A 57,541-nucleotide genomic window follows, 5' to 3' on the forward strand; every position below is an offset into this window, starting at 1 on the left:
GGAGGATGCCTTCGATCCGATCCTGACCGACCTGCCGACACAGCTCGTCAAGCTGATCCGCTATCCGGGCCATGACGCGGTTCCCGCCGACGATGCCACTGCCGACGATGCCGTGGGACAGGGCGTCGGCCCGCACAAAGACAGCGGCTTGCTGACGCTTGTTCTCCAGCACCGCCAGAGCGGATTGCAGATCGAAACCGACGGGGGCTGGGCCGATGTGCCGCCGGTCCCCGGCACCTTCGTCGTCAATGCCGGCGAATTGCTGGAACTGGCGACCGACGGCTATTTCCGCGCCGCCGTGCACCGGGTGGTGACGCCGCCGGCCGGGTTGGACCGGCTGTCGACCGCCTTCTTCCTGGGGGCCGGCCTGGATGTCCGGGTGCCGGTGCTGCCGCTGCCGGACGATCTCGCCGCCGAAGCGCGCGGTCCCGAGCGCGACCCGCTGAACCCGCTCTACAGCTCGGTCGGGGAGAACACGCTGAAAAGCCGCCTCCGCTCCCACCCCGACGTGGCCAGCCGCCATTACGCCGATCTGGTCGGCGCCTCCACCTGACCGCCGATATCAAGAACCCAGAAAGAGGAACCGCCCGATGACCGACCGCAAGCCGCACTTTGAAACCCTGGCCGTCCATGGCGGCGCCTTCCGAGCCGATCCAGTCACCGGTTCCGTCGCCGTGCCGATCCACCAGACGACCTCCTACCAGTTCCAGGACACCGCCCATGCCGAGCGCCTCTTCGCGCTTCAGGAACTGGGCCACATCTACACCCGCGTCACCAACCCGACGGTCGAGGTGCTGGAACAGCGGCTCGCCGTGCTGGAAGGCGGTGCGGCGGCGGTGGCGGTCGCGTCCGGACAGGCGGCGTCCTTCTATTCGGTGCTGAACCTGGCGCAGGCCGGCGACAACATCGTCACCTCCACCGACCTCTATGGCGGAACCTGGAACCTGTTCGCCAACACGCTGAAGCAGATCGGCATCGAGGCGCGCTTCGTCGATCCGGCCGACCCAGAGAATTTCCGCCGCGCCACCGACGAGCGCACCCGCGCCTATTATGCGGAGACGCTGCCGAACCCGAAGCTGAACGTCTTCCCGATCCGCGAGGTCGCCGACATCGGCCTGGAGCTGGGCGTGCCGCTGATCGTCGACAACACCGCGGCCCCGCTGACCGTGCGGCCCTTCGACCATGGCGCGGCGGTGACGATCTATTCGGCGACCAAATACATCGGCGGCCACGGCACCACCATCGGCGGCGTGCTGATCGACGGCGGCACCTTCCCGTGGGAGGCGCATGCCGCCCGCTTCCCGCTGCTGACCCAGCCCGACCCCAGCTATCATGGCGCGATCTGGACGGAGGCGGCCAAACCTCTCGGCCCCATCGCCTATGCGCTGCGCGCCCGCGTCACCCTGCTGCGCGACATCGGCGCCGCGCTTAGCCCGCAATCGGCCTTCCAGCTGATCCAAGGGCTGGAGACGCTGCCGCTGCGCATCCGCCAGCACAACGCGAACGCCGGCATCGTCGCGAACTACCTCAAGACGCATGCCAAGGTCACGTCGGTGATCTTCCCCGGTTTGCAGGAGGGCGAGGCACGGCGGCGCGCCGACACCTACCTGAAGGGCGGCTATGGCGGGCTGGTCGGCTTCGAGTTGGCCGGCGGGGCGGAGGCGGGGCGGCGCTTCATCGACGCGCTGAAGCTGTTCTACCACGTCGCCAACATCGGCGACGCCCGGTCGCTGGCGATCCATCCGGCCACCACCACCCATTCCCAGCTGTCGCCGGAAGACCAGATCGCCACCGGCGTCACCCCCGGCTATGTCCGCCTGTCGGTCGGCATCGAGCATCCCGACGACATCATCGCCGACCTGGAGCAGGCGCTGGCGGAGGCGTAACACCCGCTGCCCATCGCCCAGCATCAGGCGGTAGCGGACGCTCGCGGCCCGGTTCCTCACTGTGCGGCCGGCACCATCCCCTCGGCGGGATGTGCCGGCCGAATTTTTTAACAGATGTGCATATTTTGGTATGCGCAGTATCTCTACTGTGTAAGTATGATTTTAGAAAGAAAGAGCGATTCAAAGCGGTAATAGAAAGCTGTTCCGGAATCGCCGCTTCGCTCAATCCACATGATCGACAGCCCCGGAGGGTTCTTTCCGATGGCCACCGTGCCCGGCGCTCCTGTCAGTTCATCCGCCGCATCCCTCGACCTTGAGACCGACGTCCTGATACTGGGGGGCGGTCCCGCCGGTACCTGGGCCGCCATCGCCGCTGCAACCGGCGGTGCCCGCACCATTCTGGCCGACAAGGGCTTCTGCGGCACGTCCGGCGCCACCGCGGCGTCGGGGACCACGCTGTGGTATGTCGATCCCGATCCGGCCAAGCGCGCGGCGGCCAAGGCATCGCGCGAGGGGCTGGGCGGCCATCTGGCCGACCATGGCTGGATGGACCGGGTGCTCGACCGCACCCATGCGGCGGTCGGCCAGCTCGCCGACTGGGGCTATCCCTTTCCACGCGACGCGGACGGGCGTGAGCGCCGCGTGTCGGTGCAGGGGCCGGAATATATGCGGCTGATGCGCCGCCGGGTGAAACAGGCGGGCGTGACGATCCTCGACCATTGCCCGGCGCTGGAGCTGCTGGTCGACGGCGGCGGCGCCGTGGCTGGTGCCGTCGGCGTGCAGCGGCAGAAGGGCGGGCGCTGGACCGTGCGGGCGAAGGCGGTGGTCATCGCCACCGGCGGCTGCGCCTTCCTCAGCAAGGCGCTGGGCTGCAACGTGCTGACCGGCGACGGCCTGCTGATGGCGGCGGAAGCCGGGGCCGACCTGTCAGGGATGGAGTTCTCCAACGCCTATGCCATCGCCCCGGCCTTCGGCTCGGTGACCAAGACGCTGCTCTACCAGTGGGCCAGCTTCACCCGTGCCGACGGCGAGCCCATTCCGGGGGCGGCTTCCAAGGGCGGCCGGTCCGTCATCGCGCGGGTGCTGGCGACCGAGCCGGTCTATGCCCGGCTCGACCGGGCAGAACCGGAGCTGTGGGCGGCGATGCGCCAGGCCCAGCCGAACTTCTTCCTGCCCTTCGACCGCGCCGGCATCGACCCCTTCACCCAGCGCTTCCCGGTGACCTTGCGGCTAGAGGGCACGGTGCGCGGCACCGGCGGCCTGCGGCTGGTGGACGGGACCTGCGCCACCGCCGTCCCCGGACTGTTCGCCGCCGGCGATGCCGCGACGCGCGAACCGATCTGCGGCGGCTTCACCGGCGGCGGCAGCCACAACGCCGCCTGGGCGATGTCGAGCGGTCATTGGGCAGGGCTCGGGGCGGCCGATCATGCCCGTGCTTTGGGAAATGGAACCCGCACCCTGCGCCGGGCCGGCGGTGCCGGATTGCAGGACAGGCTGCGGGGCGGACATGGCGGGGTGATCGATGCCGGAGGTTTGACCCGTGCCGTGCAGGCCGAGGTGTTCCCCTACGACATCAACTATTTCCGCACGGAAGAGGGGCTGACCGGCTCGCTCGGCCGGCTGGACCGGCTGTGGACCGATGCCGCCGGGGCGATGCCGGCCTCCGCCGACACCATCCTGCGCGTGCGGGAAGCGGCGGCGATGCTGGCGACCGCCCGCTGGATGTACCGTTCGGCGCTGGCCCGCACGGAATCGCGCGGCATGCATCGCCGGATCGACCATGCGGCCCTCGACCCGGCCCAGCACCATCTGCTGACGGTCGGCGGCCTGGACGAGGTGCATGTCTCGACCCGCCCTGCGCCGGTTCGCCTGGATCCGGTTCGCCTGGATCCGACCGAGGCCGGCCGGGAGTTGGCGGCATGATCGAGCTGATCAGCCCGGCCCGCTGCACCGGCTGCAACATCTGCGTCTCCGTCTGCCCGATGGACGTTTTCCAGCCGGCCGGCAGCGGCCGGGCCGACGGGACCGCCCCCGTCATCGCCCGGCAGTCCGATTGCCAGACCTGCTTCCTGTGCGAAGCCCACTGCCCGGACGACGCCCTCTATGTCGCTCCCGATGCCGAAACGGTGACGGGGATCGCCGAGGACGCGGTCGCCGCCGCCGGCCTGTTCGGCAGCTACCGCCGCGCCATCGGCTGGACTGCCGCCCATCGCGAGAACCGTTCCGCCGACCAGACCTTCCGGCTGCTGGCGCCGCATTGAGCGCCCGGCCGCATCCGACAGGAGCCTTTCGATCATGACCGTGTTCGACCCCTCCGGCATCCGCCTGAACCGCCGCCGCCTGCTGACCGGTGCGGCCGTTACCGTCGGCGCGCTGGCCGCCGGGCCGCTGTGGGCCGGCCGCGCGCAGGCCGCCGCGGCCAAGGCGACGCTGGCCTATGGCAGCACCGGCTACACCTGGGCGGTGCCCTTCGTCGCCGAGGCCGCCGGCACCTGGGCCGAGGCCGGCTTCGATCTGAACACCATGGAGTTCGAGAGCGGGCGCGATTCGATGCAGGCGCTGCTCGCCGGCTCGGCCGACTTCTCCGCCTCGACCGACACGCCGGTGGTGTTCGCGGTGCTTCAGGGGCTGCGGCCGCTGATCCTGGTGAATTACAGCCGCTATTCGCGCGACATGAAGATCGTCGTCCGCAAGGATGGCGGCATCGATCCGGCGAAGCCGGCCAGCCTGAAGGGGCGCAGGATCGCCACCCGCGTCGGCACCTCCGGGCAATATATGCTGGCGAAATATCTGGAATTCGCCGGGCTGGCGCCGGGCGACGTCGAGGTGGTCGACCTCACCCCGAACAACATGACCTCCGCCCTGGTGCGCGGCGACATCGACGGCTTCGCCTGGAGCAGCCAGTCCGCCGCGGTGGCCGAGCGCCAGTCCGGCGGCAAGACCGCGGTGATGACCCAGGACGGGCTGGAGAAATTCTTCCAGAGCCATCAGCTGCTGCTGACCACCGAGAAGGTGGTGAAGGAGAAGCCCGAGCTGGTGGCCGGCGCCATCCGGGCGCTCCAGGGGGCGGAACGCCGCATCCTGGCTGACGGCGGCTGGGCCGACCTGATCTCGCGCCGCATCCACACGCCGCCGAAGGAGATTCTGGAGGCGACCTCCGAGTTCACCTTCAAGATCGCCTTCGACGACCGTTTCGTCGACGATCTGGTGGCTGAGGCGGAATGGGCCATCGCCGCCGGCCTCGCCAAGCGTCCGGCGGGCGACCTGCGGGCCCTGTTCCGCGGCCTGATCGTCGATAGCCCGCTGAAGGCGGTCGCACCCGACCGGGTCACCCTGTCATGAGCGGGGTCACGAGCGGGATCACGGGCGGGCCGCTGATCGATTTCGACCGCGTGTCGCAGATCTATGCGGCGCGCGACGGCTCGCCGGTCTGGGCGCTCAGCGACGTGTCGCTGCGGGTGGAGGCCGGCGAGTTCGTCTGCCTGATCGGTCCGTCCGGCTGCGGCAAGTCCACGCTGATCCATCTGCTGGCCGGCTTCCTCAAGCCGACGTCCGGCGCCGTGCGCTTCCGTGGCCGGCCGCTGGACGGGCCGGGGCCGGACCGCGGCGTGGTGTTCCAGGAATATGCGCTGTTCGCGTGGATGACCGCGCGGCAGAACGTCGAGTTCGGCCTGCGCATGCAGCGGGTCTCCGCCCCCGTGCGGCGCCGCCGGGCGCTGGAGGCGCTCGACCGGGTCGGGCTGCGCCATGCCGCCGACCGCTATCCGCACGAGCTGTCCGGCGGCATGCGCCAGCGCGTCGCCGTCGCCCGCGCCCTGGTGGTGGAGCCGGAGGTGGTGCTGATGGACGAGCCCTTCGCCGCCGTCGACGCCATGACCCGCAACACCTTGCAGGAGGATCTGCTGCGGTTGTGGCGGGAGACCGGGGTGTCGGTGCTGTTCGTCACCCACAACATCGACGAGGCGGTGTTCCTCGCCCAGCGCGTCGTGGTGATGGGGGTCGGGCCGGGCGTGATCCGCGAGGATCTGGCGGTCGATCTGCCCTATCCGCGCGACCGCGGCTCGGCGGAGTTCGGCCGGGAATATGCCCGCATCGCCGCGGCGCTCGCCCGCGGCAGCCGGGGAGCCGAGCAGAGCGACGGTGAACGGAGGGCGGCGTGACGGCGACGACGGACGATGCGGCCGGCACCGGCCTCTCCACCCCCCGGCGCCCGGCGGCGGATGCGCGATCCGACAGCGCCGCCTTCGCCGAAGAGTTCCGCCGCGCCCATCGCCGCGGCCTGCGGCGGGCGGCCTGGCTGCGCGCCCTGCTGAACGTGGCGGGCATCCTGCTGTTCCTGGCGGTCTGGGAGGCGGTGCCGCGGCTGGGGACCTGGGTCAATCCGGTGCTGCTGCCGCCGCCGTCGGCGGTGTTCGACAGCTTCGTCCCGATGCTGCTGTCCGGCGAGATCGCAGCCAACATCCTGGCCAGCCTGCGCCGGGCGGCGCTGGGCTTTGCCATCGCGACGGCGACCGGCGTGACGGCCGGGCTGCTGACCGCGCGCATCGGCCTGCTGCACCATGTCAGCGAGCCGATCCTGCACGGCTTCCGCTCCGTCCCCTCCATCGCGCTGGTGCCGCTGTCGGTCCTGTGGTTCGGCATCGGCGAAGGGTCGAAGGTGGCGCTGGTCGCCTGGGGCAGCTTCTTCCCGATCTGGATCACCACCTTCATCGGCGTGCGCGACGTGCCGGCGGCCTATCTGCGCTCCGCCGCCTGCCTCGGCGCCGGGCGGCTGGCGACGCTGCTTCTGGTCGTGCTGCCGGCGGCCCTGCCGATGATCCTGGCGGGCTTGCGCCAGGGCATCGCCGTCTCGCTGATCCTGCTGGTCGCCGCCGAGCTGTCCGGCGCGCGGGAGGGGGTGGCCTACATGATGTCCACCGGCCACCAGATGTTCCGGGTCGACATCATGCTGATCGGGCTGGTGCTGCTCGGCACCTTCGGCTTCATCGCCGACCGCCTGTTCGTGGCGCTGATCCGCCGCCTGTTCCCCTGGTACACCACCGCCTCGTGAGGATCGCCGCATGAGCGGACCGAGTTCTTCCCCCACCCTGATCCTGCGCAACGCCAACATCCTCACCTTCGATCCGGCCCGGCCGCGCGCCAGCGCGGTGGCGCTGGCCGGCGACCGCATCCTCGCGGTCGGCGGGGAGGAGGTGACGGCGCTCGCCACCGCCGCCACCGAGGCCATCGACCTGGGCGGCGCGACGCTGATCCCCGGCTTCAACGACGCCCACGCCCATATGGAGCGCGAGGGGCTGAAGCGCCTGCGCCCCTCGCTGGCCGGTGCGCGCAGCGTCGGCGACATTCTGGAACGGGTGCGGGCGGTGGCGGCGGAGACGCCGCCCGGCCAGTGGATCGTCACCATGCCGATCGGCACGCCGCCCTTCTTCTTCGACGGCGCGGCGACGCTGGCCGAGGGAAGGCCGCCGGACCGGCACGAGCTGGACCGCGCAGCACCGGATCATCCCGTCTACATCCCCGGCCTGTTCGGCAACTGGGGCAAGCCGCCGGGGCACAGCGCGCTGAACAGCCGGGCTCTGGCGCTGAACGGCATCACCGCGGCGACCGTGCCGACCTGCGCCGGCGTGGAGATCCTGAAGGATTCCCGCGGCGAGCCGACCGGCGTGATCGTCGAGCACAACAGCCGCCCGACCGTCGAGTTCGACCTGCTGCCGGCGGTTCCCCGCTTCGGCTTCGCCGAACGGCTGGAAGGCGTGCGGCTGTCCCAGCGGCTCTACAACGCCCAGGGCACCACCAGCATCTACGAGGGGCACGGCTCCGCGCCGCAGACCATCTCGGTCTACCGCCGCCTGTGGGAGCTGGGGGAGCTGACGGTGCGGGTCGGGCTGGTGGTCAGCCCGAGCTGGGCCGACATCGCCGAGGCGCGCCGCGCCATGCGCGACTGGCTGGCCCATGCCCGCGGCGCCGGGCTGGGCGATCCCTGGCTGAGGCTGTCGGGCGTCCACATCGCCTATGGCGGCGACCCGGCGGTCGCCTGCTGCGCCCGCGACAATCTGCCGGACACCGGCTGGTCCGGCTTCGTCGAGCAGGCGCTGACCCCGGCCGACTTCCGCGAGGCCTGTTTCCTGGCCGCCGAGCACGATCTGCGCCTGCACACCATCGTCAGCGACAGGCTGCACGAGGTGGTGCCGGTGCTGGAGGCGGTCAACGAACGCCATCCGCTGTCCGGCCGCCGCTGGGTGATCGAGCATATCGGCCGCGCCCGGCTGGCCGACCTGGAGGCGCTGAAGCGGCTGGACGTGCTGGTGACGACGATCCCGACCTATTTCCTGTGGAAGGGCGGAGCTGCCTATCTGGACGAGCCTGATGGCGGCGATCTGGTGGTGCCGCACGCCCATCTGCTGCGGCTTGGCATTCCGACCGCCATCGCCACCGACAACATCCCGCACGATCCCTTTTTCACCCTGTGGTCGGTCTGCAACCGGCTGGAACGCACCAGCGGCCGGGTCATCGGACCCGATCAGCGGCTGGATGCCGAAACGGCGCTGCGGCTGTTCACCGTGGCCGGCGCCGCCCTGACCTTCGACGAGGGATGGAAAGGGCCGCTGCGTCCCGGCTTCGCCGCCGACCTCGCGGTGCTGTCGGAGGATCCCACTGCCATCGACCCGGACCGCCTGCGCGATCTGCGCTGCCGCCTGACGCTGGTCGGCGGACGGATCGTCCATCGCGAGGGGCTGTGACCGTGCCGCGGCCGTTGCGGATCGTCATCGTCGGTGCCGGCGTGTCGGGCAGCGGCGTCGCGGCCGGGCTGGTGCGCGCCGGTGCCGCGGGCGGCTTCTCCGCCGAGGTGGAGCTTGTGGATCCGCGGCCGTCGTTTGGGGCCGGGCTGACCTATGCCGCGGGCGGCGACCCGCGCCACCGGGTGAATGTTCCCTCCGTCCGCATGGCGTCGGTGACCGGCAGAACGGCGGCGGAGGGCGGGGAGGAGGATTTCCATCGCTGGTGCCTGGAGCGCGGCGTGCTGGAGGCCGATCCGGCCGGCTGGGCGGACGGGCTGCATTATCCGGCGCGGTCGGTGTTCGGGCGTTATCTCGACGAGAGGCTGCGCGCGCTGTTCGCCGCGGCCGGGCCGGTGCGGGTGACACACCGGCGCGACCGTGCCGTCGCCGCCCGCCGGCTCGAATCGGCACAGGGAACCGGGTTCGTCGTGGAGCTTGCCGGCGGCAGGGTGCTGGAGGCCGATGCGCTGGTGCTGTGCACCGGAAACCCGAGGCCCGAGCTGCCGGGCGTGCTCGCCGGGCTGGCCGGGCACCGGCGGGTCGTCGCCGATCCAAGGGCGCCGGGCGCACTCGATCCCATCGGCCGGACCGACCGGGTGCTGATCGTCGGTACCGGCCTGACCATGGCGGACGCGGTGTCGACGCTGATCGGCCGCGGCCATCGCGGGCCGCTGACCGCGCTGTCCCGCCACGGGCTGGTGCCGCGGTCCCGCCCTGTCGGTCATGCCGAGTCCTGGACCGATTTCGCCGCCGATCCGCCTGCCGCCGATCAATCTGTCAGGGTCCGGGACCTGCTGCGCCGGGTGCGAGCCGCCGTCGCTGACGCCGGCAGGCAGGGGCGGCCCTGGACCGACGTGCTCGAAAGCCTGCGTCTTCAGAACGCTGCCCTGTGGGCGGCCCTTTCCATCGACGAGCGGCGGCGGTTCCAGCGCCATCTGCGGCCCTGGTGGGACGCCCACCGCTTCCAGGCTGCCCCGCAGGTCGCCCGGCTGGTGGCATCCACGCAGGCGGACGGGCGTCTCACGCTGCTGGCCGGCCGGCTGGTCGCGGCGAGTGCCGACGATCATCCGTCGGGCGGCGGCGATGGAGCTGGCGCTCTGTGGGTCGTACATCGCCCGCGCGGCGGCGAAACCCTGGTCGGGCGCACGTACGATGCGCTGGTGAACTGCACCGGCGCCGGCCATGGCGCCTCGTTCAGGCGCAATCCGGTGCTGACCACCCTCGCCGGCCAGGGGCTGATCCGGCCCGATCCGCTCGGCATGGGGGTGGAGGTCGACGGGCGGCACCGGGCGCTGGACGCCGGTGGCCGGCCGGTATCCACCCTGTTCGTCGTCGGCCCGGCGACCCGTGGCAGCCTGGGCGAGGTGGTCGGCGCATCGGAGATCGTCCCGCATGCGCTGGCGGTGGCGGAGGCTCTGGCGGCGTCGTGAGGGTGTATCTTATGGCCGGCCGACGAAGCGCGGCGGCTGGAAGGCGCGGATCGGCGGCAGCGGGCCGGTGAAGCGCTCGACCTCCACCAGGGCGCTCTGGGCCGAACAGCCCTGGGCAAGGGCCGAGGTGCCGGTGTCGGGCGTCACCATGTTGGGATTGCCGTGGGCGTCGAGGCTGCCGTCGGTGGCGGGATCGACCGGATCGTACCAGGCGCCGGTGGCGATCTGCAGCACGCCGGGCCGGATGCCGTCGGTCAGCACCGCACCGGCCAGGAAGGCGCCGCGCCGGTTGAACACCCGCACCACCTCGCCGTCGCCGATGCCGCGCGCCGCCGCGTCGGCGGGATGGATGCGGATCGGTTCCCGCCCGGCGATCTTGCTCTCCCGGCTGACCGCGCCATGGTCATACTGGCTGTGCAGGCGGGTCGCCGGCTGGCAGGACAGCAGGTGCAGCGGACCGCCGTCGCCCGCCAATCCCGGATGCTCCGCCGGGTCGCGCCACACCGGATGGCCGGGGCAGTCGGGCAGGCCGAAACCGGCGATGGTGGCGGAGCCGATCTCGATCCGGCCCGACGGGGTGGGCAGCGGCGATCCGTCCGGGTCGGCGCGGAAGGCTTGCAGCAGGACCTTCTCCGGCTCGACCAGGGGGATCTCGGCTAGCCCGGCCGCCAGGAAGCTGCGGAAATCCGGCAGCGGCACCGAGGCGTTGAAGCGGCATTCCTCATAGAGCCGTTCCAGCCATTCCTCCGTCGTCAGCCCGCCGGTGAACTCGGCCTCGACCCCCAGCCGGCGGGCGAGCCCGGCGAGGATAGCATGGTCGTCGCGCGCCTCGCCGACCGGATCGAGGGCGCGGGCCATCCACACCAGGAAGCGGTCGCCGGTGGCGCCGCCGATGTCGTCGCGCTCCAGCGCCGTGGTCGCCGGCAGCACGATATCGGCGAATTTCGCCTGGGCGGTCCAAAATGGGTCCTGGACGATGATTGTCTCCGGCCGCCGCCATGACCGGACCAGCCTGTTGATGTCCTGATGGTGGTGGAAGACGTTGCCGCCGGCCCAATGGACCAGCCGGATGTCGGGATAGCGCCGTGTCTGCCCGTTGTAGCGGTAGGAGGCGCCGGGGTTCAGCAGCATGTCGGCGATGCGGGCGACCGGGATGGCGGTGTCCACCGGGTTGCGCCCCTGCGGCAGCCGCGGCCCGGTCACCCGGCGCCGGCCCGACCCCATAGTGTTCATCACCGAATAGCCGACCCCCAGCCCGCCGCCGGGCGTGCCGATCTGACCCAGCATCGCCGCCAGCGTCACCCCCATCCAGAATGGCTGTTCGCCGTGCACGGCCCGTTGCAGCGACCATGCGAGGTTCATCATGGTCCGGCTGCCGGCCATACGGCGGGCCAGCGTCACGATGGTCTCAGCCGGCACGCCGGCGATGGCGGCGGCCCAGCCGGCGTCCTTGGCGACGCCATCGGCCTCGCCGGTCAGATAGCGGTAGAAATCGTCATAGCCGACGGTGCAGCGGGCGAGGAAATCGCCGTCCGCCAGCCCTTCCGCCACCAGCGTGTGGGCGAGGCCCAGCATGAAGGCGGTGTCGGTGCCGGGCCGGATGGCGATCCACTCCGCCCCCGGCACGTCGTCGAGGTCGTGGCGCACCGGGCTGACATTGACGAAGCGCACGCCGGTCGCCGCCAACCGGTCCAACGCCGGCTTGACCAGATGGTCGCTGGCCCCGCCCGATCCGACCTGCGCGTTGCGGGCCGGCAGGCCGCCGAAGGCGACGAACAGCTCGCAATGCTTTTCCAGGCTGGTCCAGGCGGTGTGGGACAGCATCAGGTCGTCCATCGACGCCAGGATGCGCGGCATCAGCACCCGCCCGGCGCCCAGGCTGTAGGTGTCGCTGTGCGCCGTGTAGCCGCCGATGCAGTTGAGGAAGCGGTGCAACTGGCTCTGGGCATGGTGAAAGCGGCCGGCGCTGGCCCAGCCATAGGAGCCACCGAAGATGGCGGCGTTGCCATGGTCCCGCCGCACCCGGTCCAGCTCGCGCGCGGCGAGGTCGAGCGCCTCGTCCCACGAAACCTCTACGAACGGGTCGCGTCCGCGCCCGTCACGCGATGCCGGACCATGGCGCAGGAAGCCTTCGCGCACCGCCGGGCGGCGGATGCGGGCGGGGGCGTCGATCCCGTCGACCACCGACCGGCCGATGGCCGACGGCGCCCCGTCCCACGGGGCCGGGTCCAGCGCGGTCAGCCTGCCGTCCGCCACCCGCGGCCGGTAAACACCCCAATGCGTCGCGGTGAAGCTGTCCCCGGCGCTCATCACAGCGCCGCCAGATGGTCGGCGACCCTGACCGGCTCCGGCAGGATGCGGCGGGCGACCAGCCAGTCGGCCGCCTTCTGGAGATCGCCGACGAAGGCGGTGTCGCTGACCGGATAGAGGCGGTACTGCCGCTTCAGCGCGATGTAGCCGTCGCGGATCTCGTCGCGATAACCGGCCTTGGCCTGGACGATGGTCTCCGCCTCCACCGTGTTGGCTGACGCCCAGGCCGCTTCGGCGGTGAAGGCCGCGTTCAGGGCGCGGATCAGGTCCGGGTTCTCCTGCGCGAAGCGGCGGCGGGTCAGGTAGCTGGTGAAATCGATCTGGAAATCGAGGTCGCGTTCCTCCTGGAAGATGTCGTGCGCCTTGTATTCCAGCCGGGCGATGTCGACGCCGGGGCTCCACATCGACCAGGCGTCCACCTTCCCCGATGCCAGCGCCGGGGCGGCGTCGGGTGGGTTGAGATAGACGAAATTGACCTTCGAGCGGTCGACGCCGTGCTTCTCCAGCGCCGCCACCAGCAGGAACTCGCCGAGGCCGGACCGGTTGACCGCGATCGACTTGCCGACCAGATCGGCCACCCTGTCGATGCCGGAGCCGTCCTTGGCGATGATCGCGGTGGTGCGCGGGGTGTAGTTCAGGAACAGGCTGAAGACCAGCGGCGAGCCGGCGATGATGGCCGCCAGCGCCGGGGTGGTGCTGCCGCCGAAGCTGAAATCGGCGGTGCCGCCGGTCACCGCCTGCAAGGTCGGCGCATGGTTGGGAAAGGGGCCGATCCATTCGACCTTGATGCCGTCCTTCGCCAGCGTCTTCTCCAGCTCTCCCCGCTCCTTGGCTATGAAGGCCAGACCGGAGAAGCCCCAGGTTAGCCGGATGGTATCGGTGTTGCGACCGGCCGTGGTCTGGCTGGCGGCATCGGCAGCCGGGAAAGTTCCCGCCAGCGGATCGAAGCCCGCGACGAGGCCGGCGGCCCCGGCGCCGATCAGCGAGCGGGCGAGGAAGGCGCGGCGGGTGGTGGTGGAGCGGAACGGATCGGTCATCGGAAAGCTCGTTCGGTCGGGCAATAGGTTGGGCGGATATGGCAAGACGGGGATCGGTCAGGCGGCGGCGCTTCCCTGCACGCCCAGCTCCGCCAGCAGCAGCGCGCGGAAGCGCTGGGGATCGGCGGCGGTCTCCGGCAGATGTTCGGCGGCGATGGCGCCGTCCCGCATCACCAGGATGCGGTCGGCCAGCCGGATCGCCTCCTCCACGTCATGGGTCACCAGCAGGACGCCCGGCCGGTGGCGGGCCACCAGTTCCTTGACCAGCCCGTGCATGCGGATGCGGGTCAGCGCGTCGAGCGCCGCGAAGGGCTCGTCGAGCAGCAGAAGCTCCGGTTCCTGCACCAGCGCCCTTGCCAGCGCCACGCGCTGGGCCTGACCGCCGGACAGGGTGCGCGGCCAGTCGTCCAGCCGGTTGCCCAAGCCGACCTCGGCCAGCGCCGCGGCGGCAGCCTCCCGCGCGCCCCGCTCCGGCAGGCCGAGCGAGACGTTGCGCCACAGGCTGTCCCAGGGCAGCAGACGGGGCTCCTGGAACACCACCGCCGGCTTGCCGGGGGCATCGATGCGGCCACCCTGGATCGGGTCGAGACCGGCCAGCGCCCGCAGCAGCGTGGTCTTGCCGCAGCCGCTCTCGCCCAGCAGGGCGACGAATTCGCCGCGGGCAATGCGCAGGTCAAGCGCGTCGATCACCACGCGGCGGCCATAGGCGCGGCGCAGGCCGGTGACGGTGACGGCGGGTTCGGTGCCGGCAACGTGAAGGGTGCTCATCGGGCGGCTCCGTAATTCGGATGCCAGGCGAGAAGGCGGCGCTCCAGCAGCCGGGCCAGGCTGTCGGCCAGCACGCCGATCAGGGCGTAGATGACTATGGTCAGCACGATCACGTCGGTGCGCAGGAACTCGCGCGCGTCCATGGCGAGGAAGCCCAGCCCGGCCTGCGCACCGATGGTCTCCGCCACCACCAGCGCCAGCCATGCCGTCGCCAGCGCATAGCGGACGCCGGTGAGGATGGAGGGCAGGGCGCCCGGCAGGACGATCCGGCGGATCAGCATTGCGGTGGACAGGCCGCGCACCCGGCCCAGTTCCAGCAGCTTGGGATCGACCTGCCGGATGCCGAGCGTGGTGTTGATGTAGACCGGGAAGGCGACGCCGAGCGAGACCAGGAAGATCTTCTGCCCTTCGCCGACGCCGAACCAGACGATCACCAGCGGCAGCAGCGCCAGGAAGGGGATGGCGCGGATCATCTGCACGCTGCGGTCGACCAGCGCCTCGGCCAGCCGCGAGAAACCGACCAGCGTGCCGAGCACGAAGCCGATGCCGCCGCCGATGGCGAAGCCGGCCGCCGCCCGCAGCAGGCTGGTACCGAGGTCGCGCAGCAACGTGCCGTGCAGCGCCAGCTTCCACGCGGTCGCCACCACCTTGCTGGGCGCTGGCAGCACCTGCGGCTCGATCCAGCCGTTGCGGGCCAGCCCCTCCCACACCGCGAGCAGCAGAAGCGGCGCGATCCAGGACAGGGCGACATGGGCTCTCGTTCCGATGCGGTGCTGTCCGTCGGAGATCGGGCGGCGCACCCGCTTCGCGGCGGCCGGTGCTTGCGGCGTGGCGGTGCGGCGGACGCCGAAACTGCTGTCGAGGCTGCTCATGCGGGGTCTCCACGGCTGGGCAGAACGGCTTGTCGATGGATGGGGGGCGGTGTGGCGCCGGGCGCGGCGGCCGATGGCATGGGCGGGCAAAAGGGATGGCGGCGCGCCGGACATGCGGAGCAATAACCCCGACCTCCACTTAGCTTGGTTTAATCTACTAAATCAGTCAACAAATAAAATAATAATCACAAAATCAGATAGTATATTTATACCTCACTCCGCGGCAGCGTCACGCATAACGTGACGCCGGCCGGTCCAGCCCGAGATGGTCGCGCAGCGTGGCCCCGCTGTACTCGCGCCGGAACAGGCCGCGCCGCTGCAATTCGGGCACCACCTGCGTCAGGAAGCCATCGACGCCGCCCGGCAGATAGGTCGGCATCAGGACGAAGCCGTCGGCCGCCTGTTCCGTGACCCATCGTTCCAGCGTGTCGGCAACCGTCTTCGGCGATCCGGCGGCGACGGCGAAGGACAGGCTCTCGACATAGGCGGCGCCGACCTCGGCGACGGTGGCGCCGCGCTCCAGCGCGTCGGCGATCACCCGCTGGAAGCGCCCGCGGCTGCCGGTGATGACGTCGCGCAGGTCGGGGAAGGGGCCGTCCAGCGGATGGCGCGACAGGTCGTAATTCATGCTGCCGGACATGAAGGTCAGGCCGGCCACCGGGTCGATCAGGTCGCGCAGCTCGGCGCGGATGTCTTCGGCCTCGGCATCGCTGCGCCCGACGATCGGCATGATACCGGGCAGCACCTTGACGCTGCCGGGCGACCGCCCGTTGGCGGCGACCTGGGCCTTGAAGGCGGCGTAGGCCCGCTTGGCGCCGTCCAAATCGGGCTGCACGGTGAAGACCAGATCGGCCTGCCGGGTGGCGATGTCCTGGAAGGTGCCGGACACGCCGGCCTGGATGACGACGGGATGGCCCTGCGGGGGCCGCTCGACGTTCAGCGGACCGCGGACGCGGAAATGGCGGCCCTCATGGTCGATGTAATGGACGCGGCGGTCGTCGGCGAAGCGGCCGGACTCCTTGTCCGGCCGGATCGCGTCCTCCTCCCAGCTGTCCCACAGCTTGCGCACCACGTCGATGAACTCGTCGGCGCGCTCATAGCGGCTGGCATGGTCGAGATGGGCGGCGCGTCCGAAATTGCGGGCCTCGCTGTCGCTGACCGAGGTGACGGCGTTCCAGGCCGCCCGCCCGCCGCTGAGATGGTCGATGGTCGCGACCATGCGGGCGACGTGATAGGGCTCGGCATAGCTGGTCGACACCGTGGCGCCCAGGCCGATCCGGTCGGTGGCGCCGGCCAGCGCCGCGATCAGCGTCAGCGGTTCGGGCCGCGCGTTGGGCCGGCGGGCGACGGTGGCCGCCACCCCGCCGCCATAGAGGTCGTCGAGGCCGAGCTTGTCGGCGACGAACAGCATGTCGAGCTTGGCGGCTTCGGCCTTCAGCGCCAACTCGCGGTAGAAGCCGAGGTCGAACGGGCGCACGGCGCCGGCGTCGGGGTGACGCCAGCCGCCGGCGTGCATCCCGGCCTCGGTGCAGAACAGAGCCAGATGCATCGTGGTCTCAATCGGTTTGAAAGAGGGATGAAAGGGAAGGGCGGCCGCGGGGGTCAGCCGGCGCGGGCCGATTGCGCCAGCAGGCCGGGGTCGAGGGCGAAGCTGCGGTCGGCATGGGCCGCCGCGGTGAAGGGCTTCTGGATCACGCCGATGCCGGTGTAGAAGTCGGCAGTGGTCTGCAGGTCGGCGACGATGCCGTCATCCACCGCCACCGGGCGGAAACGTTCCAGCTTGAAGGCGGCGACGGCGATCTCCGGCGTCACCTTCACCAGATCGCCCCAGATGCGGGCATACTCCGCGACATTGCCGAGCGCCCAGATGCGGGCGGCGGCGACGCGGGCGACATAGTCCTGCAACAGCGCGCGCTTCTGCGCGATGGCGACATCGGTTGCGCTGATGAAGGCGTTGTTGTTCAGCAGGCCGCGGCCATCGACCAGAACCCTGCCGGTGCCGGCCACCACCTCCTGTGCGACATAGAGCGTCCATATCGCCCAGGCATCCACGGTGCCGCTGGAAAAGGCCGATTTCGCTTCGGTCGGTTGCAGGAAGGCGAGCGTGACGTCACTCACCGACAGGCCGTTCGCCTTCAGCGCGGCGACCACCAGATAATGGCCGATTGAGCCGCGCACCGCAGTGATCGTCCGCCCCTTCAAGTCGGCAACCGTTCGGATGGGCGAGTCCTTGCGCACCAGAAGGCCAATGCAGCCGGGATCGGAGCGGGCGGCGGAGATGATCTTGGCCGGCAGCCCGTTGGACAGGGCGAAGGCATGGGCGGCGTCGCCGGCAAATCCGGCATCGATGGCGCCGGCATTCAGCGCCTCCAGCACCGGCGCCGCGGCTGGGAAATCGGCGAACTCAAGCGTGTAGGGGATGTCCTTCAACTGGCCGGACGCCTCCAGCAGCGAGCGGATGGTGGACCGCTGGTCGCCGACCTTGAGGCTGGTGCCGGCGGCGTTGGTGGCAGTGGTGGCGAAGGCCGGGCGGGACAGCAGCGGGGCTGCCAGGGCGGGAGCCAGCAGTCCGGCGGCGGCGGCTTTGCCGGCTCCGCTCAGCAGGCGGCGGCGCGACAGGGTGGGCGGACGGTGCTCGGTCATCTTTGAAAATCCAGTTCGGGGAAGGCAGCGGCGGAATCAGGACAGGGCGCGGGCGCGGGCGAAGATCTGGTCCATCCGCCAATGTTCGTTGGCATAGCGCGGGTCGCCGGCCCATTCGTCCCAGCCGGAGTCGCGGCGGTAGCTGCCGCGCTGGCCGGAGCGCTCGACCTCTTCGGCGCTCACCGCGGCCGGCGTCTCGCAGTCGGGATCGACATAGAGCGCGTCGGGCTGGCAGTAGAGTTCGCACAGGAAGCAGGTCTGGCAGTCCTGTTGCCGGGCGATCACCGGCGGCCCGCCGCGGACGGCGTCGAAGACGTTGGTCGGGCAGACGCGGACGCAGACCTGGCATCCGGTGCAGCGTTCGGCGATGACGAGGCTGATCATGCGGCACCTGCCTGGGGTGTGGCGGGATTGTCGAGCGGCTGGGGGGCCGGGCCCTCGAAGCGGGACCACAGCCGGTCCAGCCCGCCGACGGTCAGGCGCCGGGCCAGAGCCGGGTGGCTGGCCGGGGCATCGACGCGCAGATGCATTCCGCGGCTTTCCGGCCGGACGAGCGCGGCGCGGGTGCACCAGCGGGCGACGGCGGTCAGGGCGGCGCTCTCGCGCGCCTGCACCGTTTCCCCCGCCGTGGCCGCCCCTTCGCCGTCCAGATGGTCGCGCAGGTCGCTCCACACCCCGTCCAGCCGCGACAGCGAGCGGGCCAGCGCCGGGCCGCGGCGGAAGATGGTCTTGTCGTAGGGCAGCATCTCGGCCTGGACGGCGGCGGTGACGGCGCGCGGATCGACCGAAGCGGCATGGCGCGCCGGGCGCAGTCCGGCCTGTCCCAGCGGACGGGCGGGGGTGTCGGCGCGCCGGCCCTGGCGGGCCGCCCGCGCCGCGGCGGCGCGTCCGGCGATCACCCCCGACGACAGCGCCCAGGCGGCCAGGATGGCGCCGCCGCCCGACACCGCCCCCGCCACCGGCTCGCGCGTCGCGGCATCGCCGACGACGAACAGCCCGTCGGCGGCGGTGCCGCAGTCGTCATCCGCCAGCCGGATGCCGCCGGATCCGCGGATGGTGCCCTCCGGCCGCAGCAGGACGGGAAAGCGCCGGGTGAAGGGATCGATGCCGCCACCACTGCGGTCGAAGGGCAGCATCATGTTGGGCTGCACCCGGCGCAGCCGCTCGCGGATGTCCGCCGGCATGCGGTGCAGGTTGCACAGCACCGGCCCCTCCAGCATGGCGCGGGCCAGCGTCCGGGTGGTGTCGCCGGGCGGCACGGCGATCTCCCGCCCCTCCGCGTCGTAATAGGTGGCAAAGGCGAAGGACATCGACCGGGTCATGGTCGAATGGGCCGGCGCCACCGTGTGGTAGGTGGAGAACTCCATGCCGGAGAAATCCACACCGGCCTCCGCCGCCATCAAATGGCCGTCGCCGGTGTTGGTGTGGCTGCCGAGAAGCCGCGACTTGAAGGCGCAGCCGCCGGTCGCCAGGATCACCGCCCCGGCCCGCACGGTCCAGGCTTCGCCCCGCTGCCGGCGCAGGCCGCGTGCGCCGACGATGCCGCCGCCGGACTCGGCCAGCAGCTCCAGCGCCGGACTCTGGTCGAGGATGCGAACGCCGAGCCTGTGGATCTTTCGGCGCATCGCCCGCAGATATTCCGGCCCGCGCAGGCCGCGATACTGCACCGTTCCGGTTTCGTCGGTGGAGAAGTCGTAGACATCGGCGATGGTCGGCAGGGTGGTCCAGGTGATGTCGAGAATCCGCTCCATCCAGGCCGGGTCGGCGATGCCGCCGGCAATCGCCATGCGCTGGCGGATCGCCTCGGCCCGCGCCTCTGGATCGGGAGGCACCCACCAGTGGCCGGGACCCGAGGTGGCGGCGACGCCGCTGGCGCCGCAATAGCCCTTGTCGGCCAGCACCACCCTGGCCCCGGCCTGTGCCGCTGCCAGCGCAGCCCAGGTTCCAGACAGGCCGCCGCCGATCACCAGCACGTCGGCGGCGATGGCCGGCAACTCCGCGATGGGCACGGCCGGCAACCCAGCGGTCGGCGGAGCGGTCGATATCCGGGTGTTCGGCATTTCTGTGAAACTCCGCCGCTTCGATGCATCTGTGTGTTGTTTCTTACAATACCGCGGCGGCATCCCGTCAATTTTGGAATGCTCATGATTTCGTTGAGTTTTTCAAATGAGTCGGATGCCGAAGGCCCTGGCGGGATCAATAATAACAAAAGAAAAACGTATAACAAAAACATAAATCACTATCTTTACAGTAGGAATAAACAGTGATTAAGCTCTGTCCCTACGGTGAATGTGGGGCGCCGCACATGACCCCCAGCGAGGCCCGAACGGGGCCCAAACCAGGAGACACCAGGCATGCCGTTCCGTCCGTTGCACGACCGCGTCGTCGTCCGCCGTGTGGCGCAGGAGGAAAAGTCGAAGGGCGGGATCATCATCCCCGACACCGCCAAGGAGAAGCCGCAGGAGGCCGAGGTGATCGCCGTTGGTCCCGGCGTGCGCGACGACCAGGGCCGCATCCACCCGCTCGACGTGAAAATCGGCGACCGTGTGGTCTTCGGCAAATGGTCCGGCACCGAGATCAAGGTGCAGGGCGAGGATCTGCTGGTCATCAAGGAATCCGACATCGTCGGCGTGGTCGAGCCCGCCTGACGCCCCGCCTGAGGCAGAACCGCCCGTTTCCGCTGGAACCCACCCAAAAAAGACTTCGATAAAAAGGACATCGCCATGGCCGCCAAGGACGTCAAATTCTCCGCCGATGCCCGCGACCGCATCCTGCGCGGCGTCGATACCCTCGCCAATGCCGTGAAGGTCACGCTGGGCCCGAAGGGCCGCAACGTCGTGATCGAGAAATCCTTCGGCGCCCCCCGCATCACCAAGGACGGCGTGACGGTCGCCAAGGAGATCGAACTGGCCGACCGGTTCGAGAATCTCGGCGCCCAACTGGTGCGCGAGGTGGCCTCCAAGACCGCCGATCTGGCCGGCGACGGCACCACCACCGCCACCGTGCTGGCCCAGGCCATCGTCCGCGAGGGCGCCAAGGCGGTCGCCGCCGGGCTGAACCCGCTGGACCTCAAGCGCGGCATCGACCGCGCCGTGGCCGCGGTGATCGCCGACGTGAAGGAGCGGGCCAAGACCATCTCCACCAACGACGAGGTGGCGCAGGTCGGCACCATCTCCGCCAACGGCGAGCGCGCCATCGGCGCCATCATCGCCGAGGCGGTGTCCAAGGTCGGCAACGACGGCGTCATCACGGTGGAGGAGGCCAAGAGCCTGGAGACCGAGTTGAACGTCGTCGAAGGGCTTCAGTTCGACCGCGGCTATCTCTCGCCCTACTTCGTCACCAACGCCGAGAAGCTGGTGGTCGATTTCGACAACCCGTACATCCTGATCCACGACAAGAAGCTGTCCAGCCTGCAGCCGCTGCTGCCGGTGCTGGAGGCGGTGGTGCAGTCGTCCCGTCCGCTGCTGATCATCGCCGAGGATGTCGAGGGCGAGGCGCTGGCGACGCTGGTGGTCAACAAGCTGCGCGGCGGTCTGAAGATTGCCGCGGTGAAGGCGCCGGGCTTCGGCGACCGCCGCAAGGCGATCCTGGAGGACATCGCCATCCTCACCAATGGCCAGGTGATCAGCGAGGACATCGGCCTCAAGCTTGAGACCGTTTCGCTGGCCGATCTCGGCACCGCCAAGCGGGTGGTGATCGCCAAGGAGGAAACCACGGTGATCGACGGCGCCGGCGGCCGCGAGGCCATCGACGCCCGCATCGCCCAGATCCGCGCCCAGATCGAGGAAACCACCTCGGACTACGACCGCGAGAAGCTGCAGGAGCGGCTGGCCAAGCTGTCGGGCGGCGTCGCCGTGATCCGCGTCGGCGGCTCGACCGAGGTCGAGGTGAAGGAGCGCAAGGACCGTGTGGACGACGCCGTCCATGCCACCCGCGCCGCCATCGCCGAGGGCATCGTGCCCGGCGGCGGCGTCACCCTGCTCTACGCCATCCGCGCCATCGATGCGGTGGTGCCGGTCAACGACGACGAGCGCGTCGGCATCGACATCGTGCGGCGGGCGCTCCAGGCGCCGGTGCGTCAGATCGCCGAGAATGCCGGGGCCGATGGCTCCGTCATCGTCGGCAAGCTGCTGGAGGGGGGCGACACCGCCTTCGGCTACGACGCGCAGACCGGCGAGTTTACCGACCTGCTGAAGGCCGGCATCATCGATCCGGCAAAGGTCGTGCGCATCGCCTTGCAGGACGCGGCGTCGGTCGCCGGCCTGCTGATCACCACCGAGGCGCTGATCGTCGAGCGCCCGGAACCGAAGTCCCCGGCTGCACCGGCCGGGGCCGGCGGCGGTTACGATTTCTGATCGCGACCGTCCGGGTGCCGGCGGGCGCTGCGACCATTGTCCTTCCGGCGCAGCACCCCGCTGGTGTCCCGTCCTCCCGTGCCTGAAGCCGCCGCCCGTCAGCGGGTCCACGCCCCGATTTCGGGCGGCGGCCCTTTTTTGAATTCGTTCCGAAAGCCTTTTGGAGACGATGCCATGCCCCAGCCCGCGCTTTCCCGACGTTCCGTGCTGTTCCACACCCTGGCCGGGACCATGGCGCTCGCCTGCATCGCGGTGTCCGCCGGGCCGGCAACTGCGGCGGCGGCGGCGGGCGAGCCGCTGTGGTTCGGGGTCAGCGGGCCGCTGACCGGTCCCAGCGCGCAGTATGGCGCGCAGTGGAAGAAGGGCTTCGACCTGGCGCTCGACCAGATCAACGCCGCCGGCGGGGTGAAGGGCCGTCCGTTGCGCTACGTGTTCGAGGACAGCCAGAACGATCCGCGCCAGTCCATCGCCATCGCCCAGAAATTCGTCTCCGATCCGAAGATCCTGATCGAGCTTGGCGACTTCTCCAGCCCGGCGTCGATGGCGGCTTCGCCGATCTACCAGCGGGCCGGGCTGGTGCAGTTCGGCTTCACCAACTCGCACCCCGACTTCACCAAGGGCGGCGATTTCGTCTGGAGCAATTCCATCAGCCAGGCGGAGGAGCAGCCGAACGTCGCCGACTTCGCCGTCACCTCGCTGAAGCTCAAGCGGCTGGCGGTGCTGCACCTCAACACCGACTGGGGCCGCACCAGCAAGGACATCTTCGTCAAGGCCGCCAAGGAGCGCGGGGCGGAGGTCGTCGCCACCGAAGGCTATCTGCCCGACGAGAAGGACTTCCGCTCCACCCTGGTGCGGGTGCGGGAGGCCAATCCCGACGGCATCGTCCTGATCTCCTACTATGCCGACGGGGCGGCCATCGCCCGGCAGCTGAAGCCGGTCGGTCTCAACCAGCCGGTGGTCGCCGTCGGCTCGGTCTATTCCCCGAAATTCCTGGAGTTGGGCGGAGAGGCGGTCAACGGCGTCCACACCCGCGCCAACTTCTTTCCAGCGGAACCTCGTCCGGAGGTGCAGGGCTTCGTCGCCGCCTACCGTGCGAAGTACCAGGAGGAGCCGGACGCTTTTTCCGCTTACGCCTATGACGCGGTGCTGGTGGCGCAGCGGGTGATCGAGGCCGGCGGCACCGACCGTACCGCGATCCGCGACGCCTTCCCCCGCGTGAAGGACATCCCCAGCGTCATCTTCGGCAAAGCGACTTTCGATCCCGAGACGCGCCGCGTGTCCGGCGTGCGCAACGTCAAGCTGGTGGTCAAGGACGGCGCCTTCGCCCTGTGGGACGGCAGCATCCCCGCCGCCACCAACTGATCCGAATTTTGCAGTTTGAAAGCGATTCCGATGCTCGATCTGATCCTCCGGTCCACCGCGCTCGCCGCCGGCACCCTGTCGCTGCTGGCGGCACTCGGCGTCGTCCAGCCGGCCTTCTCGCAGCCCGCCGATCCGGCGAAGGAGCCGGTTGTGCTCGGCGTCAGCGGGCCGTTGACCGGCCAGTATGCGCAGTATGGCGCGCAGTGGCAGCGCGGCTTCGATCTGGCGCTGGAGCAGGTGAATGCCGGCGGCGGCATCCAGGGCCGTCCGCTGCGCGTCCAGTTCGAGGACAGTCAGAGCGATCCCAAGCAGACCGTCGCCATCGCCCGCAAATTCGTCGCCGACAGCCGGATCGTCGCCGAGCTGGGCGACTTCACCAGTGCGGCGTCGATGGCGGCCTCGCCGATCTACCAGACTGGCGGGCTGGTGCAGTTCGGCTTCACCAATTCGCACCCGGATTTCACCAAGGGTGGCGATTTCGTCTGGAGCAACGCGCTCAACCAGGCGGAGGAGATGCCGGTCCTGGCCGATTACGCGGTGACGGCGCTGGGTCTGAAGCGCGTCGCCCTGCTGTTCATCAACAACGACTGGGGCCGCACCAGCAAGGACCTGTTCGCCAAGGCGGCCAAGGAGCGCGGCGCCGAGGTGGTCGGTGCCGAAGGCTATCTGGCCGATGAGAAGGATTTCCGCTCCGCCCTGGTCCGGGTGCGCGACACCAAGCCGGACGGCATCGTGCTGGTCTCCTATTATGCCGACGGCGCCCAGATCACCCGCCAGCTGCGCGAGGCCGGGCTGACCCAGCCGGTGGTAGCATCCGGGTCGGTCTATTCGCCGAAATTCCTGGAGCTTGGCGGGTCGGCGGTCGAAGGCGTCCACACCACCACCCCCTTCTTCCCCGGCGACCCGCGGCCGGAGGTCCAGACCTTCGTCAAGGCCTACACCGGCAAATACGGTGTCGAGCCGGATGCCTATTCCAGCCGCGCCTACGACGCGCTTCTGCTGCTGGCGACGGTGATCCAGCAGAGCGGCACCGACCGCACCGCCGTCCGCGACGGGCTCGCAACCGTCAAGGATGCGCCGAGCGTCGTCTACGGCACCGTCCGCTTCGATCCGCAGACCCGCCGCGTCGACAAGCCGCTGAGCACGCGCCTCGTCGTGCAGAACGGCGGCTTCGCCCTGTGGGAGCAGCCGGCCGTCAAGGCTGCGAACTGACGCCGGAAGGACCGACCATCGTGTTTCCCACCACTCTCGGCCCGTGGCTCGACTACACCATCAACGGGCTGGTCATCGGCAACATCTATGCGCTGCTGGCGGTCGGTCTGGCGCTGATCTTCGGCGTCTCGCACCTGATCAACTTCGCCCATGGCTCGGTCTACATGGTCGGTGCCTATATCGGCTGGCTGTGCGTGACCAAGCTGGCCCTGCCGCTGCCGGTGACCTTCGTTGCGGTGGCCGCCGGCTGCGGGCTGCTGGGGGCGGTCATCGAGCGGGTGGGCCTGCGTCCGCTGCGCAACGCCCCGCGCATCGCCCCGCTGCTCGCCACCATCGGCCTGTCGGTGGTGCTCGACCAGTCGGCGCAGCTGCTGTTCAGCCCCGACCCGCGCGCCCTGCCGACCCAGCTGCCGACATGGCGCATCGCCATCGGCGGCGGCAGCATCGGCGCGCTCGACCTGCTGATCGCCGGGGTCGGCATCGGCAGCGCCGCCCTGCTCTACGGCTTCCTGCGCTTCACCAAGCTGGGCTGGGCGGTGCGGGCGACGGCGCTCGACCGCGACGCGGCGCAGCAGTGCGGCGTCGATGTCGACAAGGTGAACCGCACGGTGTTCGCCATCGCCTCGGCGTTGGGCGGGGTCAGCGGCCTGCTGGTCGGCATGTATTACAACACCATCGACCCCAACATGGGCTTTCAGGCCGGGCTGAAGGGCATCGTCGCCCAGCTGATCGGCGGCGTCGGCAACGTGCCGGGCGCCATCGCCGGCAGCCTGCTGCTGGGCTTGATCGAGAGCTACGGCATCGCCCTGTTCGGCACCAGCTACCGCAACCTGTTCGCCTTCGTGGCGCTGATCCTGATCCTGGTGCTGCGGCCCAACGGCCTGTTCGCCCGGGCCCGCCGCCTGCCGCCGGAGCCGCTGACCGGCACCTTCATCGCCCCCAGCCGGCCGCTGGTCCTGCCGAAATGGGCGGTGTGGGCGCTGGCCGCCGCCGCACTCGCCCTGCCGCTGGTCGTGCAGCAGCCCTATCTGTTGCAGACGCTGGGCAATGCCTGGCTCTACGCCCTGCTGGCGCTCAGCCTGACGCTGGTCGCCGGCACGGTCGGGCAGGTGTCGCTCGGCCATGCCGGGCTGCTCGCCATCGGCGCCTATGCCTCCTCGCTGCTGGCGCTCGATGCCGGGGTGCCGGTGCTGCTGGCGGTGCCGCTGGCCGGGCTGGTGGCGGCGGCGCTGGGCACCGCGCTGGTCTATCCCTCCTTCCGGCTGCGCGGCCATTACGTCTCCATCGCCACGCTGGCGGTGGGGGAGATCGTGACGCTGGTCATCCTCAACTGGGAAAGCCTGACCCGCGGCCCGATCGGCGTCACCGGCATCCCGCCGCTGTCGGTGGCCGGCAAGCCGCTGGTCAGCGGACAATGGGTCTATTGGGTGCCGCTGGCGGTCCTGCTGGCCTTCGCCGCCCTGCAATCCCGCCTGCTGAACTCCCATCTCGGCCGCACGCTGCGGGCGATCCGCGAGGACGACGTGGCGGCGCGCTCCTACGGCGTCGATCTCAACCGCTACAAGGGGCTGGCCTTCGCGGTGGCGGGATTCATCGCCGGGGTGGGCGGCGCGCTGATGGCGCATTTCTACTCCTACATCAACCACGAGACCTTCCCGGCGCCGGTGTCGATGCTGGCGCTGACCATGGTCATCCTCGGCGGGCTCGGCAATGTCGCCGGGGCCGTGCTGGGAGCCGCGGTGCTGGTCGGGCTGCCGGAGCTGTTCCGCGCCGCGGCCGAATACCGCATGCTGATCTACGGCGTCGTCCTGCTGCTGCTGATCCGCTTCCGCCCGCAGGGCCTTCTGGGAACGGTGTGAGGACGCCATGGCGAACGAACCGAAGAAACCCCTGCTCGCGATCGCCGGCCTGACCCGCCGTTTCGGTGGGCTGACCGCGGTCAACGGCCTGTCGCTGACGGTGGGGCAGGGCGAACTGGTCAGCGTCATCGGCCCGAACGGCGCCGGCAAGACCACCCTGTTCAACCTGATCTCCGGGCTCGACGTGCCGGATGCCGGGTCCGTCACCTTCGAGGGCCGCGACGTCACCGGCCTCTCCGCCGAGCGGCTGGCCGCGCTCGGGCTGGCCCGCAGCTTCCAGCACGGCCGGGTGTTCGGCAATCTCAGCGTGCTCGACAATGTGCTGGTCGGCGCCCACACCCGGCTGCGCGCGGTGAAGCCGCGGGTTCCGGTGGTGGGACCGCTGGTGGAACTGGCGCTGGCGCTGATCCGCCCGCCGTCGGTCCGGGCGGAGGAAGAACGGCTGCGCGCCGAGGCGACGGAGATCGTCCGGATGTTCGGCGAGCGGCTGACACCGCGCCTCGACAAGCCGGCGCACAGCCTGTCCTACGCCAACCGCCGCCGGGTGGAGATCGCCCGCGCGCTGGCCCTGCATCCCCGCCTGCTGTTGCTGGACGAGCCGACCGCCGGCATGAACCCGACCGAGACGGCGGAGATGCTGGAGATCATCCGCGGCCTGAAGGCGCGCGGACTGACCATCTTGCTGATCGAGCACAAGCTGGATCTGGTGATGCAGTTGTCCGACCGGGTGGTGGTGATGGACCATGGCGCCCGCATCGCCGAGGGGTTGCCTGCCGCCGTCGCCAACGATCCGGCGGTGATCGAGGCCTATCTCGGCCACAAGGCGGTGGGTGCCGCGAATCAGGATGCGGGCCAGGATGCGGGCCGGGGCAGGGACGCCACCGTCCCGGTCCGGATCGCGCATTGAGGGGGACCGGCGGAATGACCGACGCCTTGCTGCGGCTCGACCGCGTGAACAGCTTCTACGGGCCGGTGCAGGTCCATTTCGACCTGTCGCTGGAGGTGCCGCGCGGGCAGATCGTCTGCCTGCTGGGCGGCAACGCCAGCGGCAAATCCACCACGATGAAGATCATCCTGGGGCTGCTGAAGCCGCGCTCCGGGCAGGTGGTGTTCGACGGGCAGCCGCTGACCGGCCTGACCACGCCGCAGATCGTCCGGCGCGGCATCGGCTCGGTGCCCGAATCCCGCCGCCTGTTCGGCACCATGACGGTGCGCGAGAATGTGCTGATGGGCGCCTACACCCGCAGCGACGCGCACACGGTGGCGGAGGATTACGACGGCGTCCTCGACCTGTTCCCCAGGCTGCGCGAACGCCATGCCCAGCAGGCCGGCACCCTGTCGGGCGGGGAGCAGCAGATGGTGGCGATGGCCCGCGCCCTGATGGGCCGTCCGCGGCTGATCGTGATGGACGAGCCGACGATGGGCCTGTCGCCCTTGCATGTCGACCGCGTGCTGGAGATGATCCAGACCATCAACCGGCAGGGCGTGAGCATCTTCATGGTGGAACAGAACGCCAGCCTCGCGCTGCAGATCGCCCATCGCGGCTATGTGCTGCAGACCGGACGCATCGTGCTGTCCGGCCCGGCCGCCGACCTCGCCCGCGACCCGCAGATTCGCGACGCCTATCTGGGCGGTGCCCAGGCAGCCTGACGCAGCCCGCCTGACGCAGCATTTCCGACAGGACCCTCTTCCGATGACCAAGGACAACCCCGCCGTGCCTTCCACCGTTGCAGACCCCGGCCCCCGTTCGCTGGAGGAGCTGGAGGCGCGGCTCGCCCGCGATCTCGACCTGCTCACCCTGCCGCCGGCCGACTGGGTGCCGGCACGGGACGGTGTGCTCGACGTCGCCATCGTCGGCGCCGGCATGGCCGGGCTGACCGCCGCCTTCGCCCTGCGCAAGGTCGGCATCTCCAACGTCCGGCTGTTCGACCGGGCGCCTGCCGGCCGCGAGGGGCCATGGGGGACCTATGCCCGCATGGAGACCCTGCGGTCGCCCAAGACGCTGACCGGTCCGGCGCTGGGCTTCGCCAACCTGACCTTCCGCGCCTGGTATGAGGCGCAGTTTGGCCGCACCGCCTGGGATGCGCTGTTCCGCATCCCGCGTCTGCAATGGCTGGACTACCTGACCTGGTACCGCCGCGTCACCGGCGCGCCGGTGCGGAACGACACCGCCTTGACGGCGATCTCCGGCGACGCCGACGGCGTGACCCTCGACCTCGACGGTCCGGAGGGGCGGCAGCGGGTGCGGGCGCGCCGGGTGATCCTGGCGAACGGGCGCGACGGTCTGGGCGGCCCCTTCGTCCCGGCCTTCTGGAAGGCGGTGGACAAGCGGTTCTGGAGCCATGCCCATGAGCCCATCGACTTCGATGGCCTGAAGGGCAGGACGGTGGCGGTGCTCGGTGCCGGCGCCGGCGCGGTGGACAATGCGGCGGAGGCGCTGGAGCGGGGCGCCGCCAAGGTCTACATGCTGATCCGCCGGGCGGAGCTGCCGCGCATCAACAAGAGCCTGGGCGCCGGCCATCCCGGCATCGTGCTGGGCTTCCACACCCTGTCGGACGAGCGGCGCTGGGCCTACAACCAGTACATCGCCGACACCGGCGTGCCGGCGCCGCACAATTCCATGCTGCGCTGCTCGCGCCATCCCAACTTCTCGCTGCTGACCGGCTGCGCCGTCGAGGCGGCGGAGGCCGAGGGCGGCCGTCTGGTCCTGCGCACCGGACGCGGCACGGTGACGGTCGACCACGTCATCCTCGCCACCGGCTTTGCGCTGGATTGGGAACAGCGGCCGGAGCTGGCGGAAATCGCCCGCCATACGCTGCTGTGGCGCGACCGCTATGTCCTTCCCGGCCATGAGGCCGGCGAATTCGCCCAGCATCCCTATCTCGGCGCCGATTTCGAGTTCCTCGAGCGCACCCCCGGCGAGGCGCCCTGGCTGAACCGCATCCATGCCTTCAACTACGCCGCGGTGCTGAGCCACGGCAAGGTGACCGGCGACATCCCCGGCATCAGCGCCGGGGCGGAGCGTCTGGCCGACAGCATCACCGCGGCGCTGTTCACCGAGGATTACGATGAGCACTGGCAGCGGCTGATCGAATTCGAGACGCCGGAACTGCTGGGCGACGAATGGACCGAAGCGGAGGATTTCCAATGACCGCCACCAGCAGCGCCACCGGTGGCGAAATCGCCCCGGTCGCCCCCGACCTGATCGACCGGCTGGCCGGCCTGTCCGACGCCTCCCCGCTGCTGGCCCTGCGCGCCCGACGGGCGGAGATCCGCACCCGCACCCAGGCGGCGCACGATGCCCTGCTGGCGCCGCGGCGGCCCGGCCTGTTTCCGGCCGCCGAGCGCGCCGCGGTGGCGGAACGCATTGCGGCGCTGGCCGGCAACGACGCGCTCGCCGCCCATTACCGAGGGCTCGCCGCCGGCGCCGACGCCCACCCGGCCCTGGTCACCCATGCGGAGCGGGTCACCCGGTCCCCGCGCGACTCCCGGCCGGAGCATCTGGGCGCGCTGGAGGCGGCGGGGCTGGACGCGCACGGCATCGTCGCGCTGTCGCAGCTGATCGCGCTGGTGAACTTTCAGGTCCGCCTGCTGGCCGGTCTGCGGGCGCTGGCTGGGGGTGCGGCGGGGGATGCGGCAGGGGATGCGGCGGAACCGCCGTCCGGCCCGCTGCCCGCCGGGGCACCGGTGCCGGTCGATGCGGACATCGGCTTCACCACCGACGTGCTGGACTGGAAGCCCTGGCTGCCCCCCGTGGTGCTGGAGGATGCGACGGAGGAGCAGCAGCTCGCCCTGGCGGTGACGCCGTCCAACATCGCCATCGGCGCCTATTCGCTGGTGCTGGCGCATGAGCCGGAATCGCTTCTGCACCGCACGCCGCTGTTCAACGGCATCATGTACGCCCCGCGCGGCTTGGCCCGGGCCGAGCGCGAGTTCGCGACCGCCGTGGAATCGGTGCTGAACGGCTGTGTCTATTGCGCCTCCGTCCACGCCCGCCGCTTCGTCGAGCTGACCGGGGGCAGGGACGCGGTCGATCTGCTGTTCGCGCAGGGGATTTCCGGCCAGGACGATCCGCGCCGGCAGGCCATCGCCCAGGCCGCCGCCCGCCTGACCGTCACGCCGGCCGCCCTGGCGGAGGAGGATGTCGCAACGCTTCGCCGGGCCGGGGTGGAGGACGGCGAGATCCTGGATCTCGTCCTGGCGGTCGCGATCTTCGCCTGGGCCAACCGCCTGATGCTGAGCCTGGGCGAGGCCGTGCGCTGAACGGCGTCCCGGCCGGACCGGAAGGCCTGTCCGCAGCGGCGGTCAGGCCTTTCCGTTCTCGGCGCCACTCTCTGCCCCGCTCTCGGCCCCATCCTCACTCCCGCCTGCGAGCAGCATGTCGATCCTGTCGCGCAGGGCCAGCAGCGCCGAGCGGTCCTTCTCCGCCAGAGCCGGCGCCGTGTCGATCCGGTCCAGCTGGCGGACGCAGCGCCGCACCGCCGACAAGGCGCGCGGCACTGCCGGCAGCGCCTCGCGCCGCAGCTGCCGGGCTTGGCGCACGGTGAGCGCTCCGCCCGCCGCCTGCCGCCACAGCTCCGCCTGCGCCGACGCGTCGCGCACCCGCGCGATCTCCACCAGCAGCGAGCGCGACACCACCCGCCGCGCCTGCGGGTATTCCGCCTTGATCCAGTCCGGCAGCCGGTTCAGGCCCAGCATGTCGCCGATCCAGCTCGTGCTGCGCCCGACCAGCCGGGCCAGCGCTTCGCGTCCCCAGCCCCGCTCCACCAGCCGCTGGAGCGCTTCAGCCAGCTCCAGCGCGTCCAGCCCCTGGCGCTGCATGTTCTCCACCAGCGACAGCACCGCAGCGCCTTCGTTGGTCACCGGCACCGCCGGCACGCCGGCCCGGCCCAGCGCCTGCATCGCGCGCAGCCGCCTCGCACCGGCCAGCAGCTCGTAACGCCCATTCCCCAGCGGACGGACCATGATGGGCTGCAACAGCCCGACCTCCTCGATGGATCGGGCGAGCGAATCCAGCCCGTCGTCGTCGATGCGGCGGCGGGCATGGCTGTCGGGCACGGCGATGGCGGCGACGGCAATGCACGCGGCGTCGCCCATGGCGGCAAGGCTCATGGCACACGAACTCCTGGGGCGGGCAGGGAGGGGTCGGGGACTTTGCGGGCGTTGCTGGCCCGCTGGTGCCGACGACACTGCCGTCGCTCAGGCATATTGTCAATGTAAAGGAAAAAATCCCTTGGAGTGGCGACCCTGACGTTTATGCCGGGGCCCTGAGCCTGCCGTTTCCTCACCCGGCCCGCACATAGGCGGTCTTGACGGAGGTGTAGAACTCCACCGCATAACGGCCCTGTTCGCGCGGGCCATGGCTGGAGCCCTTGCGGCCGCCGAACGGGACATGGAAGTCCAGGCCGGCGGTCGGCAGATTGACCATGACCAGCCCAGCCGCGGAGTTGGCGCGGAAATGGGTCGCATGTTTCAGCGAACCGGTGCAGATGCCCGACGACAGGCCGAAGGGGGTGTCGTTCGCCACGCTGAGCGCCTCGTCGTAATCCCGGACGCGGATGACGCCGGCGACCGGCCCGAACACCTCCTCGCGGTTGATGCGCATGGCGTTGGTGGTTTCGGTGAACAGGCACGGCGAAAGATAGAAGCCGGGCGTTTCCCTGGTCAACCGCTGCCCGCCGCACTGCCGCCGCGCCCCCTCCTGCTCGGCAATGGCGATGTAGGACAGGTCCTGCTCCAGCTGCCGGCTGTCCACCACCGGTCCGATCTCGGTTCCCGGCTTCAGCGCATGACCGACCGCGAGCCGCTCCAGCCGTTCCGTCACCGCGGCGACGAACCGGTCATGGATGCCTTCGGTGACGACAAGGCGGGACGAGGCGGTGCAGCGCTGGCCGGTCTGGAAGAAGGACCCGTTCACCGCGGCATCGACGGCGATGTCGAGGTCGGCGTCATCCAGCACGACCATCGGGTTCTTGCCACCCATCTCGAGCTGGCATCGGATCATCCGGCCGACGGCCCGCTGCGCCACCCGGCGTCCGGTGGCGACCGAGCCGGTGAAGGTCACGGCATCCACCCCGTCGACCAGGGCGTCGCCGATCAGCGACCCCGGGCCCATGACGAGATTGAACACGCCGGCTGGCACGCCTGCGCGCGCGACGATCTCGGCCAGCGCCCAGGCCGATCCGGGAACGAGTTCGGCGGGCTTAAAAACCACGCAGTTGCCGTAGGCGAGCGCCGGGGCGATCTTCCAGGCCGGAATGGCCATCGGGAAGTTCCACGGCGTGATGATGCCGATCACGCCCACCGGCTCGCGCAGGATGTCGACCTCGACCCCCGGCCGCGTGGACGCGACCTTCTCGCCGGGGATGCGCAGGGCCTCGCCGGCAAAGAATTTGAAGACCTGGGCGGTGCGGACCACTTCGGCGATGCCGTCCGCCAGGATCTTCCCTTCTTCCCGCGACAGCAGGGTTCCAAGCTCCTCCTTGCGCGCGAGCAGTTCGCTGCCGACGGCATCGAGGATATCGGCGCGCTGCTGGGGGGTGCTGCGCGCCCAGGCCGGAAAGGCGGCCCTTGCGGCCTGGGCCGCCTCCGCCACCATGCCGCCGTCGGCGACGGCATAGCTGCCGACGATGTCGGTGGTGTCGGACGGATTGACGTTGTCGATGCCGTCGCCGCCGGCCACCCAGCGGCCGGCGATGTGGTTGTGTTTCATGGCTGCGTCTCCTCACCGGCATCCTGGGAGCAGCCGGCATCCGCGGCGGCGCTGTCGGACATCAGCAGGAAGGCGGAGACGGTCCCCATGCCGTCCACCAGCGGCAGCCTGTCGGCGGGAAGGTCGGTGAGCGCGAGGCAATCGTCGAAGGTCAGCATGTCGTGAGGGTCCTGGTCCGCAAGAGGGCGGGACAATTCCGGTTTATCGGGCCTGATTCTTCGGGCCGGTTTTCCGTGCCGGCCGGCGGTCAGGCGCCGCGGGCGCGGTCCGCCTGTTCGCGCAGGCTCGTCACCGTGTGCGTCGGGCTGATGGCTTCCGGGTCGATGACCAGTTCCAGCAGGGCGAGGCGTCCTGCCGCCATGGCGCGCTCGAAGGCCGGCATGAACTCTTCGGTCCGGGTGATGCGTTCGGCATGGGCGCCGAAGCTCTGCGCCAGGGTGACGAAGTCGGGATTCTTCAGCTCGGTGCCGCTGACGCGCCGGGGGTATTCGCGCTCCTGATGCATGCGGATGGTGCCGAACATGCCGTTGTTGACCAGCACCACCACGATCGCCGCCTCGTACTGCGCGGCGGTCGCGAGTTCCTGCACGCTCATCATGAAGCAGCCGTCGCCGGCGAAGGCCACCACCGGGCGCTCCGGATGCAGCAGCTTCGCCGCGATTGCCGCGGGGATGCCATAGCCCATCGAACCGGAGGTCGGCGCCAGCATGGTGCGGAATCGGCGGTAGCGGTGGAAGCGGTTCGGCCAGATGGCGAAATTGCCGGCGCCGTTGGTGACGATGGTGTCCGGCGGCAGGGTGTCGCGCAGCCAGCCCATGATCTCGCCCATCTGCAGCGGGCCGGGGATGGACGGCGGATCGGTCCAGGCGAGATAGGCGTCGTGGATGGCCTTGGTGCGTTCCCGGAGCCGTTCCGGGTTCCGGCGGGAGGCCGGCGGTGCCAGTGCGGCGAGCGCCCTGGCGGTCGTGCGCATGCCGGCATTGATGGCGAGCGCCGGCTGGTAGACGCGGCCCAGCTCCTCGACCCCGGCATGGACATGCACCAGGGTCTGGCGCGGGCATGGGATGTCGAGCAGCGTGTAGCCGCCGGTCGTCGCCTCTCCCAGCCGCGGACCGACGACGAGCAGCAGGTCGGCCTCCCGGACGGTCCTGGCCAGGGCGGGGTTGACGCCGAGGCCGAGATCGCCGGCATAGTTGGGATGGGCGTTGTCGAACAGATCCTGCGAGCGGAAGGACACGCCGACCGGCAGGTCCCATGCTTCGGCGAAGCGGCGGATGTCGTCGCAGGCCTCCGCGGTCCAGCCGCCGCCGCCGACCAGCAGGAGCGGCCTCTCGGCAGCACACAGAAGCCGCTCCAGCTCCGCCAGATCCTCCGGCCGCAGGCCGGGCTCGACCGGGCGATAGGGTGCGGCCGGGCGGGGGGCCGCCCGTTCGACAAGCATGTCCTCCGGAAGGGCAAGCACCACCGGTCCCGGACGGCCGGACGTTGCCGTGTAGAAGGCGCGGCCGACCATCTCGGGGATGCGGCCGGCCTCGTCGATCTGCGCCACCCATTTGCTGAGCGGGCCGTACATGCGGCGGTAATCGACCTCCTGGAAGGCCTCGCGCTCCTGCGCGCTCCGTTCGATCTGGCCGATGAAGAGGATCATCGGCGTGGAATCCTGGTGCGCGATGTGGACGCCGTGGCTGGCGTTGGTGGCGCCCGGTCCGCGGGTGACGAAGCAGATGCCGGGGCGGCCGGTGCATTTGCCGTAGGCTTCGGCCATCATCGCCGCTCCGCCCTCGTGCCGGCAGATGGTGACCGCGATCTCCGGGGCATCGACCAGCGCATCGAGCACGGCGAGGTAGCTTTCGCCCGGCACGCAGAAAATCCGGTCGACCCCGTTCAGGCGCAGCATGTCGACCAGAAGGCGCCCACCGGTGGCCGGGGCGGATCCGTTGTTCATCGAGATCATCCTTTCCAGTGCGTCGGCAAGGCGGCGGTCCGTCGCCTTGCCTTGCGGACGCACGACTCCCGTCGCTCCGGCCGTCGGCCGAAGCGTCGCTTCACGTCAGCGATGTGCGGTGGTTTAGAGTCTGTCTGATGCTTATTGAAGCATCAGACAGACTCTAAGCTTCTGGTGTTCCGTGTGATTCACGCTTCAAGCGATTCCGCTTGAACCGATCACACTCCAGGGCCGGCGCGTTACGACGACGGGCCGGTCTTGGCCTCTCCGGCGACGGCGAAATGCTCGGGCTCGATCTCGTTCACCATGATGCGCACGCTTTCACGCGGCGCGCCGAGGGTACGGTGGATCGCCTCCGTGACCTCGCGGTACATCGCGGCCTTCTTCTCCTGCGACCGGCCCTTGATCAGGGTGATGTTGACGATAGGCATGGTTCCTCTCCCTTCGGATCGATTGTGAGTGTCGAGACGGTCATTTCCCCACGACATGCGCGACGGAGCGGAGGCTGCCGAGCTGGTAGGGCATCAGCTTCGCCACCCGGACCAGCTCCTCGCCGATGCCGGCGATCCTGGCCTCGTCCATGTCGCGGGAATGCCCGGTCACCACCAGACAGCCGACATGGCCGTTGTTCCAGGTGGGGATGTTGGCCGCGATGGCGGTCAGGCCGACATGGTGTTCGTCATGTGCCACCACATAGCCCCGCAGGGCGGAGACACGCAGATCCTCGTCCAGCCCGGCGCGGTCGACGATCGTCTGCGGGGTGTAGACCTTGTAGGGCTCGGGCCCGAGGACGGCGGCACGCTGTTCCGGGTCGAGGCTGAGCAGCAGCGCCTTGCCGGAGCCGGAGCCGTGCAGCGGCCCCTGGAGCCAGGTGTTGTAGTAGGGCGACAGCGATCCCGGAGCCTGGGCGATGTCGGTCACCATCCGCTCGGTGCTGAGATAGAGGACGAGCACCACGGTTTCCCGCAGGTTGCGCGCCAGCTCGATCAGCACGGAGTGCGATTCCCGCCGAAGCTGGTTGATGGGATGCATCAGCGGCAGCGGCAGCAGGCCCTTGGGCGACGGCGCATAGCGTTTGGAATCGGCCAGGCGGACGACGTAGCCGCTGTCCTCCAGCGTGCGCAGCAGGCGCAGCGTCGTGCTCTGGTCCAGACGGGTCAGCGCCGCGACCTCGCCGAGCATCAGCGGCTGCGGGGCATCGACGATGGCGTCGAGGATCGCCAGCCCGCGGGCGAGCGTGCCGGCCGGTCCTTCGCGCTCGCCGTCGTTGCCGGCCTTGGTCCGTTCCTCGTCCGCGCTTTTCACCATGGCTGTGCCCTGTGTCGTTGTCCTGCCGTGAGACTGGGCGGCAGGCCGGCCCAGCCGTCGGACCTGTGCTCTCCCGGAAGATGTGTCAAGGTTTTTGCGTGTCATGGGGTCGGACCGGCTCCCGGCCGGCGCTCCAGCCACTGCTTTGCGATCTCCCCGCCGCCTTCACCCTGGGCGGGGGGACGACCGGGCGGCGGCAGGCCATCCTCGAACTTCACCGGATAACCGACGACGCGAATCGGTCCGCCGCCCGCGGTCTCGAAGCTGTGGAGCAGGTTGCGCCCCGCGACCTGATCGGAGGCAAGCGCCTGGACGACGGAGCGCACCGCGCCGGCGGGCAGGCTGCGGGCTGCGAGCCGCTCCATCCAGTGGGCGCGGGGCCGCTCGCGGAACCGGGCGGCGAGCCGCCGGCTGAGCAGGACGCGGTTGGCGACGCGGTCGGCGTTGGTGCGGAAGGCCGGATCGTCGCGCATCGCGATGTCCTCGAGCACGGATTCGCACAGCGTGCGGAACTGCCGGTCGTTGCCGATGGCGAGCACGAACGGCCCGTCGGACGTCTCGAACACCTCGTAGGGCACGACGTTGGGATGGGCATTGCCGTAGCGCCGGGATTCCGCCCCGGTGGCGAGGGCTCCGGCGGCGACATTGGCCATCGCCGCCAGCTGGCAGTCGAACAGTGCCACGTCGAGGAACTGTCCGCGCCCCGTCCGCTGGCGGCCGAGCAGGGCGGCCAGGATCGCCTGCGAGGCATAGAGGCCCGAGAAGAGATCGGAGACGGCGACGCCGACCTTGGTCGGCGGCCCGTCGGGGAATCCGGTCACCGACATCAGGCCGGTCTCGCCCTGGATGACGAAGTCATAGCCGGCGCGGGCCGCTTCCGGCCCCGTCCGGCCATAGCCGGAGACCGAGCAATAGATCAGGGCCGGGTTGACCGGCTTCAGGTCGTCATAGCCGAGCCTGAAGCGGTCGAGGGTGCCGAGCTTGAAGTTTTCGATCAGGACATCGGCCTCGGCGGCCAGATCGCGGATAAGGCGCTGGCCCTCGGCGCTCTTGAGGTCGACGGTCAGGCTGTGCTTCGACCGGTTGGCGCAGGTGTAGTAGGCGGCCAGATCGCCCATGTAGGGCGGACCCCAGCTCCGGGTCTCGTCCCCGTCGCCGGGGCTCTCGATCTTCAGGACCTGCGCGCCCAGGTCGGCCAGGCACTGGGTGCACCAGGGACCGGCCAGGACACGGGAAAGGTCGAGGACGCGGATGCCGTGGAGGGGTCCCAGGGAGCGGGCCGCATCCGGCGCCGCGCCGCCATCGAACACTGTCATTTCTTCGATCCATACTCGTCTGTGGCCGTGGCCCGATGCGGCCCGTTTGCGCTGCGCCATGGCTACTGCCCCTGTGGCCGCTGCCCCGTGGCCGCTGTCAGAGCGCGGCGCGCATCGGGTCCAGGCGGTCCCAATCGAAGGTGAAGCCGACGCCGGGGCGATCCGGCACCAGGATGGTGCCGTCCGTCTCGACGGCCATCGCCTCGCGGAACAGCGGCCCGAACCACGGCATGTGTTCGGCATGGATGGCGCCGGCCGACGACGCCACCAGATGCAGGCTGTGTTCGGTGAAGATGTGGGGCGAGAAGGGCACGTCGTGCGCCGCCATCAGCCCGATTGCCTTGCGGAACTCGGTGTAGCCGCCCATGCGTTGCAGGTCGGGCATCAGGATGTCGGCGGCGCGGGCCTGGATCTGCCGTTTCAGGCCGTAGCGCGTGTATTCGGTCTCGCCGCTGGCGATCGGGGTGTCGAGCGCCGCCGCCAGGGCGGCGCTTCCCTCGTCGTTCCAGGTCGGGACGGGTTCCTCGAACCACACCAGCTCGAACGCCTCCAGCGCGCGGCCGAGCCGCAGGGCATGGGCCGGAGTGAGTCCCTGGTTGGCGTCCACCATCAGGCCGATGTCCGGCCCGATGGCGTCGCGCACCGCCTCGATGCGGGCGATGTCGTCCTGCCAGCGCGGCGAGCCGAGGCGCAGCTTCATCGCCTTGAAGCCCTGGTCGACGAAGGCCCGCGCCTCCTGCCGCAGTTCGTCCAGGCCGGAGGACAGCCACAGGCCGCCGCTGGCATAGACCGGCACGCGGTCGCGGTGGGCGCCGAACAGCCGGTAGAGCGGCTGGTTCGCCACCTTGCCGATGATGTCCCAGCAGGCGACGTCGATGGGCGTCATGGCATGCAGGGCCAGCCCCGCCTGCCCGCAGAAATTCAGATGGCGGAACAGGTCGGACCACAGGGCTTCGACCTGGAAGGGATCGCGGCCGATCAGCTTCGGCTTCAGGCTGGCCGCCAGCTGGGCGATGGAGCGCAGGCGGTCGATGCCGAAGCAGAAGCCATACCCCTCGCCCGACACCCCTTCGTCGGTCCTGACGGTCAACAGCAGGCAAGACACCGTGCTGATCTCGTGGATCGCGGTGCGCAGCGGCCGGTCCAGTTGCAGGTCGACCGCGGCCAGTTCGATGTCGGAGATGCGCAAAGCCCTGCCTCCCGCCTGCCGCGGCCCCCGTCTCATGAGAAGGGTGCGGACAGTTCACGATGGTGATTGTTCTTGGGACGCATCGTCGCGCCTGATGACGTAAGTTGCAACAGTTTTTTCATTCAGTGCATAGTTCATATCAAAATACGCCGCTCACCCACATCGTTCCGGCGTGCCGATCACTGGGAACCGTTCCCCAACCGGTGAGGATCGGCCCTTTGCATCGACTTCGCCAGAGCTGGGACCGGCGAAACTTCGCACGAATTTCCCGTCAACCGGCAAAAAAGCGGTGTTTGGAACCCAACCACAACCGGGAATGGCTTCTTCTGCCCCTTCGACATCTTCCGACAAAAAAATGGCGCGGAATGAAAAATGTCTTGCGAAATAATGTTGGGCTCGGAGATGATCAGTCTAAAGCACGATACATAAGAAGGGAGGAACCATGACCACCGACCGGATTCCCGCCAGGATGCACCGCGGCCCCGCAACCGTGAGCGCCGCGGGCCTCGCCCTGGCGGTCGGCCTGTTCGCCGGTACCGCCGGGGCCGACACGACGCCGGTGAAGATCGGCTGGCTGTCCTCGCTGACCGGCCCGCTGTCGTCGGCGGCCGTCGCCGAGAACCAGGGCGTCAAGTTTGCCGTCGACGAGATCAACAAGGCCGGCGGCATCGACGGGCGGAAGATCGAGCTGATCACCCGCGACACCGCCGGCGATCCGACCAAGGCGGTCAATTTCGCGCAGCAGCTCGTGCTCAGCGAGAAGGTGGACTTCGTCATCGGCCCGGTGAATTCCGGCGAATCGCTCGCCACCGTTCCCATCCTCGCCCGTGCCGGCGTGCCGAACATCATCATCGGCACGGTGGACGAGCTGACCGATCCGCAGAAATACCCGCGCGCCTTCCGGGCCATCGCCACCAACGAGCAGTGGATCGGCAGCGCCAACGACTATGCCATCAAGACGCTGAAGCGCAGCAAGGTGGCGATCATCGGCGACACCACCGGCTACGGCACCTCCAGCGCCAAGAAGGCCGAGGCGCTGCTGGCCGATGCTGGGATCAAGCCGGTCTACAGCGTGCTGATCGACGCCAACAAGACCGACCTGACCGACGAGATGACCAAGGCGCGGGCCGCCGGGGCCGACGTCGTCATGCCATGGTCGGCCGCCACCGGCCTGCTCGCCCGCGTGCTGAACGCGCGGGGCAACATGCAGTGGGACGTGCCGGTCGTCGGCCATCCGGCCATCATGGGCCTCCCGATCAAGGATCTGCTGAACAAGCCGGAATACTGGGAGCAGACCTATGCCGCCGGCTACAGCAGCACGACCTACGGTGTGGACGGCAAGCTTCCCGGCCCGACCACCGCGCTGATGGACAAGATGCGGCCGGAGTTCGGCGGCACCATCAACTTCACCTTCTGGTGGGTCACGCTGGGCTACGACACCGTCAAGATCATCGAGCATGCGGTGAAGACGGCGGGATCGACCGACAAGGCCGCCGTCCAGAAGGCTTTGGAGAGCACCCAGAACCTCAAGGGCACCTATGCCGATTACAGCTGGGGCCCGAAGCAGCGCAACGGCTTCCCCGACTCCGGCATCGTGATCAACAAGGCCAACACCTTCAAGGACGGCAGCTTCGAGGCCGCCCCGCACTGACCCGGCCGAGCCGGCCACGCCGGCTAGGACTTGAGGCTTCACGGCCCCGGCGCGGGCCGGCGACCGGCGGCCCGCATCGGGCCGCAAGGTCTGCATTCGCGCCGTCTTGCAATTCCGCAGCAATTCACAAACGGATGGGCAGCATGCTTACCGTTCTGGTGTCGGGGCTGGCGATCGGCGCGCTCTACGCGGCGACGGGCCTCGCCTACAACATCATGTTCTCGACCTCCAAGGTCCTGAGCGTGACGACCGGCCACATCTGCATGCTTGGCGGTGTCTTCGGCGCCTACTTCATGCTCGATCTCGGGCTTCCGGCGCCGGTGGCGCTGGTCGGGGCGGTGCTGGTCGGGGCGGCCTTCGGCCTGCTGACCGAAGTCATCGCCATCCGCCGCGTCCTCGCCCGCTCCGACGAGCATCTCTGGCTGCTCAGCACGCTGGCGCTGGCGACGATGGTGCAGCAGGCAGTCGGCCTGTGGTGGGGCACCGAGCCCCGCCCGTTCCCGCGGCTGGCCGACCAGGATTTCACGGCCGGCGTGCTGGACCAGAAATACTGGCTGCCGATCGCGGCGGTGGTCGCCATGGCGCTCGGGCTCGAATTCTTCTACCGGCGGACGATGTACGGCAAGGTGTTCCAGGCCGTGTCGGAGGACGCCTTCGCCGCCCGCGCCCGCGGCATCGCCACCGACCGCACCCGCGCCCTGTCCTTCGCCATCGCCGGCGCGCTCGGCGGGCTGGCCGGCTTCGCGGCGGGGCAGCTGACCTTCGCCTTCTTCGCGCTCGGCCTCACCCTCACGCTCTACGGCTTCATCGCGCTGGCGGTGGGCGGGCTGGGCAGCAATGTCGGCGCGCTCGTCGGCGGCGTCGCGCTGGGCCTGTTCCAGACGCTCGCGACCTACCTGTTCGGCGGCGAATACCAGCAGACGATCGCGGTCGGCCTGCTGATGGTCGTGCTCCTGGTCAAACCCGAAGGTCTCTTCGGCTCCAAGAAGGTCCGCCCGGTATGACGACATCCTCCCTTCCGCGCCTCGGGACGCTCGCCGTCGGCGGCATCCTGGCGGTGACCCTGCCATTCTGGGTCGGCGACTTCTACCAGCTCCACCTCGCGGCGCTGATCGGCGTCTACTGGGTGCTGATCTCCGGACTCAATCTGGTGGTCGGCTACACCGGCCAGCTGTCCATCGGCCATGTCGGGCTGCTGTCCATCGGCTCCTACGCCTTCGCCATCCTCGTCGGGCGCTACGGCGTCGACCCGCTGCTGACGCTGGCGCTGGCCGGGGGCTTGGGCGGGCTCTGCGGCTTCCTGCTGGGCCTGCCGTCGCTGCGCCTTCCCGGCTTCTATTTCGCCATGGCGACGATGGCCTTCGCCCTGATCATGGCGGAGCTGTCGCTGGCCCAGGGCGACCTGACCGGCGGCGGCGCCGGGCTTCCGGTGCCGGGCTTCGCCGCACCCTTCGACACGCCGACCGGCTTCTACTGGCTGGTGCTGCTGGTCGCGGCGCTGATCACCTGGATGACGTGGAACGTCGCCCGGCTGATGTGGGGCAGGGGGCTGATCGCGCTGCGCGACAGCGAGGTGGCCGCCGCCGCGGTGGGGGTGCCGATCTTCCGGCTGAAGCTCACCGTCTTCACCTTCAGCGGGGTCACCGCCGGGATCGGCGGCGCGCTGTTCGCCTCGCTGCAGAGCTACATCACGCCGGAGACCTTCGTCTTCGAGCTGGGGCTGTTCTTCTTCGTCTGCATCATCATCGGCGGCCGCGGCAGCATTCTCGGCCCCTTCGTCGGCACGGTGGTCCTGACCGCCCTGCCGGAGATGGTGGCGCCGCTCGCCAAGCTCGGCAACTTCTTCTACGGGCTGCTGCTGCTGGCGGTGGTGCTGGTGGTGCCGGAGGGCATCGGCCACGTCATCAAGTCGGTCATGGCCCGTCTGCAGAAGAAAGGTCCGGAACCGAAGGGCCTCCAGCCCGACATCGGCCGCCTGGCCGCCGCCGTCCGGCGGGGCATGCGACAGGACATCCAACGGGGGCACGCATCATGAGCACGCTGGTTGCCGACACAGTGAGCAAGCGCTTCGGCGGCGTGACGGCGCTCAGCAACGTGTCGCTCGAATTGCGGGAAGGCGAAATCCACGGCCTGATCGGCCCGAACGGCAGCGGCAAGACGACCCTGCTCAACCTGCTGACCGGCTATTACCAAGTCGACGAGGGCGACATCCGGCTGGACGGGGAGTCGCTGGCGCGCTCGCCGGTGCAGCAGCGCCCGCGCGTCGGCGTCGCCCGCACCTTCCAGAAGCCCCGCCTGCTCGGCAGCCTCAGCGTGCTCGACAACGCGATGCTGGGCGGCTGGTGCGAGACCCGCGCCGGCTTCCTGGAGACCGCCCTGGCGCTGCCGCGCGCCCGCCGGGAGGAGCGCGCGCTGCGCGACCGGGCGGAGGAGCTGCTGCACGGCGTCGGGCTCGGCTATGCCATCCATCGCCGGGCGAGCCTGCTCGACCATGCCGAGCAGCGTTTCCTGGAGATCGCCCGCGGGCTGGTCATGCGCGCCCGCTTCATCCTGCTCGACGAGCCGGCCGGCGGCCTGACGGAGGGGGAGATCGAGCATCTCGCCAGCATCGTCACGGCACTCCGCGACGCCGGGATCGGCGTCCTGCTGGTCGAGCACCACACCGACTTCGTGTTCAGCGTGTGCGACCGCGTCACCACGCTGAATCTGGGGCGCATGATCAAGCACGCCACGCCGGCCGAGGTGCGCAGCGATCCCGAAGTCATCCGCGTCTATCTGGGAGCGTGAGATGCACATGGGCACAGTCAATCGACCCAATCAGATCCTGCTCGACGTGGCGGACCTGCATGTCGCCTACGGCAAGGCCGAGGTGGTGCACGGCGCCTCCTTCCGGGTGCATGGCGGCGAGTTCGTCGTCCTGCTCGGGCGCAACGGCGCCGGCAAGAGCACGATGCTGCACGCCATCTCCGGCCTGATCCCGAAGAAGGCCGGGCGCGTCACCATGGCGGGGGCGGAGATCGGTGCGGCAACGCCGCGCGACATCGTGCGCTCCGGCGTCGTCCAGGTGCTGGAGGGACACCGGGTGTTCGGCGGCCTGTCGGTCGAGGACAACCTGCTCCTCGGCACCTATGCGCGGGCGTCGCGCGGCGACCGCTCCAAGCTCGACCGTATCTACAGCCTGTTCCCGGAACTGGCGGAGCGCCGGACCCAGCAGGCGTCGCGCCTCAGCGGCGGCCAGCAGCAGATCCTGGCGGTCGGGCAGGGGGTGATCGGCGATCCCAAGCTGCTGATCCTTGACGAGCCGTCGGGCGGGCTGGCGCCCATCGTCATCGACCGCATCCTCGACGTCGCCAGCGACCTCTGCAAGGGCGGCATGGCGATCCTGCTGGTCGAACAGCTGGTGGAGAAGGCGCTGCGCCACGCCGACTATTGCTACCTCACGGAAACCGGGCGGATCGTCGGGGCGGGCACGCCGTCCGAAATCCAGAGCAGCGACCTGTTGCAGCGCGTCTATCTCGGCGGCGCGCACTGATCCGGGGAGCGCGGTGGGGCCGACGCCCCGCGATCCCGAGATTCCGCTCCCCAAGCTTTTGACCCCCTAGATTTTCGCCCCGCGCCGCCGCCCCCTTGCCAGCGAGAGACCATCATGAAGATCACCGCCATCGAGGCGATTCCGATCGCCATCCCCTACCGGCACAACGGCCCGGTCACCGGCTTCGGCGGCGCGCTGTGGACCACCGCCAACTACCTGATCCTCCGCGTCGAGACCGACGAGGGGCTGACCGGCTACGGCGAGGCCTTCGGCTACAACGTCATCCCGGTGACCAAGACCTTCATCGAACGGACCCTGGCGCCGCTCGCCATCGGCCGCGACGCGACCGACATCGCCGGGCTGATGGAGGATCTGAAGAAGACGCTCCACATCTTCGGACGCGGCGGCGTCACCCAATATGCGCTGAGCGGTCTCGACATCGCGCTCTGGGATCTGGCCGGCAAGCGGGCCGGGCAGCCGGTCTGGAAGCTGGCCGGCGGCCATGCGCGGAGACAGGTGCCGGTCTATGCCAGCCTGATGCGGCTGACCGAGCCGGACATCGTCGCCGCCTCCTGCACGCAGGCGCTGGAGCGCGGCTATCGCGAGATCAAGCTGCACGAGAAGACGGTCGAGGCGGTCGCCGCCGCCCGCCGCACCGTCGGCGACGGCATCGAGCTGATGCTGGACGTCAACTGCGCCTGGGATGTCGGGACGGCGGTCGAGATGGCGCAGGGGCTGGCCCCCCACCGGCTGAAATGGCTGGAGGAGCCGGTCTGGCCGCCCGAGGATCTGGACGGGCTGGTCAGGACGCGCCGCGCCGCGCCGGTCCCGATCGCCACCGGCGAGAACACGCCGAACGCCTGGGCGTTCAAGCCGCTCGCCGCCTGCGAGGGGATCGACTATCTCCAGCCCAGCGTCACCAAGGTCGGCGGCATCAGCGAGTTCCTGCGCGTCGGCATGCTTGCCGAGCTGAACGGCCGGACGCTCGCCCCGCACTCGCCCTATTCCGGTCCCGGCTTCCTGGCGACCCTGCACATGACCGCGGTCTTCGGCGGAATCGGGGCCATCGAGCGGCTCTACATCGATCTGGACGCCCCGGTGTTCGGCGAGGTCGGCCTCCCGCGTCCCGACGGCACCATCGCCATTCCCGACGGCCCCGGCCTGGGCGCCGACCCGGACCCGGACATCCTCCGCCGCTACCGGCTCGACCTCTGACCTCCGCAACGCACGCAGGCGGACATCGGAAGCCGGCAACAGGGAGACACATGGTGAGCGACACCAGCCAGATCCTGGTCGATACGGCGACCAGGCTTTTTGAAGAACAGTTCACCGCCAAGCAGCGTGTGGCGGCCGAATCCGGCCAGTGGCTCGACACGCAGTGGCAGGCGGTCGAGGATATGGGGCTTCCGCTCGCCCTGGTGCCGGAGGAGGCCGGCGGCTTCGGTCTGCCGCTGGTGGAGGCGCTGGATCTGATCCGCCTTGCCGGCGCCTTCGCGGTGCCGCTGCCGCTGGCGGAAACCATGCTGGCGAACCGCATCCTGGCGAGTGCCGGGCTGGAGCTTCCCGGCGGGCCGCTGACCCTGGCGCCGGTGCGCCCGGACGACCGGCTGACCCTGTCGCGGCGGGACGGCGGCTGGCTTTTGTCGGGAACGGCGCACCGGGTGCCCTGGGGCCGCGTCGCCGCCACCGTCGTGCTGGCCCGCTGCGAAGATCCCGGCGACGATGCCGGCCAGGACGGGCAGAGCTTCGCGGCGCTGGTGCCCGCCGGGCAGGCCGACACCGCGCCGGACGTCAATCTGGCGAAGGAGCCGCGCGACAGCCTGCGTTTCGAGACGCTGCTGCCGGCGGAGAGCGTCGCCCCCTCGCCGGGCATCGCGCCGGCGGAGCTGCATGCGCTGGGCGCCGCGGTCCGCAGCATCGCGATGGCCGGGGCGCTGGGGCGCGTCCTGGCGATGACCACCGCCTATGCCAACGAGCGCAGCCAGTTCGGCCGGCCGATCGGCAAGTTCCAGGCCATCCAGCAGCACCTCGCCGTGCTGGCCGGGCAGGCCGCCGCCGCCCGTGCCGCCGGCGACATCGCCGCCGAGGCCGTGGCGCAGGGCGGGGCCCTGCTGCCGATTGCGGCAGCCAAACTCCGCTGCGGCGAGGCGGCCGGCGTCGCGGCGGCCATCGCCCATCAGGTGCATGGCGCCATGGGCTTCACCCATGAGCACAGCCTGCATTTCTTCACCAAGCGCCTGTGGTCCTGGCGCGACGAGTTCGGCGGGGAAGGGGAGTGGGGCCGCCTGATCGGGCGGGAGGTGGGGCGCGCCGGAGCGGACGGGCTCTGGCCGCTCGTCACCGCCGCCTGATCCCACCGGTGCCATCGAGGAATTGACCATGGATCTGATCGCCTTTCCGCCCCCTCCCGACACGGATGTCGAGGCGCTGCGCGCCGAGGTCCGCGCCTTCCTGGCGGAGGAGCTGGCCACCCGCCGCCCACAGGACCGCTCGCGCTCCTGGAGCGGTTTCGACGCCGAATTCAGCCGCAAGGTCGGGCAGCGCGGCTGGATCGGCATGACATGGCCGAAGCGCTATGGCGGGCATGAGCGCAGCGCGCTGGAACGCTATGTCGTGCTGGAGGAGATGCTGGCCGCCGGGGCGCCGGTGGCGGCCCACTGGTTCGCCGACCGCCAGAGCGGACCGCTGCTTCTGAAGGTCGGCACCGAGGAGCAGCGCCGGTCGATCCTGCCGCGCATCACCGCCGGCGAGTGCTTCTTCTGCATCGGCATGAGCGAGCCGGATTCCGGCTCCGACCTCGCCGCGGTGCGGACGCGCGCCGTGCCGGTGGACGGAGGCTTCGTCGTCAACGGCACCAAGCTGTGGACGACCTACGCCCACCATGCCGACTACATGATCCTGTTCTGCCGGACCGGCGGTCCCGACGAGCGGCATGGCGGCACCAGCCAGTTCCTGGTCGATCTGAAGACGCCGGGCATCACCATCCGCCCCATCGCCGACCTGGCCGGCGAGCATCATTTCAACGAGGTGGTGTTCGAGGACGTCTTCCTGCCGGCGACATCCCTTCTGGGCCAGCTCGGAGACGGCTGGAACCAGGTGGTCGGGGAACTGGCGTTCGAGCGTAGCGGGCCGGAGCGCTTCCTGTCCTCCTTCACGCTGCTGGTCGAACTGGTGCGCGCGCTCGGCCCCAGCCCGTCGGACCATGCGGCGGCGGCGGTCGGCCGCCTGACCGCCCATCTCCTGGTGCTGCGGCGCCTGTCGCGCTCGGTCGCCGGCATGTTGCAGATGGGGGAGAATCCGGCATTGCAGGCGTCCCTGGTCAAGGATCTGGGCGCGATCTTCGAACAGGAGATCCCGGACATCGCCCGCCAGCTGGTCGATGCGGAGCCGTCGCAGCAATCCACGCGGGATTTCTCCGCGGTGCTGGCCCACACGATCCTCAACGTGCCGTCCTTCTCCCTGCGCGGGGGAACCCGCGAGATCCTGCGGGGCATCATCGCCCGCGGCCTCGGCCTCCGCTGACCGGCGGCCGGACCCCGCTCATCGACATCGAGAAAACGAAAGGAAGGCGCGATGACCAATCTCGTGCTGGTGGACAACGACGACGGCATCGTCACGCTCACCCTGAACCTGCCGGAGCAGCGCAACCCGATCTCCGATCCGGAGATGATCGAGGCGCTGGTGGAGACGCTGAGCGGTCTCGACGCGGACATGGGAACCCGGGTGATCATCGTAACGGGGGCCGGCGGCGCCTTTTCGTCCGGCGGGAACGTGAAGAAGATGGGGGAAAACGGCGGCCTCAACGACAAGGTCGCCGCCCAGACGCGCCGGAACTACAAGCTGGGCATACAGCGCATCCCGCTGCTGCTGGAGGCGATGGAGGTTCCGGTGATCGCGGCGGTGAACGGCCCGGCCATCGGTGCCGGCTGCGACCTCGCCTGCATGTGCGACATCCGCATCGCCGGCGAGAGCGCACGCTTCGCCGAGAGCTTCGTCAAGGTCGGGATCGTCCCCGGCGATGGCGGCGCCTGGCTGCTGCCGCGGGTCGTCGGCTTTTCCAAGGCCTGCGAGATGGCGCTGACCGGCGACGTCATCGATGCGGCGGAGGCGCTCGCCTGCGGTCTGGTGTCGCGCGTCGTTCCCGATGCGGATCTGCTGCCCCAGGCGCGTGCGATGGCCGCGCGGATCGCCGTCAATCCGCCCCATGTGGTGCGCATGACCAGGCGCCTGCTGCGTGAAGGCTGGACGGTCAAGCTCGACACGCTGCTGGAGATGTCCGCCGCCATGCAGGCGCTGGCGCATGCGACCGCCGACCACAAGGAAGCCATCGCCGCGCTGCTGGGCAAGCGTCCGCCGAACTTCACCGGCGCTTAAGGCGGGCGGCCCGCAAGCGTGGCCGGCCCTGGAGTCCGTTCGATGCTTTGCCGAAGCACCTGACGGACTCCAGGGCTTTTCGATTTTCCGACTGTGTCCCGTCGTCCGTGCCGGCTAGTCCCGCGCGGCGTCATCGCCGTCGGTGGAGGCACCGAGCCCGAGCTGGCGCATGCGTCGCCACAGTGTCGCGCGGCTGATGCCCAGTTGGCGCGCCGCGTCCGCCCGATTGCCGTGGGTGCGGGACAGGGCGCTTTCGATGACATCCCGTGCGTCGTTCCCGTCCCCGCCGGCTGACCCGTGCCTGTCCCGACCGGTCGGCCTGTCCTGTGCAAGCGGTTCGAGAAACAGCTCCGGGCAGTCATGGCGCAGGATCCCGGCGGGAATGTCCTCGACGGTGCCGAATTGCAGCACGAGCATGGTCAGGCGCTCGCAGATGTTCTCCAGCTCGCGCACGTTGCCCGGCCACCGGTAGGTGGCGAGCCGGAATTTCAAAGGCTCGACGACGACCGACGGCGCCAACCGCAACCCGGTGCGCTCCAGGCAGGCGGCGACGAAGCCCTCGGCCAGCACCGGCACATCCTCCACCCGGTCGCACAGCGGCGGCAGGCGCAGGCGCAGCGTGTTCAGCCGGTACAGCAGGTCGGCCCGGAACGCGCGCTGCGGCACCAGCTCCTCCAGCGGCTGATGGGTGGCCGCGATCACCCTGAGGTCGACCGGCAGCGGCACGACGCTGCCCAGACGCACGATCTCGCGCTCCTGGAGCACGCGCAGCAGCCGGGTCTGCAGGGCCAGCGGCATGTCGCCGATCTCGTCGAGGAACAGCGTGCCGGTGTGCGCCGCCTCGAACAAGCCGACCTTGCCGCCCTTGCGCGCCCCGGTGAAGGCGCCTTCCTCGTGGCCGAACAGCTCCGATTCCAGCAGGGATTCGGGGAAGGCCGAGCAGTTGATCGCCACGAAGGGGCGTCCGGCACGCGGGCCGAGATTGTGGATGGCCTGGGCGAACAGCTCCTTCCCCGTCCCGCTGTCGCCGGAAATCAGCACCGTCAGGTCGCTCGCCGCGAAGCGCCGCGCGGTGGCGCGCGCCTGCTCGATGGACGGGCTGTCGCCGCGGATGTCGTCGAGCGTGTAGCGGGTCGTCCGGTTGGAGCGGCGCCGGGTCTGGGACCGCAGGCTGACATCCGCCTCGCTGATAGCGCGGGCGTCGTAGACGGTGATCATGGCGCCGGTGACCTGCCCATGCTCGCGGATCGGGATGCGGTTGGCGATCCAGTCGCGGCGGCGGAAGGTCAGGACGCTGCCCTTTTCCGCCTCGCCGCTGCCCAGCACCCCGCGCAGGGACAGTTCCGGCGCCACCTCCGCCGCGACCCGGCCCAGGATGGCGTTCGGGGGAAAGCCGAGCAGGGCCTCCATCGCCGGATTGACCGCCGTCACCCGGTCGGCCGGATCGACGGCCAGCACCGCCTCCTGGACATTCCGGAGGACGCCGTTCAGCTGGCTGTAGCGGGCGTTTTCCAGCCGGGCGATGCGGGCCATTTCCAGCGCGTCGTCCAGCCCCTGGCGCACGCCCGCCACCGAATAGGCCAGGATGCCCTCCATCCCCAGCCGTTCGGTCGCCTCGACCACCACGCTCGACCCGATGATCACGGGAAAGCCGCGCTCCGCCATGCCCTTGACGCAGGCGACGGCCTCGTCCGGGGTCTCGTAGCAGCCCTGCTCCACCTCGGTCCGCAGCAGCCCCTTGATGGCGTCCAGTTCCGGGATGATGCGGCGGTGCATGACGATGCCGACCCGGTTCGACCGCTCCCGCGCCTTCAGCAGCGCCAGCAGGATGTCGTAGCCGCCGACCTTGATGGTGGCGACCGGCGATTTCACGGTGCTGCGCAGGTAGCTGGCATTGGCGCCGGCGCTGACGAAGGCATCCACCGCGCCCGACGCCTCGCGCTCCCGCGCCACCGCCAACGCCGCCTCATAGGCCTGGTCGATCACCTCGATCTCGGCACGCTGGGCGTATTCGTCCAGCACCGCACGCGCCAGCCGGGTGAGGTGGCGGTAGCTGAGGAAGCACAGCCGCAACCGCCCGGTGTTCGGATAGCCCAGCGCCATCGGCATGGTTCCTTCCTCCCGGCCATCGCCCCTCAAGGGGGCTGGCGGCATCGCGCCGGGGGCCGCCGCGTTTCATCCGCGTTGCAAACAAACGTTTCATGACACGTTTCATTGCAACGGTCCATCCGTTTCATGAAACGTCCGACCCGACCTCGAAAATCATCAACACCTTGATATTCAACAATAACGGCATTGGACGCCGGACTGGCACAGCGCTTGCTGTTTGATAAGCGAACAAACATTCCGCAAACGAAGCATCTGGGGCGAGGGGCATGGCACCACTGAACGGCATCCGGCTGATCGACCTGACGCACATGTTGTCCGGCCCCTACGGCACCATGCTGCTGACCGATCTGGGGGCCGAGACGATCAAGGTCGAACCGCCGGGCCGGGGCGAAGGAACGCGGCAGCTGCTGGCCGGCGATCCCGATTATTCCCGGCACGGCATGGGGGCCTATTTCCTCACGCTCAACCGTGGCAAGCGCAGCGTCTGCATCGACCTGAAAAGCGAGGAGGGGCGCGCGGTCTTCCTCGATCTGGTCCGCAAGAGCGACGTGGTCTTCGACAATTTCAGCGCCGGGGTGACGGAACGGCTGGGCATCGACTTCGCGTCGCTGTCGGCGGTCAACCCGCGCATCGTCACCTGTTCGGTCACCGGCTTCGGCGGCGACGGTCCCGATCCGAACCGGCCGGCCTTCGATCAGGTGGTGCAGGCGATGGGCGGCGGCATGAGCATCACCGGCCTGCCCGACGGGCCGCCGTTGCGCTCCGGCATCCCCATCGGCGACTTGGGCGGCGGGCTGTTCGGCGCGCTGGGCGTGCTCGCCGCGTTGCAGGAGCGGGAGCGGACCGGCGTTGGCCGCCATGTCGACGTGTCGATGCTGGACGTGCAGATCTCGCTGCTCAACTACATGGGCACGATGCACCTGATGTCCGGGCATGTGCCGGAACGGCTGGGCAACGGCCATTTCGTTCATGTCCCCTACAACACCTTCAGGACGGCCGACGGCCACATCATCATCGCCTGCATCGGCGACGCCTTCTTCGAGCGGCTGCTGCCGGTCATCGGGCGGCCGGAGCTGGAGACGCCGGACTACCGCCTGCAACCCGGCCGCTATGCCGACAAGGAACGGATCGAGCGGATCGTCGGGGAGGAACTGGTCAAGGACAGCTCCGCCAATTGGCTCGCCCGGCTGCGCGAGGCGCGGGTGCCCTGCGGCCCGGTCAACGATTTCGCCCAGGCGATGTCCGATCCCCAGGTGGTCGCCCGCGACATGGTTGTCGAGGTGCCGCTGTCGCAGGGCGGCACGGTGCGGATGCCGGGCAACCCGATCAAGCTGTCCGGGGGCAAGCTGTCAGGAAACAAGCCCGACCGCTTCACCGCCCCGCCGGAGCTGGGCCACGACACCGACGCCGTTCTTGAAACGCTGCTGGGCTACGGGCCCGAGCGCATCGGCGAGCTGCGCCGTGCCGGACGGGTGGGGTGAGCCATGGACCGCCTGCTGTTGACCGAGGTCGCCCCGCGCGACGGATTGCAGAACCAGCCGACCTTCGTTCCCACCGCCGGCAAGCTTGAGCTGATCCGGCGGCTGGCCGAGGCCGGGCTGACGCGGATCGAAGCCGCCAGCTTCGCCTCGCCCAAGGCGGTGCCGCAGATGGCCGATGCCGAGGAGATCGTCGCCGGAACCCGCTCCCTGCCGGGCGTCGAAATCTCCGCCCTTGCCATGAACGGCCGCGGACTGGACCGGGCGCTGGCCTGCGGAACGCCGCAGATCGCCACGGTGGTGGCGGCGACGGAGGAGATGAACCGGCGCAACATCAACATGACGCTGGACCGGGCGACCGCCGCCGCCGAGGAGGTGATCGGCCGCGCCCTGGAGGCGGGCATCGCCGTGCGCGCCTATGTCGCCGTCGCCTTCGAATGCCCGTTCGAGGGGCCGGTGGAGCCGGCCGCCGTCGTCCGGCTGGCGGAGCGCTTCGCCGCCATCGGCGCCGGCGAGGTGGTGATCGCCGACACCATCGGTGCCGCCGCTCCCGGCCAAGTGTCCGCCCTGCTGCGGGCGCTGCTTCCCAGCCTGCCGGCGGAGCGGATCGGCATGCATTTCCACGACACGCGCGGCTTCGGCATTGCCAACGCCCATGCCGCCATCGAGGCGGGCATCCGCCGGCTCGACGCCAGCGCCGGCGGGATCGGCGGATGCCCCTTTGCCCCCGGCGCCGCCGGCAACCTCGCCACCGAGGATGTCGTGCTGCTGGCCGAGAAATCCGGCCTCGCCACCGGCGTCGATCTGCCCGCCCTGATCGACGCGGTCGATGTCGCCGGACGCCTGCTGGGCCGGCCGCTCGGCGGGCGGGCCATGCCCTGGCTGAGACGCAGCCACGCGCAGGCTCCCGGAGTTCCCCGTTGAGTGCATACCGGAATATTCGACATCATTCGGACTGCCGATAATTAAGACATAAAAGGGAATAAAGTCCTCAACAGTCCGATGGAATACAGGGAGGAGCTTGGTCATGAGTTTGACAACCGGCATGGACCGACCGGCCGCCGCACTGGTGGCACGGGCCGCCGCCTCCACCGTGGGAAGCCTGTTCCTTTCCACCGCGCGGCTTTATCCGCAGCGCATCGCCATCGAGGATGACGGCCAGGACGAGGTCCGCATCCTGACCTTCGCCCAGCTGGCCGAACGGGTGAACCGCAGCGCCTCGGCGCTGGCGGCGCTGGGGGTGACGCGCGGCGCCCGTGTCGCCGTGCTGTCCGAGAACCGGCTCGAATACATCGAGACGCAGCTCGCCTGCGCCCTGCTGGGAGCGATCACCGCCTGCCAGAACTGGCGCCTCAGCCCGCGCGAGCTGGAGCACTGCATTGGCCTCGTCACGCCGACGGCGATCCTGGTCTCGCCCCGGCATGCGGGCATCCTGTCGGACACCGCCACCTCCGGCATTCCGGTGATCCGGTTCGGCGCGGAGTGGGAGCGCCGCCTTGCCGCCGCCTCCGCCGACACGCCGCCGGACGTCGCCGAGCCGGAGGATCCCCTGCTGATCCTCTACACCAGCGGCACCACCGGCCTGCCCAAGGGGGCGGTGCTGACCCATCGCAGCCAGCTGGCCCGCATGACGGCGGCGCCGTTCGACCTGGGGGTGCGGCCGGGCAACACCAACCTGTGCTGGCCGCCGCTCTACCACATGGGCGGCACCGAGCCGGCGCACTACGCCCTGCTGACCGGCGGGCGGGTGATCGTGCTCGACGCCTTCGATCCCGACCGGATCGCCGACAAGATCGAGACCGAGCGGTTCGAATGGGTGTCGATCATGCCGGGCACGCTGGGCCGGATGATCGAGGTGCTGGAACGGCGCGACGTCAGGCCGCTCGGCCTGCGCACCTGCGGCGTGATGGCCGACCTGTCGCCGCCCGCCGAGGTGGCGCGGCTGAGCGAGCTGCTGGGTGCGGATTTCCTCAATTGTTTCGGATCGACCGAGACCGGCACCCCGCCGCTGTCCGGCCGCCAGCTTCCCCGCGGCGCCACCGGCGATCTCGGCAAGGCGCCGAGCGTCGGGGCGGAAATCCGGCTGGTCGACCCGGACGACACCGACGTTCCCGACGGCGGCATCGGCGAACTCGCCATGCGCGGCCCGACGCTGTTCAGCGGCTATTGGAACAACGAGGCGGCGACCCGGCAGGACTTCCGCAACGGCTGGTTCCACATGGGCGACCTGCTCCGCCGCCGGCCGGACGGGCTCTACGATTTCGTCGACCGCGCCAAATACATGATCAAGTCGGGCGGCGAGAACATCTACCCGGCGGAGATCGAGCGCGTGCTGGTCGGCCATCCCGACGTGCGCGACGCCGTGGTCGTGCGCCGGAAGGACGACCGCTGGGGCGAAATCCCGGTGGCGGTGGTGGTGTCAGCCAACCCCCGCCTGGAGGCCGCCGAGCTGTCCGCCCTGTGCCGGCGGGAGCTGGCCGGATTCAAGCAACCCAAGGCCATCCACTTCGTGCCGCCCGAGCGCATCGTCCGCTCCACCACCGGCAAGGTGCAGCGCGGCGCCATCGAAAGCTGGGTCGAGAGTTGGGCCGATAGCCAGACGGTGGAGCCATCATGAGCGACAGCCTGTCCACCTATGCCGCCGCCGCCACCGGCGACGATGCCGCCGAACTCGACGCGCTGGTCCGCACCGTGAGCGGCTTCGTCCAGACCGTCCTGCGGCCGCATGAGGAAGCGGTGGACCGCGCCGACGACGTCGATCCCGGCCTGATGCGCGACCTGCGCCGGTCGGCCGCCGACCTCGGCATCTACGGCTACAACATGCCGGAGGAGATCGGCGGGCCGGGTCTGAGCCGGGTCGCCATCTCGGCCATCGACGAGGCGACCGGCCACACCAGCATGCCGCTGGCCGAGGCCTGCGGCCATCTGCCGGGGTCGCTGCTGTTCGCCGACGCCGCCCAGCGCGACTGGTTCGTCGGGCCGCTGATGCGCGGCGAACGCACCGTCGCCTATGCCCTGACCGAGCCGGACGCCGGGTCCGACCTGAACGCGCTCAGGACGCGGGCGCGGCGGACCGACGGCGGCTGGCTGCTGTCGGGCGCCAAGACCTTCATCTCGCATGCGGAGACCGCCGACCACACCATCGTGCTGGCGGTGACCGACCGCGATGCGCCGCTGAAGGGGCGGCTGACCACCTTCATCGTGCCGCGCGGGGCGCAGGGTTTCATCGTCGAACGCCGCTTCCGCAAGCTGGGCTGGCACGGCTACCACCTGTCGGCGCTCAGCTTCGACGACTGCTTCGTGCCGGACGACCATGTGCTGGGCGCGCCCGGCGCCGGCTTCGGCGTGATGATGGCGACCATCAACAACGACCGGCTGTTCGTGTCCTGCCGCTGCGTCGGCATGGCCCAGCGGCTGATCGATCTGGCCGTACCCCATGCCCGCGACCGCACCACCTTCGGCAAGAGGCTGGCCGACCATCAGGCCATCGCCTTCATGCTGGCGGACTGCGACGTGGAGATCGACGCCGGCCGGCTGCTCTGCGCCAAGGCGGCGCGCCTGTCGGACCAAGGGCACCCCGACGCCCGCATCGCCGCCTCGCGCGCCAAGCTCTACTGCACCGAGATGGTCGGGCGGGTGGCCGACCGGGTCCTCCAGATCTTCGGCGGGGCCGGCTTCATGGCCGACCTGCCGGTGGAGCGAATCTATCGCGACGCGCGCGGCTTCCGCATCGGCGAGGGCACCTCGGAGATGCAGCGGCTCCAGATCGCGCGCAGCCTGATCGACCGGATGTGAGGACAATCGCGGATGGAAACCACGCTTCTGGCCCAATCCCTGCTGCTGGCCCTGACTACCGCCGGGCTCTACGCCGCCATCGCCTCAGGCCTCACCCTGGAATTCGGCGTCACCGGCATCATCAACTTCGCCCATGGCGAGTTCGTCATGCTGGGCGCCTTCCTGACCTATTTCCTGTACGAGACGGCGGGCGTGCCGCCGCTGGCCGGCATGCTGCTCGCCGGTCTGGCGATGACGGCGCTGTCCTGGCTGGTCTTCGACGGGTTCCTGTCGAGGGTGCTGAAACAGGACGAGCACAACCAGATCCTCGCCACCATCGGGCTGTCGATCCTGCTGATCAATCTGGCGATGATCGCCTGGACGCCGGACGCCCGCGTGATGCACGCCCCGCCGCTGCTGCCGGCGTTGCATCTCGGCGACGTCATCGTTCCCGGCAACAATCTGGTCGTGCTGCTGGTCGGCATCGCGCTCTATGCCGGGATGATCTGGTTCATGCGGCACACCCGCCAGGGGCTGCTGCTGCGTCTGGCCGCCGACGACCCGCAGCTGGCGGTCCTGGCCGGGGTGGACGTGACGCGGATGTTCCGCCTGTCCTTCCTGATCGGCGGTCTGACGGCCGGCGTCAGCGGCGGGCTGGTGGCGCTGATCCTCTATGTCCAGCCGCTGGTCGGCGTCGATCTGGTGATGCGCGCCTTCGCCATCGTGGCGCTGGGCGGGCTCGGCAGCATCGGCGGCGCGCTGATCGGCGCGGTGCTGCTGTCGGCGGCGGAAAACCTGACCGCCACCTTCGTGCCGGGCGGGGGAAGCTGGGGCTACGGCGTCGCCTTCGTCATCATCGTCCTGGTGCTGGTCGTCCGGCCCACCGGCCTGTTCGGATCGGAGCGGCGCGCATGAAGACCGGACTGACGCGGCTCCTCCCCTATATCCTCATCCTGCTGGCCACGCTGGCGCTGGTGTGGATCGACAAGCCCTTCTGGATCCAGCTCGCCATCGGCGTCGCCATCACCGCGATCACCGCGCTTGCCTGGGACATCCTGTCGCGCACCGGCCAGGTGTCGCTGGGGTCGGCGGCCTTCTTCGGCATCGGGTCCTACACGCTGGCGATCTTCGAGCCGCTGATCGGGCTGACGCTGGCCTGGATCGCGGTCGTGGTGGTCTGCGCGCTGGCGGCGACCCTGCTCGGCCTGCTGACCCTGCGGCTGCGCCGGATGTATTTCGCCATCGCCACGCTGGGCTTCGCCCTGTCGATGCAGGTGCTGGTCGTGGTCTTCCCCGACGTGACCGGCGGCTCGGGCGGCATCGCCCCGCCGGTGCTGGCGGACGGCGATCCGCGCTGGCAGCTCGGGCTGATCGGGTTGCTGCTGCTTGCGGCGGTGGCCCTGTCGGACACGCTGCTCGGCCTGCGCTTCCGCCCTGCCTTCTTCATGATCCGCACCAAGCCGGAACTGGCCGCGGCCAGCGGCGTGCCGGTGGTGCGCATGAAGATCTTCGCCTTCATCGTCTCGGGCGTGCTGATCGGTCTGGCCGGCGCCTGCTACGGCGGCCTCTACGGTTATGTCGTGCCGACCGACGTCTTCACCACCAACTGGAGCGTGCTGCCGCTGGCCATTGCCACGCTG

50 protein-coding genes (2 of these 50 running past the window's edge) are annotated in these 57,541 nt (G+C 69.9%); 33 read left to right on the forward strand and 17 right to left on the reverse strand.

Annotated features, from left to right (window positions below; genetic code table 11):
• The 9 genes from TSH64_RS03265 to TSH64_RS03305 form a co-directional block, all read left to right on the forward strand.
• Positions 1-553 carry the 3' portion of a 2-oxoglutarate and iron-dependent oxygenase domain-containing protein gene (locus tag TSH64_RS03265; RefSeq protein ID WP_348770318.1) on the forward strand. 509 nt of this gene lie to the left of the window's left edge, so the window shows 553 of its 1,062 coding nt (coding positions 510-1,062); its start codon lies beyond the left edge, outside the window; the stop codon is at positions 551-553.
• Positions 554-590: 37 nt separating this feature from the next.
• Positions 591-1,886: a PLP-dependent transferase gene (locus TSH64_RS03270; protein ID WP_085557577.1), complete on the forward strand. Its 1,296-nt coding sequence runs from the start codon at positions 591-593 to the stop codon at positions 1,884-1,886.
• A gap of 261 nt (positions 1,887-2,147) precedes the next feature.
• Positions 2,148-3,809, forward strand: a complete 1,662-nt coding sequence (locus tag TSH64_RS03275; protein ID WP_109452214.1) for an FAD-binding protein — start codon at positions 2,148-2,150, stop codon at positions 3,807-3,809.
• Positions 3,806-4,147 (forward strand): ferredoxin family protein, encoded by a 342-nt coding sequence (locus tag TSH64_RS03280; RefSeq protein ID WP_109095539.1) that lies wholly within the window; start codon positions 3,806-3,808, stop codon positions 4,145-4,147. Before TSH64_RS03275 ends, TSH64_RS03280 begins: the two co-directional genes overlap by 4 nt.
• A gap of 34 nt (positions 4,148-4,181) precedes the next feature.
• A complete protein-coding gene (locus TSH64_RS03285; protein ID WP_109095540.1) occupies positions 4,182-5,228 on the forward strand; it encodes an NrtA/SsuA/CpmA family ABC transporter substrate-binding protein in 1,047 nt (348 codons plus the stop codon).
• Positions 5,225-6,046, forward strand: a complete 822-nt coding sequence (locus tag TSH64_RS03290; protein WP_109095541.1) for an ABC transporter ATP-binding protein — start codon at positions 5,225-5,227, stop codon at positions 6,044-6,046. The genes TSH64_RS03285 and TSH64_RS03290 overlap by 4 nt, the downstream gene beginning before the upstream one ends.
• A complete protein-coding gene (locus tag TSH64_RS03295; RefSeq protein ID WP_109095542.1) occupies positions 6,043-6,936 on the forward strand; it encodes an ABC transporter permease in 894 nt (297 codons plus the stop codon). Before TSH64_RS03290 ends, TSH64_RS03295 begins: the two co-directional genes overlap by 4 nt.
• A gap of 10 nt (positions 6,937-6,946) precedes the next feature.
• A complete protein-coding gene (locus tag TSH64_RS03300) occupies positions 6,947-8,626 on the forward strand; it encodes an amidohydrolase (RefSeq protein ID WP_199237423.1) in 1,680 nt (559 codons plus the stop codon).
• Positions 8,627-8,628: 2 nt separating this feature from the next.
• A complete protein-coding gene (locus TSH64_RS03305) occupies positions 8,629-10,095 on the forward strand; it encodes an FAD/NAD(P)-binding protein (RefSeq protein WP_158285333.1) in 1,467 nt (488 codons plus the stop codon).
• Between the two features lie 9 nt (positions 10,096-10,104).
• On the opposite strand, the gene TSH64_RS03310 is transcribed toward TSH64_RS03305, so the two are convergent.
• From TSH64_RS03310 to TSH64_RS03345, 8 genes are all read right to left on the reverse strand, one after another.
• Positions 10,105-12,405, reverse strand: a complete 2,301-nt coding sequence (locus TSH64_RS03310) for a molybdopterin-dependent oxidoreductase (protein ID WP_109095544.1) — start codon at positions 12,403-12,405, stop codon at positions 10,105-10,107.
• Complete coding sequence (locus tag TSH64_RS03315) at positions 12,405-13,442, reverse strand: NrtA/SsuA/CpmA family ABC transporter substrate-binding protein (RefSeq protein ID WP_109095545.1); 1,038 nt, start codon at positions 13,440-13,442, stop codon at positions 12,405-12,407. Before TSH64_RS03315 ends, TSH64_RS03310 begins: the two co-directional genes overlap by 1 nt.
• A 57-nt stretch (positions 13,443-13,499) precedes the next feature.
• Complete coding sequence (locus TSH64_RS03320) at positions 13,500-14,210, reverse strand: ABC transporter ATP-binding protein (protein ID WP_109095546.1); 711 nt, start codon at positions 14,208-14,210, stop codon at positions 13,500-13,502.
• On the reverse strand, positions 14,207-15,082 hold the full coding sequence (locus TSH64_RS03325; RefSeq protein WP_199237424.1) for an ABC transporter permease subunit: 876 nt from the start codon (positions 15,080-15,082) through the stop codon (positions 14,207-14,209). The genes TSH64_RS03320 and TSH64_RS03325 overlap by 4 nt, the downstream gene beginning before the upstream one ends.
• Positions 15,083-15,311: 229 nt before the next feature.
• Positions 15,312-16,631, reverse strand: a complete 1,320-nt coding sequence (locus TSH64_RS03330) for an LLM class flavin-dependent oxidoreductase (RefSeq protein ID WP_109095547.1) — start codon at positions 16,629-16,631, stop codon at positions 15,312-15,314.
• A gap of 53 nt (positions 16,632-16,684) precedes the next feature.
• The gene (locus tag TSH64_RS03335; protein WP_109095548.1) at positions 16,685-17,725 is read right to left on the reverse strand and encodes an ABC transporter substrate-binding protein; all 1,041 of its coding nucleotides are present in this window, start codon (positions 17,723-17,725) and stop codon (positions 16,685-16,687) included.
• Positions 17,726-17,761: 36 nt separating this feature from the next.
• Positions 17,762-18,109 (reverse strand): ferredoxin family protein, encoded by a 348-nt coding sequence (locus tag TSH64_RS03340; protein WP_109095549.1) that lies wholly within the window; start codon positions 18,107-18,109, stop codon positions 17,762-17,764.
• Positions 18,106-19,785, reverse strand: a complete 1,680-nt coding sequence (locus tag TSH64_RS03345) for an FAD-binding protein (protein WP_199237425.1) — start codon at positions 19,783-19,785, stop codon at positions 18,106-18,108. Before TSH64_RS03345 ends, TSH64_RS03340 begins: the two co-directional genes overlap by 4 nt.
• A gap of 294 nt (positions 19,786-20,079) precedes the next feature.
• Here TSH64_RS03345 and TSH64_RS03350 point away from each other — a divergent pair, with 294 nt between their 5' ends.
• From TSH64_RS03350 to TSH64_RS03390, 9 genes are all read left to right on the forward strand, one after another.
• A complete protein-coding gene (locus tag TSH64_RS03350) occupies positions 20,080-20,373 on the forward strand; it encodes a co-chaperone GroES (protein WP_085557408.1) in 294 nt (97 codons plus the stop codon).
• Between the two features lie 75 nt (positions 20,374-20,448).
• Positions 20,449-22,080 (forward strand): chaperonin GroEL, encoded by a 1,632-nt coding sequence (groL, locus tag TSH64_RS03355; RefSeq protein ID WP_109095551.1) that lies wholly within the window; start codon positions 20,449-20,451, stop codon positions 22,078-22,080.
• A 174-nt stretch (positions 22,081-22,254) separates the two neighbouring features.
• Positions 22,255-23,442, forward strand: coding sequence for an ABC transporter substrate-binding protein (locus TSH64_RS03360; protein ID WP_109095552.1), 1,188 nt, complete (start codon positions 22,255-22,257; stop codon positions 23,440-23,442).
• 30 nt (positions 23,443-23,472) lie between these two features.
• The gene (locus TSH64_RS03365) at positions 23,473-24,654 is read left to right on the forward strand and encodes an ABC transporter substrate-binding protein (protein ID WP_109095553.1); all 1,182 of its coding nucleotides are present in this window, start codon (positions 23,473-23,475) and stop codon (positions 24,652-24,654) included.
• 20 nt (positions 24,655-24,674) lie between these two features.
• Complete coding sequence (locus tag TSH64_RS03370; RefSeq protein WP_109095554.1) at positions 24,675-26,513, forward strand: ABC transporter permease; 1,839 nt, start codon at positions 24,675-24,677, stop codon at positions 26,511-26,513.
• A 7-nt stretch (positions 26,514-26,520) separates the two neighbouring features.
• Positions 26,521-27,420 carry an ABC transporter ATP-binding protein gene (locus TSH64_RS03375; protein ID WP_109095555.1) on the forward strand — a complete coding sequence of 300 codons (900 nt, stop codon included), beginning with the start codon at positions 26,521-26,523 and terminating at the stop codon, positions 27,418-27,420.
• Between the two features lie 14 nt (positions 27,421-27,434).
• Positions 27,435-28,163 (forward strand): ABC transporter ATP-binding protein, encoded by a 729-nt coding sequence (locus tag TSH64_RS03380; protein WP_109095556.1) that lies wholly within the window; start codon positions 27,435-27,437, stop codon positions 28,161-28,163.
• A gap of 43 nt (positions 28,164-28,206) precedes the next feature.
• Positions 28,207-29,664, forward strand: a complete 1,458-nt coding sequence (locus TSH64_RS03385; RefSeq protein WP_109095557.1) for an NAD(P)/FAD-dependent oxidoreductase — start codon at positions 28,207-28,209, stop codon at positions 29,662-29,664.
• Positions 29,661-30,776: a peroxidase-related enzyme gene (locus tag TSH64_RS03390; RefSeq protein WP_109095558.1), complete on the forward strand. Its 1,116-nt coding sequence runs from the start codon at positions 29,661-29,663 to the stop codon at positions 30,774-30,776. Before TSH64_RS03385 ends, TSH64_RS03390 begins: the two co-directional genes overlap by 4 nt.
• 42 nt (positions 30,777-30,818) lie before the next feature.
• On the opposite strand, the gene TSH64_RS03395 is transcribed toward TSH64_RS03390, so the two are convergent.
• The 8 genes from TSH64_RS03395 to TSH64_RS03425 all read right to left on the reverse strand — a co-directional run bounded on the left by TSH64_RS03395 (position 30,819) and on the right by TSH64_RS03425 (position 38,983).
• Positions 30,819-31,625 (reverse strand): ParB/RepB/Spo0J family partition protein, encoded by an 807-nt coding sequence (locus TSH64_RS03395; protein WP_109095559.1) that lies wholly within the window; start codon positions 31,623-31,625, stop codon positions 30,819-30,821.
• A gap of 172 nt (positions 31,626-31,797) precedes the next feature.
• On the reverse strand, positions 31,798-33,225 hold the full coding sequence (locus tag TSH64_RS03400) for an aldehyde dehydrogenase family protein (RefSeq protein ID WP_109095560.1): 1,428 nt from the start codon (positions 33,223-33,225) through the stop codon (positions 31,798-31,800).
• On the reverse strand, positions 33,222-33,383 hold the full coding sequence (locus tag TSH64_RS35565) for a hypothetical protein (protein WP_158285334.1): 162 nt from the start codon (positions 33,381-33,383) through the stop codon (positions 33,222-33,224). The genes TSH64_RS03400 and TSH64_RS35565 overlap by 4 nt, the downstream gene beginning before the upstream one ends.
• Positions 33,384-33,472: 89 nt before the next feature.
• Complete coding sequence (locus TSH64_RS03405; RefSeq protein ID WP_109452220.1) at positions 33,473-35,170, reverse strand: thiamine pyrophosphate-binding protein; 1,698 nt, start codon at positions 35,168-35,170, stop codon at positions 33,473-33,475.
• Positions 35,171-35,409: 239 nt separating this feature from the next.
• Entirely contained in the window at positions 35,410-35,601 is a 192-nt protein-coding gene (locus TSH64_RS03410) for a 2-hydroxymuconate tautomerase (RefSeq protein ID WP_098734949.1), read from the reverse strand.
• A gap of 40 nt (positions 35,602-35,641) precedes the next feature.
• On the reverse strand, positions 35,642-36,478 hold the full coding sequence (locus TSH64_RS03415) for an IclR family transcriptional regulator C-terminal domain-containing protein (RefSeq protein ID WP_158285335.1): 837 nt from the start codon (positions 36,476-36,478) through the stop codon (positions 35,642-35,644).
• Positions 36,479-36,579: 101 nt separating this feature from the next.
• Complete coding sequence (locus TSH64_RS03420; protein ID WP_109095562.1) at positions 36,580-37,794, reverse strand: CoA transferase; 1,215 nt, start codon at positions 37,792-37,794, stop codon at positions 36,580-36,582.
• Between the two features lie 97 nt (positions 37,795-37,891).
• Positions 37,892-38,983, reverse strand: coding sequence for a mandelate racemase/muconate lactonizing enzyme family protein (locus tag TSH64_RS03425; RefSeq protein WP_199237426.1), 1,092 nt, complete (start codon positions 38,981-38,983; stop codon positions 37,892-37,894).
• Between the two features lie 442 nt (positions 38,984-39,425).
• On the opposite strand from TSH64_RS03425, the gene TSH64_RS03430 reads away from it, so the two are divergent.
• The 9 genes from TSH64_RS03430 (at position 39,426) to TSH64_RS03470 (ending at position 48,540) form a co-directional block, all read left to right on the forward strand.
• On the forward strand, positions 39,426-40,634 hold the full coding sequence (locus TSH64_RS03430) for an ABC transporter substrate-binding protein (RefSeq protein ID WP_199237427.1): 1,209 nt from the start codon (positions 39,426-39,428) through the stop codon (positions 40,632-40,634).
• A 143-nt stretch (positions 40,635-40,777) separates the two neighbouring features.
• Positions 40,778-41,638 (forward strand): branched-chain amino acid ABC transporter permease, encoded by an 861-nt coding sequence (locus TSH64_RS03435; RefSeq protein ID WP_098735126.1) that lies wholly within the window; start codon positions 40,778-40,780, stop codon positions 41,636-41,638.
• Positions 41,635-42,669 (forward strand): branched-chain amino acid ABC transporter permease, encoded by a 1,035-nt coding sequence (locus tag TSH64_RS03440; protein WP_109095564.1) that lies wholly within the window; start codon positions 41,635-41,637, stop codon positions 42,667-42,669. Before TSH64_RS03435 ends, TSH64_RS03440 begins: the two co-directional genes overlap by 4 nt.
• Positions 42,666-43,421 carry an ABC transporter ATP-binding protein gene (locus TSH64_RS03445; RefSeq protein ID WP_109095565.1) on the forward strand — a complete coding sequence of 252 codons (756 nt, stop codon included), beginning with the start codon at positions 42,666-42,668 and terminating at the stop codon, positions 43,419-43,421. Before TSH64_RS03440 ends, TSH64_RS03445 begins: the two co-directional genes overlap by 4 nt.
• A gap of 1 nt (position 43,422) precedes the next feature.
• Positions 43,423-44,166 carry an ABC transporter ATP-binding protein gene (locus tag TSH64_RS03450; protein ID WP_109095566.1) on the forward strand — a complete coding sequence of 248 codons (744 nt, stop codon included), beginning with the start codon at positions 43,423-43,425 and terminating at the stop codon, positions 44,164-44,166.
• Positions 44,167-44,280: 114 nt separating this feature from the next.
• A complete protein-coding gene (locus TSH64_RS03455; RefSeq protein ID WP_109095567.1) occupies positions 44,281-45,381 on the forward strand; it encodes a mandelate racemase/muconate lactonizing enzyme family protein in 1,101 nt (366 codons plus the stop codon).
• 50 nt (positions 45,382-45,431) lie between these two features.
• Entirely contained in the window at positions 45,432-46,517 is a 1,086-nt protein-coding gene (locus TSH64_RS03460; protein WP_247872726.1) for an acyl-CoA dehydrogenase family protein, read from the forward strand.
• Between the two features lie 28 nt (positions 46,518-46,545).
• A complete protein-coding gene (locus tag TSH64_RS03465; RefSeq protein ID WP_109095568.1) occupies positions 46,546-47,688 on the forward strand; it encodes an acyl-CoA dehydrogenase family protein in 1,143 nt (380 codons plus the stop codon).
• A 51-nt stretch (positions 47,689-47,739) separates the two neighbouring features.
• On the forward strand, positions 47,740-48,540 hold the full coding sequence (locus TSH64_RS03470; RefSeq protein WP_109095569.1) for a crotonase/enoyl-CoA hydratase family protein: 801 nt from the start codon (positions 47,740-47,742) through the stop codon (positions 48,538-48,540).
• A gap of 114 nt (positions 48,541-48,654) precedes the next feature.
• On the opposite strand, the gene prpR is transcribed toward TSH64_RS03470, so the two are convergent.
• Positions 48,655-50,649: a propionate catabolism operon regulatory protein PrpR gene (prpR, locus tag TSH64_RS03475; RefSeq protein WP_199237429.1), complete on the reverse strand. Its 1,995-nt coding sequence runs from the start codon at positions 50,647-50,649 to the stop codon at positions 48,655-48,657.
• A gap of 266 nt (positions 50,650-50,915) precedes the next feature.
• Between prpR and TSH64_RS03480 the strand changes: the two genes are divergently transcribed.
• The 6 genes from TSH64_RS03480 to TSH64_RS03505 form a co-directional block, all read left to right on the forward strand.
• Positions 50,916-52,130, forward strand: a complete 1,215-nt coding sequence (locus TSH64_RS03480) for a CoA transferase (protein WP_109095570.1) — start codon at positions 50,916-50,918, stop codon at positions 52,128-52,130.
• Positions 52,131-52,133: 3 nt separating this feature from the next.
• On the forward strand, positions 52,134-53,051 hold the full coding sequence (locus TSH64_RS03485) for a hydroxymethylglutaryl-CoA lyase (RefSeq protein ID WP_109095571.1): 918 nt from the start codon (positions 52,134-52,136) through the stop codon (positions 53,049-53,051).
• 103 nt (positions 53,052-53,154) lie between these two features.
• Complete coding sequence (locus TSH64_RS03490; protein ID WP_199237431.1) at positions 53,155-54,744, forward strand: AMP-binding protein; 1,590 nt, start codon at positions 53,155-53,157, stop codon at positions 54,742-54,744.
• Entirely contained in the window at positions 54,741-55,922 is a 1,182-nt protein-coding gene (locus TSH64_RS03495) for an acyl-CoA dehydrogenase family protein (RefSeq protein WP_109095573.1), read from the forward strand. The genes TSH64_RS03490 and TSH64_RS03495 overlap by 4 nt, the downstream gene beginning before the upstream one ends.
• Positions 55,923-55,934: 12 nt before the next feature.
• Entirely contained in the window at positions 55,935-56,816 is an 882-nt protein-coding gene (locus TSH64_RS03500; protein WP_109095574.1) for a branched-chain amino acid ABC transporter permease, read from the forward strand.
• Positions 56,813-57,541: the 5' portion of a branched-chain amino acid ABC transporter permease gene (locus TSH64_RS03505; RefSeq protein ID WP_109095575.1), read on the forward strand. It continues 240 nt past the right edge of the window; only the first 729 of its 969 coding nucleotides appear in the window; its start codon is at positions 56,813-56,815; its stop codon lies off the right edge, out of view. The genes TSH64_RS03500 and TSH64_RS03505 overlap by 4 nt, the downstream gene beginning before the upstream one ends.

Origin of the sequence: Azospirillum sp. TSH64, assembly GCF_003116035.1 — a bacterium.
GTDB lineage: Bacteria > Pseudomonadota > Alphaproteobacteria > Azospirillales > Azospirillaceae > Azospirillum.

Bases quoted from the DNA above. Each gene is read 5' to 3' on its own strand.
- TSH64_RS03320 (WP_109095546.1), bottom strand. From the start codon at position 14,210: ATGAGCACCCTTCACGTTGCCGGCACCGAACCCGCCGTCACCGTCACC.
- TSH64_RS03445 (WP_109095565.1), top strand. From the start codon at position 42,666: ATGAGCACGCTGGTTGCCGACACAGTGAGCAAGCGCTTCGGCGGCGTG.
- TSH64_RS03410 (WP_098734949.1), bottom strand. From the start codon at position 35,601: ATGCCTATCGTCAACATCACCCTGATCAAGGGCCGGTCGCAGGAGAAG.
- prpR (WP_199237429.1), bottom strand. From the start codon at position 50,649: ATGCCGATGGCGCTGGGCTATCCGAACACCGGGCGGTTGCGGCTGTGC.
- TSH64_RS03400 (WP_109095560.1), bottom strand. From the start codon at position 33,225: ATGAAACACAACCACATCGCCGGCCGCTGGGTGGCCGGCGGCGACGGC.
- TSH64_RS03450 (WP_109095566.1), top strand. From the start codon at position 43,423: ATGCACATGGGCACAGTCAATCGACCCAATCAGATCCTGCTCGACGTG.
- TSH64_RS03390 (WP_109095558.1), top strand. From the start codon at position 29,661: ATGACCGCCACCAGCAGCGCCACCGGTGGCGAAATCGCCCCGGTCGCC.
- TSH64_RS03315 (WP_109095545.1), bottom strand. From the start codon at position 13,442: ATGACCGATCCGTTCCGCTCCACCACCACCCGCCGCGCCTTCCTCGCC.
- TSH64_RS03280 (WP_109095539.1), top strand. From the start codon at position 3,806: ATGATCGAGCTGATCAGCCCGGCCCGCTGCACCGGCTGCAACATCTGC.
- TSH64_RS03375 (WP_109095555.1), top strand. From the start codon at position 26,521: ATGGCGAACGAACCGAAGAAACCCCTGCTCGCGATCGCCGGCCTGACC.
- TSH64_RS03440 (WP_109095564.1), top strand. From the start codon at position 41,635: ATGACGACATCCTCCCTTCCGCGCCTCGGGACGCTCGCCGTCGGCGGC.
- TSH64_RS03460 (WP_247872726.1), top strand. From the start codon at position 45,432: ATGGTGAGCGACACCAGCCAGATCCTGGTCGATACGGCGACCAGGCTT.
- TSH64_RS03485 (WP_109095571.1), top strand. From the start codon at position 52,134: ATGGACCGCCTGCTGTTGACCGAGGTCGCCCCGCGCGACGGATTGCAG.
- TSH64_RS03455 (WP_109095567.1), top strand. From the start codon at position 44,281: ATGAAGATCACCGCCATCGAGGCGATTCCGATCGCCATCCCCTACCGG.
- TSH64_RS03380 (WP_109095556.1), top strand. From the start codon at position 27,435: ATGACCGACGCCTTGCTGCGGCTCGACCGCGTGAACAGCTTCTACGGG.
- TSH64_RS03500 (WP_109095574.1), top strand. From the start codon at position 55,935: ATGGAAACCACGCTTCTGGCCCAATCCCTGCTGCTGGCCCTGACTACC.
- TSH64_RS03490 (WP_199237431.1), top strand. From the start codon at position 53,155: ATGAGTTTGACAACCGGCATGGACCGACCGGCCGCCGCACTGGTGGCA.
- TSH64_RS03335 (WP_109095548.1), bottom strand. From the start codon at position 17,725: ATGACCGAGCACCGTCCGCCCACCCTGTCGCGCCGCCGCCTGCTGAGC.
- TSH64_RS03395 (WP_109095559.1), bottom strand. From the start codon at position 31,625: ATGAGCCTTGCCGCCATGGGCGACGCCGCGTGCATTGCCGTCGCCGCC.
- TSH64_RS03495 (WP_109095573.1), top strand. From the start codon at position 54,741: ATGAGCGACAGCCTGTCCACCTATGCCGCCGCCGCCACCGGCGACGAT.
- TSH64_RS03290 (WP_109095541.1), top strand. From the start codon at position 5,225: ATGAGCGGGGTCACGAGCGGGATCACGGGCGGGCCGCTGATCGATTTC.
- TSH64_RS03330 (WP_109095547.1), bottom strand. From the start codon at position 16,631: ATGCATCTGGCTCTGTTCTGCACCGAGGCCGGGATGCACGCCGGCGGC.
- TSH64_RS03470 (WP_109095569.1), top strand. From the start codon at position 47,740: ATGACCAATCTCGTGCTGGTGGACAACGACGACGGCATCGTCACGCTC.
- TSH64_RS03360 (WP_109095552.1), top strand. From the start codon at position 22,255: ATGCCCCAGCCCGCGCTTTCCCGACGTTCCGTGCTGTTCCACACCCTG.
- TSH64_RS03340 (WP_109095549.1), bottom strand. From the start codon at position 18,109: ATGATCAGCCTCGTCATCGCCGAACGCTGCACCGGATGCCAGGTCTGC.
- TSH64_RS03465 (WP_109095568.1), top strand. From the start codon at position 46,546: ATGGATCTGATCGCCTTTCCGCCCCCTCCCGACACGGATGTCGAGGCG.
- TSH64_RS03365 (WP_109095553.1), top strand. From the start codon at position 23,473: ATGCTCGATCTGATCCTCCGGTCCACCGCGCTCGCCGCCGGCACCCTG.
- TSH64_RS03310 (WP_109095544.1), bottom strand. From the start codon at position 12,405: ATGAGCGCCGGGGACAGCTTCACCGCGACGCATTGGGGTGTTTACCGG.
- groL (WP_109095551.1), top strand. From the start codon at position 20,449: ATGGCCGCCAAGGACGTCAAATTCTCCGCCGATGCCCGCGACCGCATC.
- TSH64_RS03325 (WP_199237424.1), bottom strand. From the start codon at position 15,082: ATGAGCAGCCTCGACAGCAGTTTCGGCGTCCGCCGCACCGCCACGCCG.
- TSH64_RS03480 (WP_109095570.1), top strand. From the start codon at position 50,916: ATGGCACCACTGAACGGCATCCGGCTGATCGACCTGACGCACATGTTG.
- TSH64_RS03350 (WP_085557408.1), top strand. From the start codon at position 20,080: ATGCCGTTCCGTCCGTTGCACGACCGCGTCGTCGTCCGCCGTGTGGCG.
- TSH64_RS03275 (WP_109452214.1), top strand. From the start codon at position 2,148: ATGGCCACCGTGCCCGGCGCTCCTGTCAGTTCATCCGCCGCATCCCTC.
- TSH64_RS03385 (WP_109095557.1), top strand. From the start codon at position 28,207: ATGACCAAGGACAACCCCGCCGTGCCTTCCACCGTTGCAGACCCCGGC.
- TSH64_RS03345 (WP_199237425.1), bottom strand. From the start codon at position 19,785: ATGCCGAACACCCGGATATCGACCGCTCCGCCGACCGCTGGGTTGCCG.
- TSH64_RS35565 (WP_158285334.1), bottom strand. From the start codon at position 33,383: ATGCTGACCTTCGACGATTGCCTCGCGCTCACCGACCTTCCCGCCGAC.
- TSH64_RS03415 (WP_158285335.1), bottom strand. From the start codon at position 36,478: ATGGTGAAAAGCGCGGACGAGGAACGGACCAAGGCCGGCAACGACGGC.
- TSH64_RS03300 (WP_199237423.1), top strand. From the start codon at position 6,947: ATGAGCGGACCGAGTTCTTCCCCCACCCTGATCCTGCGCAACGCCAAC.
- TSH64_RS03285 (WP_109095540.1), top strand. From the start codon at position 4,182: ATGACCGTGTTCGACCCCTCCGGCATCCGCCTGAACCGCCGCCGCCTG.
- TSH64_RS03405 (WP_109452220.1), bottom strand. From the start codon at position 35,170: ATGAACAACGGATCCGCCCCGGCCACCGGTGGGCGCCTTCTGGTCGAC.
- TSH64_RS03270 (WP_085557577.1), top strand. From the start codon at position 591: ATGACCGACCGCAAGCCGCACTTTGAAACCCTGGCCGTCCATGGCGGC.
- TSH64_RS03435 (WP_098735126.1), top strand. From the start codon at position 40,778: ATGCTTACCGTTCTGGTGTCGGGGCTGGCGATCGGCGCGCTCTACGCG.
- TSH64_RS03430 (WP_199237427.1), top strand. From the start codon at position 39,426: ATGACCACCGACCGGATTCCCGCCAGGATGCACCGCGGCCCCGCAACC.
- TSH64_RS03420 (WP_109095562.1), bottom strand. From the start codon at position 37,794: ATGACAGTGTTCGATGGCGGCGCGGCGCCGGATGCGGCCCGCTCCCTG.